This window comes from Aureimonas sp. N4 (genome assembly GCF_001463925.1).
Lineage (GTDB): Bacteria > Pseudomonadota > Alphaproteobacteria > Rhizobiales > Rhizobiaceae > Aureimonas > Aureimonas ureilytica_A.
The window spans coordinates 1-45,294 of record NZ_BBWS01000005.1; the positions used below are offsets into that span (position 1 = coordinate 1).

A 45,294-nucleotide genomic window follows, 5' to 3' on the forward strand; every position below is an offset into this window, starting at 1 on the left:
AGAAGAACCCGCATCACCCCCGCCTCGCCGGCCAGCCGGAATGGTTTATCGCCACGCAGCTCCAGCTCTGGAAGGACAAGCACCGGGGCGGCACGCCGTTCAACCATGTGATGATACCGATCGCCACCAACATGACCGAAGAGCAGATCGACGCGCTGGCGCTCTGGTATTCGCGCGCCGCGCCTTGAAGGCGGGTTTGATCGGGAAGAGCGGTCCCGGCGCCTCCGCTCGACGGCCCAACACCCCGCGCCGAACCGCCAGGCAGCGGCGGAGCGCCGGTCTGTCGCTCCGTTTTATGCGGGCTGCGGTGGCGTCGGCGTGGGGCCGGCGTCCGACCCATCCATCGGGATGCCCGCCTCGAAGTGGCCGTGCTGCTCGCCGGATCCTTCAAGGGGGCAGCCCTTCCCAGCGCGACACCGGGGCGCTAAGCCGGCCTTTCGAACGAGCTGGCGAGCACGTGCCGGCTTTGTGGGGAAAGCCGACATGCCGCTTCATATCGAGACGCCCCTTATCGCCTCCTCGCCTTTGTCGAGGAAGGGGCTCGACGTCCTGTTGAAGCTCGAAGCCCTCCAGCCGCCCGGCTCCTTCAAGCTCCGGGGCATCGGCCACGCCTGCGAGCGCCATGCGCAAGCCGGCAAGCGGCGTTTCGTCTCCTCCTCCGGCGGCAATGCGGGGCTCGCCGTCGCCTATGCCGGCCGCCGGCTCGGCCTGCCCGTCACGGTCGTCGTGCCGGAAACCACGAGCACGCGGGCCCGCGCCCTGATCGAGGCCGAGGGTGCGGAACTGCGCGTCCACGGCGCGGCGTGGCACGAGGCCAACGCGCTGGCGCTGTCGCTCGTGGACGAGGCGACGGCGTTCCTTCATCCCTTCGACGATCCGCTTCTCTGGGAGGGTCATGCGAGCCTGATCGACGAGGCGATCGGCCAAGGCGCGCGCTTCGACGCGGTGGTGCTCTCGGTCGGCGGCGGCGGGCTTCTCGCCGGCGTGGTGGAAGGGCTGAAGCGCAACGGATTGAGCACGCCCGTCTTCGCGGTGGAGACGCACGGCGCGGCCTCGCTGGCGCGCTCCGTGGAAGCCGGGCAGCGAGTGGAACTTTCGGAGATCGCGACCGTCGCGACCTCGCTCGCCGCCCGGCAGGTCTGCGAGCAGGCGTTCGAGCTGACCAAGCGCCACGACATCCGCCCCGTTCTCGTGAGCGACCGCGCGGCGCTGGCGGCCTGCGAGCGCTTTCTGGAGGATCACCGCATTCTGGTCGAACCCGCCTGCGGCGCGGCGCTGGCGGCTTTGGAAGAGGGCGCGGCCGACCTTTCGGGCCTCCGTTCGGTTCTTGTCGTCGTCTGCGGAGGGGCGGTTGCGACCATCGACACGATCCGCGCCGCCCAAGCCGCGCTCGCGAATGCGGCCTGACGCGTTTCTACGGGATGCATGGTTTTCGCCTCGGCCCCTCTCGCCTCGCGGGCATCGGCCGCGCATCATCCCGAGCTGATTCGGGGGAGCGGGCATGAGCATCTTGTTTCTGGGCATCGACGCGGGCGGTACGGCCTGCCGCGCCCGGCTGATCGACGAGAGCGGCGCGCTGTTCGGGGAAGGCGCGGCGGGGCCGGCGTCGGCGCGGCTGGGCGTCGAAGCGGTATTCGACGCCATGATGTCGGCCGCGCGCGAGGCATGGCGGGCGGCCGAACTCGGCCCCTTCGCCTTCGGCCGGGTGCGCGCGGCGGCCGGCATTGCCGGCTTTCGTCGCGAGGGCGTGGCGGAGGATTTCGCCCTGCGGCCGCATCCGTTCGAAAGCCTGACCCTCACCGATGACGGCACGATCGCGTGTCTGGGCGCCCATGGCGGGGCCGATGGCGGCGTGGTGATCGCCGGCACGGGCTCCATCGCCTATGCGCTGCGGGGCGGGGAGACGCTGCGCTTTGGCGGCTACGGCTTTCCGGCCTCCGACGAGGGTTCGGGCGCGCGGCTCGGCCTTTCCGCCATGGAAGCCGCCTTCCAGGCGCTCGACGGTCGCCTTCAGCCGACGCCGCTGACCGAAGCGTTGCTGGATCGTTTCGGCGCGCGCGCCCCGGCCATGACGCTTTGGTGCGACGGCGCGACGCCGACCGACTATGCGGCGCTCGCCCCGCTCGTGACGCTCCATGCCGAGCGCGGCGACAAGGTGGCCCAATTGCTGATGGAAAGCGCGGGTGACGCGCTGGCCGCCCTCGCCGCGACGCTGGAGGCCGCCGGCTGCCCGCGCATCGCGCTGATCGGCGGCCTGTCCACCGCGATCCAGCCCTATCTGCCCCAAGCGCTGGCCCGTCGCCTTGCCGAGCCGATGGGGGATGCCTTGGATGGCGCGCTGGCGCTGGCCGGGTTGCCGCTGGCGGGGGCGTCAGCATAAGGGCATCTCGCAAATCCTCGAAGCCGAACGCGTGCGAGAGGTTTTCGTCCAACCGCGGTGAAGCGAAGCCCGTCGATGCGAGGCGACATCGGCAATGGTTTGCGGACGCGGCTGAAAGCCAGAGCGAAAAAATCCTCCCCCGACTCGCATCATATCGCTCCGCTTTGCCGGCTTATCTTGGCGCGACTCAAGCCGGGCCCGCGTTTCCATGTCGGATAGACGCCCGTCCTTGTCGCTCACATGGTGGCGCGAACCGCCTCGAATCGTGTAACGACAGCGTGAGGGAAATAGCCGTGTCGCACCGGCGCGGCCTTGCATGAGGAAGCGAAGACGATGAAATCACGTGCCGCCGTAGCCTGGGAAGCCGGCAAGCCGCTGACGATCGAGACCGTCGATATTCGCGGTCCGCAGCCGGGCGAAGTGCTGGTGGAGATCATGGCGACGGGCGTCTGCCACACCGACGCCTACACGCTGTCGGGTCTGGATTCCGAAGGCAAGTTCCCCGCCATTCTCGGCCATGAAGGCGCGGGCATCGTGCGCGAGGTCGGCGCGGGCGTCACCTCCGTGAAGCCGGGCGACCATGTGATCCCGCTCTACACGCCCGAATGCCGCAATTGTAAGAGCTGCCTGTCGCAGCGCACCAATCTCTGCACCGCCATCCGCTCGACCCAAGGCCAAGGCGTGATGCCCGACGGCACCTCGCGCTTCCGCTGCGACGAGGCGACCGTCTTCCATTATATGGGCTGCTCGACCTTCTCGAACTTCACCGTTCTGCCCGAGATCGCGGTGGCGAAGGTGCGCGAGGACGCCCCCTTCGACAAGATCTGCTATATCGGCTGCGGCGTGACGACGGGCATCGGCGCCGTGATCTACACGGCCAAGGTCTGGCCGGGCGCCAATGTCGTGGTCTTCGGTCTGGGCGGTATCGGCCTCAACGTGCTCCAGGGCGCGCGCATGGTCGGCGCGGACAAGATCATCGGCGTCGATCTCAACCCCGCCAAGGTCGAGATGGCCCGCAAGTTCGGCATGACCGACTATATCAACCCGAACGAGGTCGGCCACGACAAGGTCGTGCAGGCGATCCTCGATCTGACGGGCGGCGGCGCGGACTTCTCCTTCGACGCGACCGGCAACACGACCGTCATGCGTCAGGCGCTGGAATGCTGCCATCGCGGCTGGGGCGAGTCGATCATCATCGGCGTCGCGGAAGCGGGCAAGGAAATCTCGACCCGTCCGTTCCAGCTCGTCACGGGCCGCGTCTGGAAGGGCACGGCCTTCGGCGGCGCGCGCGGCCGCACCGACGTTCCCAAGATCGTCGACTGGTACATGGACGGCAAGATCAACATCGACGACCTCATCACCCACAAGATGTCGCTGGACGAGATCAACACGGCGTTCGACCTCATGCACGAAGGCAAGTCGATCCGCTCGGTGGTGGTTTACTAAGATCGCTTTTGTCGATGCGGTCGGGCCTGTCCCGATCCTGAGGTCGAGCCCTGCCGCGTCCGCGCGGCGGGGTTTGCGCGTTGGCGCCGAGCTTGCCAGGGCGGGGGCTCGGCGCTTAGCATGACAGGGATCGGCGCCTTGCGACGTCCACGAATCTCTCGCCGGCCTCGAGCTGGCGAATGTCCAGACAGGTGCCGGGAATGACGGATGAGGAATGGCGCTGGCGGCGGTTCGATGAACTGACGGTTCGCGAACTTCACGACCTCCTGAAGCTGCGCTGCGATGTGTTCGTGGTGGAGCAGGCCTGCGCCTTCGCCGAGATCGACGGGCAGGACCCGGCGGCCTTCCATCTCCTGCGGCGGGAGGCGGGCTTCTTGGCCGGATGCCTGCGCGTCTTTGCGCCGGAACGGCTTGGCGAGCCGGCGCGCATCGGGCGCATCGCGACCTCGCCGGCGCATCGCGGCACCGGGCTCGGCCATCGCATGATGGGCGAGGCGCTCGATTTTTGTGCCGAGAATTTTGCTGGAGCCGACATCGTTCTGTCGGCGCAAAGCCATCTTCAACTCTTTTATGGCAAGCACGGCTTCCAGCCCGTGTCGGAGACTTATCTCGAAGACGACATTCCCCATGTCGATATGCGACGCCACGCGGGCGCCGCGTTTCATCCCTGATCGCTTCTCGCGCAAGGACCTTTGACCATGCCGCTCGATATCGTTTCCACCGCGAAGGCCCATGGCGGCACGCAGGGCGTGTATCGCCACCATTCGCGGGCGACCGACACGCTGATGACCTTTGCCGTGTTCGTGCCGCCGCAGGCGAGCGAGGGGCGCGTTCCCGTTCTCTGGTATCTCTCGGGCCTTACCTGCTCGCACCAGAACGCCATGGACAAGGCGGAATACCGGCGGCTCGCCGCCGAACTCGGCCTGATGATCGTTCTGCCCGACACCAGCCCGCGCGGGGCCGACGTGCCGGACGAGAAAGACAATTGGCAGTTCGGTTCGGGCGCGGGCTTCTATGTGGACGCGACGCGCGAGCCCTATGCCGAGAACTACCGCATGTACACCTACGTGACCGACGAACTACCCGGCTATCTCGCCACGCACTTCCCGGCCGACATGAAGCGCCAGGGCCTATTCGGCCATTCCATGGGCGGGCACGGCGCGCTCACCATCGCGCTGCGCAATCCCGAGACCTATCGCTCGGCCTCGGCCTTCGCGCCGATCGTCCAGCCGACCACGGCCGACTGGTCCAAGCCCGCGCTCGACAAGTATCTGGGCGTCGGCGCCAAGTCGCAGCGCCTCTACGACGCGACGGCGCTGATCGAGGACGGCCACCGCTTCCCGGAATTCTACGTCGATCAGGGCACGGCCGATTCGTTCCTCGACACCGGCCTGCGCCCGCAGCTTCTCGCCAAGGCCTGCGAGCGCGCCGGCATCAAGCTGACCCTCAACATGCGCGAGGGCTACGACCATTCCTACAACTTCATCTCCACCTTCATGGACGATCATCTGCGCTACCACGCGGACCGTCTGAAGGGCTGACGATCGGGTGGGGCGGCGGAGCGATCCGACCGCCCTTTTTCATGATGTGGACGGCGGCAGGCGGGATGCCGCAACAGGGGGACAGGACGACATGAGCGAACAACAAGCCGATCTCGGCGTGCTCGGCATGGGCACGATGGGCGCCAATCTGGCGCTGAACTTCGCCGACAATGGCGGCTTCACCGTGGCGCTGGGCAACCGCACGGTGGAAAAGGCCTATGGCATCAGGGACAGCAATCCCGCGCTGGCCGAGCGCCTCGTGCCCGCCGACTCGATCGAGCATTTCATTTCGACGCTCAAGAGCCCGCGCGTCGTGGTCATCATGGTCAATGCCGGCAAGCCGGTGGATGAGCAGATCGACCTCGTGCTGCCGCATCTCGCCCCCGGCGACATTCTGATCGACGCCGGCAATGCCGATTTCAACGACACGGTGCGCCGCGAGCGCGCGATCAAGGACACGGGCATCCACTTCGTCGGCATGGGCGTCTCGGGCGGCGAAGAGGGCGCGCGCCACGGCCCTTCCATCATGGTGGGCGGGGATCAGGCCGTCTGGCAGCGCCTGAAGCCGCTTCTGGAGCCGATCTCGGCCAAGTTCGACGCCAGCCCCTGCGTGGACTGGCTCGGCACGGATGGCGCGGGCCATTTCGTCAAGACGATCCATAACGGCATCGAATATGCCGACATGCAGATGATCGCCGAGATCTACGGCGTCCTGCGCGACGGCATCGGCCTGTCGGCGGGCGAGATCGGGGACATCTTCTCCGACTGGAACACGCGCGGCCTCCAGTCCTATCTGGTCGAGATCACCGCCGTGACGCTGCGCGAGAAGGACCCCGAGACCGGCAAGCCGCTGGTGGACGTGATCGTGGACGAAGCCGGCCAGAAGGGCACGGGCCGCTGGTCGGTGATCGAGGCGCAGAAGCTCGGCGTCGGCGCGACCACGCTGGAAGCGGCCGTTTCGGCACGCGGCATCTCCTCGCGCCGCGCCGAGCGCGCCGAAGCCGAAAAGCTGTTCGGCGATATCGAAACGGCGCGCGCGGAGTTCCATGGCGACCATGACGGGCTCGCGGAACTGGAAGCCGCGCTCGAGACCGCCAAGATCATCGCCTATGCGCAGGGTTATGCCGTGATGGCCGAGGCCAGCCGCGAGTTCGGCTGGAACCTGCCGCTCGGTGGCATCGCCCGTATCTGGCGCGCCGGCTGCATCATCCGCTCGCGCTTTCTGGACGACATCACGCAGGCCTACGAGGCGGGCGAGGTCGTCAACCTCCTCCAGTCCCCCCACTTCGCCAGCCGCGTGCGCGAGGGGCAGGCGAGCCTTCGCCGCGTCGTCGCCAAGGCGGCGCTGGCCGGGCTTCCCATTCCGGCGCTCTCGGCCGCGCTCGCCTATTTCGACGATTATCGCCACGCGCGCGGCACCACCAACCTGACGCAGGCGCAGCGCGATCTCTTCGGCGCGCACACGTTCCGCCGGCTCGACCGGGAAGGCGTGTTCCACCACAAGTGGCCGCAGGTCTGATCCGACCTCCCACGATCGTGAAGGGCTCGCGCAAGCGGGCCCTTTTCGTTGGAAAGCCATATGGAAAAAGGCTTTCAGGTCGAGCGCGCGCCAGACAATCGTGTCAACACGGATGAATCACATCGGCGCGAAGCCGGTTGTTGGGCGGCGGGCCGACGCCACTTGGCTGGGTCAGAGCGGCCGAAGCGTCGCTGCCTCCAACTCGTGAGACCCGACCCGATGCGCTCGTCATCCCGCCTTCTCGCCGTGCTTCTCGCTTCTACGCTTCTCAGCGCCGGCCCCGCCCTGGCCCAAGCCGAGGGCTCGCAGGCCGACCGCCTGTCGCATGTGGACGGCAACCTGCCCGACGCCGGCAACGCGCCCGGCCAGCCCGCCGAAACGGCCGAGGCCAACGCGCCGAACCAGAAACCCGCCTTCGAGAACCAGACGCGCGCGCCGCAGCCGGCCGAGCTTGCCAAGGTCACGACCACCACCGTTGTCGAAGACCTGCCGCATCTCTGGGCCATGGAGTTCCTGCCCGACGGCCGGATGCTCGTCACCGCCAAGAAGGGCGAGATGATGGTGCTCTCGGCCGACGGCAAGACCAGGACCACCGTCAGCGGCGTCCCGAAGGTGGAGTCCAGCGGCCAGGGCGGCCTGCTCGACGTCGCGCTCGCGCCGGGTTTCGCGGATGACGGCATGATCTACTTCACCTTCTCCGAGCCGCGCGAGGGCGGGGGCAACGGCACCTCGCTCGCCAGCGCCAAGCTCGTGATGGAAGGCGACCAAGCCAAGCTGGAGGGAATGAAGGTCGTCTTCCAGCAGGTGCCCGCCTATGACGGCGACAAGCATTTTGGCTCGCGCATCGTGTTTGCGCCCGATGGCAAGATCCTGCTCGGCGTCGGCGAACGCTCCGACACGCCGATCCGCGATCAGGCGCAGGATCTGAATTCGGGTCTCGGCAAGGTCTTCCGCATCAACGCTGACGGTTCGATCCCCGAGGACAATCCTTTCGTGAAGCGCGAGGGCGCGCAAGGCGCGATCTGGAGCTATGGCCACCGCAACATCCAGTCCGCCGCGCTGGATGCCGACGGGCGGCTCTGGACGGTGGAGCACGGCGCGCGCGGCGGCGACGAGCTGAACCGCCCGGAAGCGGGCAAGAACTACGGCTGGCCCGTCATCACCTATGGCATCGACTATGGCGGCGGCCCGATCGGCGAGGGCAAGACGGCGATGGAGGGCATGGAGCAGCCCGCCTATTATTGGGACCCGGTGATCGGCCCATCGGGAATGACACTCTATCGCGGCGAGGAATTTCCGGCCTGGCAGAACGCCTTCATCATGGGCGGCCTCGTCACGCAGGGTCTGGTGATCGTCCATCTCGACGGCGACCGGGTGAAGAGCGAGGAGCGCGTGCCGCTCGAAGCGCGCATCCGCGACGTGAAGGTCGGCCCGGACGGCGCGGTCTATGCGCTGACCGAGCGCCGGCAGGGCGAGGGCTCGTCCACCATCCTGCGCGTGGCGGCGGCGGACTGAGCGGCGTTCTCTCTTCTCATGAATCATGAAGAAGCCGGCTCGAAAGGGCCGGCTTTTGAACTCAGAGCGGAAAGGCCATCGGGTCTCCCGAATGGGGATGAGGCATGACGGCCATGTCGAGCCCGTAGATGCGCTTCAGCGGCTCGGGCGAGACGACCTCGCGCGGCCGCCCGCGCGCCACGACCCGCCCGCCTTTCAGCGCCAGAATCTCGTCGCAGAAGCGCGCGGCCATATTGACCTCGTGGAGGACGGCGACGACGCCGACGCCCTTCTCATGGCTGAGCCGGCGAACGAGATCCAGAATCTCGATCTGATGCGCGACGTCGAGCGCAGAGATCGGCTCGTCCAGAAGAAGGCAGCGCGCATCCTGCGCCACCAGCATGGCGAGCCAGACGCGCTGGCGCTCGCCCCCCGACAGCGCGTCCACCGCCTGATCGCCCATCGCCTCCGTATCCGTCAGCGCCAGGGCCTCGGCCACCTTTTGCCGGTCGGCCGCGCCGAAGCGCCCGAACGGCCCGTGCCAGGGATAGCGGCCGAGGGCGACGAGTTCGCGCACGCTCATGCCCGGTGCTGCGGGCGTCGATTGCGGGAGATAGGCAACGGCGCGGGCGAAATCGCGCGAGCCCCATTGGCTTATATCCCGGCCGGCGAAGGCGAGGCGACCGGCGCTCGGGCTTTCCTGCCGGGCGAGGAGCTTCAGGAGCGTCGACTTGCCCGAGCCATTGTGCCCGACCAGCCCGACGACGCGGCCTGCGGGCAGGTCCAGCGTCACGTCATAGAGGAGCCGGCGGCCCGGCACGTCGAAGGAGACGCCCTCCAGCGAGAAGCCATCAGGCTCAGGTGAGGCGGCTGCGGCGCGCGCGGGCGCGGGCGTATCGAGCATGGCGGACCTCATGCGGAGCGGCGGTTGAGAAGCAGCATCAGGGCCGGCGCGCCGATCAGCGCGGCGACGATGCCGGTCGGCATCTGCCAGGGATAGGCGAGGGTGCGGCCGAGCCAGTCGGCCATGACGAGAAGCAGCGCACCCGACAGGGCAGAGGCGAGAAGCGCGGGCGCGGCGCGGTGCAGCCCCAGGAGCCGCGCGGCATGGGGCGCCATCAGCCCGACAAAGGTGAGCGGGCCGACAAGGGGGGTGGCGGCGGCCGTGAGGCAGGCGGCGAGCAGAAAGAGCAGGAGCCGCGCGCGGGCGAGCGGCAGGCCGAGCGAGGCCGCTCCGGCGGGGCCGAGCGGCAAGAGGCCGAGCGGGCGCGCGGCCAGAAGCGTCAGCGCCGTGAAGAGGACCGCGCCGCCGGCTGCCCAGAGCGATGTGGCGGCGTCGAGCCCACTGGTGGAGCCGGCCATCCAGGCAAAGAGCATCAGCGCGCGCGGGTCTCCCGTGGCCGACAGAAGCCCGACCACGGCGTCGAGCAGCGCGTTCAGCGCTATGCCGGCGAGCAGAACCCGCTCGGGCTGGAAGCCGGAGCGACGGCCAAGCGCGAGAATCGCCAGGATCACCGCGAGGCTGCCGAGCACCGCCATGAGCCCGATCAGCGAGGCATGGGGCGTCGCCGCCAGAAACAGCGAAAGCGCGGCGGCAAAGGCCGCGCCGGCGCTGATGCCGAGGACTTCCGGGCTCGCCAACTCGTTGCCGGTGAGGCGCTGGAGAATGAAGCCGGCAAGACCCAGCATGCATCCCGCCGCCGCCGCGCCGAGCATCCGAGGCCAGCGCCAGGGCAGGATTTCGGCGAACTCGGCCGGCGCGAGCCAATGCCAGCCGCCCGTCAGCCCGTCGCGGCCGAAGAAGAGGGCGAACACCAGAAGCGCGAGCGAAAACCCGAGGATCAGCGCCTTGCGCCAGGCGGGCGACAGCGCCCGGCTCTGCGAGGCCGGGGCAGCCCCGAGCGGCGGGCGCTCGGCTTTGGGCAGGCGCGGCAGAAGCAGAAGCAGGAGCGGCGAGCCGAGAAGCGCGGTCACGGCCCCGGTCGGCAGGAAGGTTTCGAGCGGCCCGGCCAGAAGCTGCACGCCGCTATCGGCCAGAAACAGAAGCAGCGCGCCGATCAGCGTCGCTCCGAGAAGCCGGCTCTTGAGGCTGCGCGCGCCGGCGAGGCGCGACAGGATGGGCGCGACGAGGCCGATGAAGCCGATGACGCCGACCGTGCTCACCACCACGCTCGACATCACGACCGCGAGCCCCACCGCCAGCGCGCGCAGGCGGCCGGCATCGAGCCCGCGCGCCCGCGCGCTCGCATCGTCGAGATCGAGCAGCGCCAGAGGACGCAGGATCAGGAGCACGAAGGGCAGAAGCACCAGCAACCGCAAGGCCAGTTGCTGCACCGGCTGCCAGCTTTGCTGGCTGAGCGAACCCGCGCCCCAGATGAAGAGCGAGGCGAGATAGCGCTCGTTGAGAAGCGTCAGCAGGGCCGACAGCGCGCCGGCGTAGAGGCCGACCACGAGCCCGGCAAGGATCAGCGTGACAGCGGCAAAACCGCGCCGACGCACCAGGGCGAAGACGAGAAGGGTCGAAAACGCCGAGCCGCCCAGCGCCACGAGATCGCGCCCCAAGCCGAGCAGCCCCGGCGCCCAGAGCGTCGCGACCGCAAGCGCCAGCCGCGCGCCGGCATCAATGCCGAGCGTCGTGGGCGAGGCGAGCGGATTGCGCAGCGCCTGTTGCAGGAGCGCGCCGGAGGCCCCGAGTGCCGCACCGCACACAAGCGCCATCGCCGCGCGCGGCAGCGTCGCGTAGAGAAGCACCATGCGCGCCGGATCGTAGCCGGCTTCAAGCCCGCCACCCTGCCAGAGATGAGCGAGCGGTGGCCCGAGCAACGCCGCCGCCGCAACGAGGCTGAGCGCCAGGAGCGGCAGCACGAGAGGGGCCGCCCCGAAATGGGGACGCAGGCGCGGGGCGGCGCGGGCCAGCGACGAGCCGCTCACGCCGCGCGCTCCGGCGGCAGCTGGTCCAGAAGGCGGGCAAAGCGCAGCGCCGAGGGCAGGGTGCCGAACATCAGCGAAGCCGGCATGGTGGCGACGCGCCCGGCGCGCACGAAGGGAAGTTCCGTCCAGAGCGGCGAGCGGGCCAGAGCCGGCCAGACATCGGGCGGCACGGGCTCGATGGCGACGCACTCGGCCTCGCCCGCCTTCACCAGGTCCTCGACGCCGACCGTCGCGAAGCCCCAGCTGTTGACCTCACCCGTCCAGGCATTGGCGAGGCCGAGCTTTGCCAGCGTGTTGCCGTAAAGGCCGGCCTCGCCGTAAACGCGCACATGCCTCGGCTCCAGAAAGGACACGAAAAGCATGGGCCTTGGGTGCCGGGGGCGCAGCCTCGCACCGAGCGCGGCGATCTCGGCGTCGAATTCCGCGATGGCTTTTTCGGCCTCGGCCTCGCGCCCGGTCAGGCGACCCAGCTCGCGCGTCACCTCGGCGGAGCGCGCCAGCGGGGCGTAGCCGTCCGCACCGCCATGGATCGTCAGCTGCCGGACGGGCGCGATGCGCCGCAGCGTCGGCTCGGCCATGGCGACATAATTCGTTGTCAGGATGAGGTCGGGCTTGAGCGCCGCCAGCCGCTCGAAATTGGGCTCCACCGATGCGCCGAGATCGGCGACTGCGGGCGGCAGGGCAGGCTCCACCACCCAGATTTTCCAGTCCGCCGCCGACATGACGGCGATCGGCGTGATGCCGATCAGCATCAGGGCCTCGGCCAGTCCGTAATCGATCACCGCCATGCGCTGGGGAAAGGTCTGCGCCTGCGCCCCGGCAGGCCAAGCTGCAAGACTCGCGCCCGCGAGGCAGAACCGGCCGAAGCTCCGGCGCGTGAGCGCGTTGCGGCTCATTCGATAATCCTGACTTTTTATTTCATGTTTCTCCTAGCGGCGGCGGCGGATGCGTTCAAGAGCGCTGTCACGCGCCCCGCGCTCGGTATCGGGCCAGCGAACGAGAAAAGGGCCGTGATGCGGCCCTTTCATCCGATCTTGAGGCGAGACGTGTCAGGCGCTGAGGCGCTCCCACTCGTCCGCGTCGTCCTGCCGGGCAGCGGGGCTGCGGGGCGGCTGTGGGCGCAGCTTCGTCACCTCGGCCGAGCGGGGCGCGGGGATGGACGCCTTCGGGGCTGCGGCCTCGGGAGCGGACGCGGCCAGCTGGAAGAAGCTGGAGCGCTCGTTGAGGCCGGCGGCTTCCGCTTGGAGCTGCGCTGCGGTGGCGGACATGCTGCCGGCGGCGGCTGCATTCACCTGCGTCACCTGTTCCAGTTGCTGGATCGCCTGATTGATCTGCTGCGCGCCGAGATTCTGCTCGTTGCAGGCGGCCGAAATCTCGCTGACCAGTTCGGCCGTGCGGTGAATGCCGGGCACGAGATCGCGCAGGAGATCGCCCGCTTCCTGCGAGGTCGCGAGCGAGGTGCCGGACAGGTCGGCGATTTCGCCCGATGTGCGCTGGGCGCGCTCGGCGAGCTTGCGCACTTCCGAGGCGACCACCGCGAAGCCCTTGCCGTGCTGGCCGGCTCGTGCCGCCTCGATGGCGGCGTTCAGCGCCAAGAGATCGGTCTGGCGGGCGATCTCGCCGACCTCGGCGATCTTGCCGGCGATCTCGCGCATGGCCACCAGCGAGTTGGCCACGGCCTTTTCGCTGCGCTCGGCGTGATGGCTGGTTTCCATGGCGACCTTCTCCGTCAGGCGGGCATTGTCGGCCGTCTGGCGGATGGTCGCGCTCATCTCCTCCATCGCGGCGGAGGCCTGCTCGGTCGCGGCGGCCTGTTCACTCGCGCCCTGGCTCAGCTGCTCGGCCGTACTGGCGGAGAGGTGCGAGCCGCCGGCGACATGCTCCGCCGACTGGCGAACGCCTGTCACGATGCCGCGCAGCTGGGTGACCATATCGTTCATGGCACGTTGCAGCGCGGTGATCTCGTCGCTTCCGCGCGTTTCGAGTGTCTGCGTCAGATCACCCTCGCCGATGGCACGCGCGAAACTCGCCGAGCGCGACAGGGCGCGGGAGATCGAAATCGCGATCCAGAGCGCGGCAAGGGTTCCGATCATCATCGCGCCCGCCACGATGGCGATCAGCGTCAGGCGCGTCGTCTCGTAATTGCTGCGCGAGTGCTCGACATAGGTCTGGCTGATTTCCTGCGCGCGGCTCACCAGTTTGGCGACCTCGGCGGACACGGCCTTGGCCTTGGGAATGGCGGAGCCGTTCAGATATTCGAACATGGTTGCGTCGGTACGGTTCACGCCATCCTGCGTGATGGCGCGCCCGGTGGCGAACAGCGAATCGGCGCTGGCCTTCACGCGCGACAGGGCATCAGGCGCGACAGTGGGCAAGGTACGCAGCGCGGCAAGGCCGGAGGCGAAGGCGGTCTCGGCCGAGGCGAGATCGCGGGCGGCTTGCTCACGCAAACCAACATCGGTGCTGGCAAAAGTGGAGACGAGCGCCAGACGCGCGGCCCCGGCGGCTTGTACCAGTTGCAGGGGAATGGGGCTCGCGGGATAGCGCGCGCCGAGCTCGCGGAGCTGCGTGTTCAGCGCGTTGAAGTCGTCGGCCGTGCGGGCCAGACTGGTCGCGACCGGCGCCTTGTCCTGTGCCTTGATCAGCGCCAGAGACTTGTCGATGATCTCGCGGTAGGACTGGATAAGGCCAGGCAGATCGGCGACTTCGCTCTTTCGCGCTTCGGGGATGGCGGCCATGAACTGCTGGAGATCGGCGTCGATGGACTGCCAGATCCGCGCGAAGTCCTTTTGGATGGCGTCCTGGCTCTTGGCATCCTGATAGACGATCAGGGCCAGAAGCTGGCGACGTGTCGCCATCACGTCCGTGTCGAGCGCCTTGATCTGGCGGAGCTGCTCCAGCGGCTGCGCCGCGAAGGTCTCCATGCTCTTGTAGCTGTGGGACAGGCTGGATACGCCCGCATAGCCTGCGACCCCTGTCAGAAGCAAGAGACTCCCGAAGGAGGCGAGAAGTTTCGTCTTGATGGTCACGCGCATGATCAACCTGCCTCGTTGCATGGGATGCCGCCGCGACCAGGGACGCCACACGCCTCCCGCTCCCTGTCGCAACGTCGCCGCCGACTCGCCAAAGCCTTGATTCGCTAGGGCTCGCCGAGGCGGAAGGGGGCTCCCTTCTTCTGGATGCAGGGATACTGGTGAGCCGTTTAAGGAGTTTGTCCGGCGAAACCTCAAATGCACCGGATCAGGTCAAGCGCAGGGGAGCCATGCGATATTGCAAGGGCTGGGCAGGTGTTTCAGCGCGTTGCCACTGCCGCGTCCGGTTCGGACGCCGTGTCCAGGAGAACCACCACGGAGAGGCCGGGCGACAGTTCGTTCATCCGCGGCTGGCCGGGGTCGATGCGGATGCGCACCGGCACGCGCTGGGCGACCTTGGTGAAATTGCCCGTCGCGTTGTCGGGGCGCAGCACGGCGAATTCCGAGCCTGTCGCGGGCGCGAAACGCTCGATATGGCCGCTCATTTCCTGGCCGCCGAACGCATCCACCAGAAAGCGCACGGGCTGGCCGATCTGCATTCCGGGAAGCTGGGTTTCCTTGAAATTCGCCACGATCCAGATCGCGTCCGGCACGACGCTGGTAAGCTGTGTTCCGGCCTGCACATATTGGCCGACCTTGACGCCGACTTCGCCGAGCTGGCCCGCCTTGGGCGCGAGAATGCGCGTGTTGGCGAGATCGATCTCGGCGAGCTTCACGGCGGCCTCGGCATTGTCCACCGCCGCTTCCAGCGTCTGGCGGTTGACGATCACGGTTTGAAGATCCTGCCGGGCGACTTCGAGCTGCGCCTTGGCCTGATCGAGCGCGGCGGCGGCCTGGTTGTTCTGGCGCGTCGCGACATCGAGATCGCTGCCTGGCACATAGCCCTGGCGGGCCAGGGGCTGGACGCGGGCGAGACTGGCGCTGGCGGTTTCGGCCGCCGATTGCGCGCTCTTCACCGCTGCCTCGTTGGCCGCGATCTTGGCCAGACTCGACTGGCGCTGCTGCTGCGAATTGGCGAGCGCGGCCTTCTGGCCCGCAAGACCCGCGCGCGCCTGCGCCAGACGCTGATTGAAGATGCGATCGTCGATCCGCGCGATCAACTGCCCGGCCTCCACAGTCTCATAGTCCTGCACCGGCACTTCGGCGACGATGCCGGCGAGCTGGGGTGCGATGACCGTCACCTGACCTCGGACATAGGCGTCGTTGGTGCGCTCCACGCTGGAGGCGAAGGGCGGCAGGCGCCAGGCATAGAGCGCCAGAAGAATGCCGGCCACGCCGACGAGGAGAGCGACATAGGTGCCGAGAGAGCGAAAGATGCGCATGGGAAAACGGGTCCGGGCGAAAGATCAGGCGGAGGCCGGCGCGGGCGCAAGACGGGCGCGCAGTCCGTTGAAGGCCAGATGAAGAAGAAGAAAGGCAAGGCCCATGGCTGCGAGCACCGCCGTCATGAGGAACGCATCGTTATAGGCAAGGATATTGGCCTCGCGCGTCGCTTGGCTGCCGAGCAGCGCCAGCCCTTCGGCCTGCCGCAGCACGGGGTCGGCGATGGTCGCGCGGTAGCTGTTGCCGAGCACCGCGATGCGCGCGGCCACGATCGGATCGGCCAGCGTGATGTTTTCCGCGATCTGGCTGGAATGGAACTTCTCGCGGATCGTGACGAAGGTGCGAAACAGCGAGGAGCCGATTGCCCCGCCGAGCGCCTGCGTCGTCAGGAAGATGATCAGGAAGGAGAGGATGTAGTTCATCCCCTTCTTCATGGCCGAGGCGAAGCCCTGCGCCATGGCGGGCGGCAGAAACAGAACGCCTGCCGCCGAGATCAGCCCCTGACTTAGATACATCTGCTCGGGCCGGGTCAGCGAGGTCGCTCGGGCGTCCATGAGCGCGCCGGTGATCAGGAAAAGCAGCGCGACGATATGGATGTAAGGCGCGCGGCCGGGTTTTAGGATGGAAGCGCAGACGAGGCCCGCCGTGACGCCCGAGCCGAGCATCACGAGATAGAGAACCACCATCTGCTCGTTGCGCAGGCCGATCACCTGGAAGAAGCCCGACGCGCCGCTCGTCTGCTCCGACAGAAGCAGGCGAAATAGAAGGATGACGCCGGCAAAGTGCAGCACCTCCTTGGAGGTGATCCAGCGCAGGTCCACCAGCGGATTGGTGCGGTTCAGCTCGATCACCGCCGCGATGGTGAGGCTCAGCGCGCCGGCGGCCAGCGCCCAGCCGATCCAGGGCGCTTCGAACCACCAGTCGAAGGGGCCGAGCGTCATGCCGATGGCGATGCAACCGAGCCCCAGAGCGATGAAAACATAGGACACGATGTCGAGCGTCTCGATCACCGGCGTCTTGGGTGGCGAGTTGAGCGGTAGGAGACGGATGGCGCAGAAGCTCATCAGCGCCATCGCCGTTTCCAGCATGAAGAGCCCGTTCCAGTCGTCGATATCGAGAAGCGAGGGCGAGATGAGGCGCGCCAGCGTGGGCGCGATCGCCGTGTTGGTGAGGGCCAGACTCATGCCGATGGACAGCTTCTTCTCGGGGGGGAAGCTTTCCAGCATGTAGAGAAAGGCGAGCGAGGACATGGGCGAGGCGGCCGCGCCCGCGAAGAAGCGGACCACCAGCGCCGACTGGAGATCGTCCACGAAGAGATGCAGCAGCGTCACCGTGACGAAGCCGGCGATCGCCCATTCGGCGAAGTTGCGCAGGCCGAACTGCGCGCGCAGCTTGGTCAGAAGCAGCGTCAGGCTGACATTGGGGGCCAGATAGGCCGCGCTCAGCCAGACGGTTTCGTTCACGGTCGCGCCGAGCGGACCCTGAAGCTGGTAGAGATTGGCGGTGATGAGGTTGAGGCCGAGACCTTGCGTGGCCGCGATCAGTGTCGAGGCCAGCATATAGAGCGCCATCATGGCGGGCGGCTTGCGCACATAGGGCGCGGGCGCGGGCATGGGCGCGCCGCGCCGGCGCGGCGGAGCCGCCGGGCCGCTGTCGGGTCTGGTATCGGACGGGGCCGGGCCGCCGATCGAGGCGGTCGGCTTCGTCGGCTCGACGTCCGGTTCGTTGCCGCGAAGGGTTGCGCTATCCTCCATGGGTCCGATCCCGTTCGATGGCGTCCGACACCAGATGCAGAACCTTCAGGGCCGTCTGCATGTCGGCCTCCGGGACATGGCGCAGGATGAGGTCGCGCAGCTCATGCGAGACGCCCGAAACGACGGCGGCGGTTTCCTCGCCATGCGCGGTCAGCTCAATGCGCTTCAGACGCCGGTCTCCCGGCACTGGTGTGCGCCGCACGAGGCCTTGCTGCTCCATGCCGTCGAGAAGGCGCACGACCGTGGGCCCTTCCAGTTCCAGATCCTCGGCGAGTTCCCGCTGGGTCATCGGCTGGCGGCTGAGCGCGGCGAGCGCGCGGGCGCGGGGATAGGTGAGCCCACGCGCCACGACCCGCGCGTTGAAGCGCGTGCGCAGCTTGCGCGCCGTCTTGACCAGCGTTTCCGCAAAGGCGGCCTTCAGGTCGGTGGGCGCGAGTTGGGGATCAGCCTGTTCCATGTCCCTCATATAGATAGGGGGCTCTTAATAAGCTATATATTATTTACGAAAAACATCGGAATCGATCGGCGGGACGGCATGGTCCGGGCGATTGACGACACGTCGCCCAAGCCGGCACAAAGGTCGCAGCCCCCGAGAGCGGTTGGTTCAATCGCCCGAGAGAACGCCGACGATCGAAGGAAAGCGCCCGATGTCCGATCTCGCTCCCACGCCCGGTCCCCGCGTCTCGATTCGCTACTGCACCCAGTGCCAGTGGCTTCTGCGCGCGGCCTGGCTGGCGCAGGAGCTTCTCTCCACGTTCGGGCCCGACCTCGGCGAAGTGGCGCTGGTGCCGGGCACCGGCGGCGTGTTCGAGATTCAATGCGACGGGCAACAGGTCTGGGAGCGCAAGGCCGATGGCGGCTTTCCCGAGGCGAAGGTCTTGAAGCAAAGGGTACGCGACGTCATCGACCCCGAGCGAAGTCTCGGCCATAGCGACCGCTGAACGGGCCGAGTCCGTCTTGAAACAAGAATGGCCGTGCTCCCGCTGGCGGAAACACGGCCCCTGATGGTCAGAAGACGAGGGCTGCCGCGCCGGGCTCAGCGCTCGACATAGGCGACCACGCGGCGGTCGGCCTTGGAGACGATCACTGGACGATCGTTGGTGTAGAAATAGACATAGTCCGGGTTGGACGGCACGGGCGTCAGCGTCACGGTTTCGGGCACCACATAGCCCGTCTTGACGTCGCCCTGCACGACGACCGGGTTGACCGGATTGGCGACGACATATTGCTGCACGTCGTCCGGGGCCGAGGCCGCGCCGCCGATCACCGTGCCCGCGACGCCGCCGACGACGGCCCCGATCGGGCCACCCACCAGCGCGCCTGCGACGGCCCCGGCGCCCGTTCCGGCCAGCGTGCCCGCCGCGCGCTCGCCATCGCTCTTGGGCTCGGTCGTCGTGACCACTGTGGTCTGAGCCAGAGCGGGGCCGGCGAGCAGTGCCAGGGCGGCGGAAGCGAGAATGATCTTACGCATGATATGGTATCCTTAAAGGTCCCTCGGCGGCCACAATGGCGGGACAGCCTGTTCCGTTCCCGCCGCCCCGCAGCAAAAGATGCTGCCGGGCGCAAAAGATTCGGATGGGAGGAAAATCAGCGATCCTCGGCCACCGCGATACGCACCTTGTCGGGATAGAAGGCGAGGTGGCCGGCAATGGCGCGGGCCGCTTCCTTGGGCTGCTCGTAGCTCCAGACGGCGTTCTGTGCGGCATAGCCCTCGGCCGAGATCGACCAGTAGCGCGCCTCGCCCTTGTGCGGGCAGGTCGTGGTCCGGTCGCTGTCCTGGAAGAAGGCCATCTCCACATCCTCGCGCGGAATGTAATAGACGGGCTCGCGCGAGCCTTCGATCAGCTTCAGCGCCCGCTTGGTGCTGCCGATCACCGCGTCGTGGAACAGAATCTGCACGGCGCGCGGCTCGGGTTCGATGCGGATGGCCGGGGTCTGGGACATGGCGGGGTCTCCCTGGAAAGAGGTCGAGCGGTTGTTTCCTGAACGAAAATAAGCGGGCGTCATGGCGTCGGGTTCCCTGCGGGTGACGCCCGATCGATGCTCCCCCGATTGACAAGCGGCGGCCGGACCTGTTCGGTGCGCCCGCTCGCCGGAGGAGACGGATGCCGCCACGATCCATGCCGAACACCTCTCGCGATCATCTCGCCCGTCGCCTCAATGCGGTGGCGGAGGGAGACCGCGAAGCGTTGCGCGACGTCTATGATCTGACCTCCGCGAAGCTTTTCGGCGTGTGCCTGCGTATCTTGAACGACAGGGTCGAGGCGGAAGACGTTCTGCAGGACGTCTATGTCACGGTCTGGCACAAGGCAGGGCGCTTCGACGCGGAGCGGGCCAGCCCGATCACCTGGCTGGCGACGATCGCGCGCAACCGCGCCATCGACCGGCTGCGGGCGCTCGGGCCGGCGCGTGCCGTGGCGAGCGATCTGGACGCGGCCGAGGCCGTGGCCGACGAGACGCCCGACGCGCTGGCTCAGCTGGAAGCGTCGGACGAGGCGGCGCGGCTGAAGAGCTGCCTCGAAGAGCTGGAAGGGCGCGCCCGATCAGCCATTCTGGGCGCCTTTTTCGGAGGGCGCACCTATGATGATTTGGCTTGCGAAGCGGGCGTTCCGCTCGGCACGATGAAGAGCACGATCAGGCGCGGCCTGATCCGATTGAAGGGATGTTTGGGCGAATGAAGGACGGCGAGGCCGATCGCGGCGGCGAGGACGGTGGAGAGAACTGGCTGGCGGCGGAATACGCGCTCGGCGTTCTGCCCGCGCCCGATCGCCTGCGCGCCGAGCGTCTCGCCCGGCAGAACCTGAGCTTCGCCGCCGAGGTGGAGGGCTGGGAACGCCGGCTCGCGCCGCTGGGCGAGGCGATCCGCCCGCAAACGCCGCCCGCCGCGCTTTGGGCCGCGATCGAGCGCGAATTGCCCGCGCCCCGCCCCACGCCCCGGCCCGTTCCGCAGCCGACCCCCGGCGCCCGCGTGGAGCGCCTGGTCGCGCCCGTCTGGCGCTGGTTCGCGCTCGGCTCCACCGGGCTTCTGGCGGCGAGCCTTGCGGCCATCACGCTGCTCGTCACCGCGCCCGCGCCCATGCCCGCCATGATGGCCTCCGTCGCGTCCGCTGACGGCGCGTCGCTGGTCACGGCCGTCTTCGATCCGACCAGTGGCCACGCCATGCTCATGCCCGCCGACATGACCATGCCCGAGGGGCGCGTGCCCGAACTCTGGCTGATTCCAGACGGGAAGCCGCCGATCTCGCTCGGCCTTCTCCAGCCCGGCCGGTCCCTGCGCATCGAGTTGCCCCGCAGCGATATGTCGGAAGGCATGATGAAGCGCGGCGGAGTCACGCTCGCCATCTCGGCCGAACCCGAGGGCGGCTCGCCGACGGGCCAGCCGACCGGCCCCGTCATGGGCACCGGTGCGCTGCGCTCGGTCTGAGAGACTGTTTGGGAGTTCCGCCGCGTCGGCCCGGCGGTGCTTTTCGCTCAAGCCTTCGTTGTCGATGTCAGCCGATGCCGTCCATGGACGAGCACCGGCAACGATGCCCGGCGGCAACAAGACCGGGTGGACCAACCCGAAGGGGTCTGTCTCGAGCTCCAAGTCGGCGCACGCCCTTTCGACCCAATGATAAGCCGGCTGAAGGCAGCCGGTTTGTTGGCATGTGCCCGATGTCGGAAGACTGGCCCATCGCTCCGAAAAAAGCCGTCGCGAAAAAAACTTCTCCGCCCCTGCATCCGCCGCGCCGTCTCGCCTCGTAGCTCTGCCCGACCCCGCCGGAACAAGGCGGGACGCTTCAGGGGAGACTATCCATGATCCGCAAGTCCTTCGCCGTCCTGCTCGTCGCCGCTTCGCTGGGCGTGTCGGGCGCAGCCCTCGCGCAGTCGCCTGTCATGGTCGGCGGCGCGCCGATGTATGCCAATAAGACGATCGCCCAGAACGCGCCCGAAGCGCCGAACCTCACGACACTGGTCGCCGCCGTGAAGGCCGCCGGCCTCGTCGACACGCTCGCGTCCAAGGGTCCGTTCACCGTCTTCGCGCCCACCAACGACGCCTTCGGCAAGCTGCCCAAGGGTACGGTGGAAACGCTGGTGAAGCCGGAGAACAAGGCGACCCTCACCAAGATCCTGACCTATCACGTCGTGGCCGGCGACTATTCGGCCGAGCGCCTGATGCGCGAAGCGCGCCGCAATGGCGGCGAGGTTCGTTTGAAGACCGTGGAAGGCGAGCCGCTGACCGTGAAGCTTTCCGGCAAGAAGCTCACCGTGATCGACCGCACCGGCAAGAGCGCCGCCATCCAGACGCCCGATGTGAAGCAGTCCAACGGCGTTGTGCATGTGATCGGCTCGGTGCTGATGCCCAAGATGAAGGCCGCCAAGGGCGCCTGATCACTCGATCTTTGACCGCATGACAAGGCCCGGACGGCAGCGTCCGGGCCTTTTTCGTCGGCGGGGCGACGGCGCGCTCTTTTCCCGCTAGAGAGGGCCGAGATCGTCTAGCAAAACCTCCAGCCGACCCCGCGAGATATTGTTAGACGCTCTGAGGGCACCGGCGGCGCGCATGAACAAGATCTTCTCCTTTCTCATCATCCTCGTGATGGCCTTCCACATCTGGCGTCCGCTCGGCTGGCCAGGCCTGCGCCGGCGCGGCGATTTCTGGAAGATCGCCATCGCCGCTATGATCCTGTTCGGCCTCGACGTGGTGTTGCGCCCGCATTGAAGACCTCGCCCGCCGCGATCACGAAAAAGCTTCGATGCGATGGGAAGGCGCGACGAAGCAAACCGCTCAAAGCCCCGAATCGCTCGGGTGGCTGACGGATTTGCTCACCGGGGCTCGCTCGTGTAGAGCACCGGGCTTCGTCGCTTGTCGGCGCTGGAGGGGGCGCGTATTCGCCGCGTGCATTTCGGGACGGGAGCTTTGCCTCGCCCCGAGGGACCGCGAAAGACCGCATCCCCCGGCGCGGACCATCGCCATGTCTTGTCGGCTTCCCGCCGGCGAGCCGTCCCACCAGACTGCAAGGGCTTCTCATGGATCGGATTCGCATTCGCGGCGGCAACGCCCTCAACGGCACGATCGCGATTTCGGGCGCCAAGAACGCCGCCTTGCCGCTGATGATCGCCTCGCTCCTGACGGACGACACGCTGACGCTGGAAAACGTGCCGCATCTGGCCGATGTCGAGCAGCTGATCCGCATTCTCGGAAATCATGGCGTGGATTATTCGGTCTCGGGCAAGCGCCTCGCGACCACGATGGGTTCGGGCCGCACCATCCATTTCAACGCCCGCACCATCGTCGATACGACCGCCCCTTACGAGCTAGTCTCGAAGATGCGCGCGAGCTTCTGGGTCATCGGCCCGCTTCTGGCGCGTATGCGCCGCGCTCGCGTGTCGCTGCCGGGCGGCTGCGCCATCGGCACGCGCCCGGTCGATCTGTTCATCGATGGGCTCCGCGCGCTCGGCGCGCAGATCGACATCGAGGCCGGCTATGTCGTCGCCGAAGCGCCCAAGGGCCTCGTCGGCACGCATTTCTCCTTCCCCAAGGTGTCGGTCGGCGCGACCCATGTTCTCATGATGGCCGCCTCGCTCGCCAAGGGCGAAACGGTGCTGGACAATGCCGCGCGCGAGCCGGAGGTGCAGGATCTCGCTGCCTGCCTCAACGCCATGGGTGCGCGCATTTCCGGCGCGGGCACCTCCACCATCACGATCGAGGGCGTCGAGGCCCTGTCGGGCGCGCGCCACCGCGTCCTGCCCGATCGCATCGAGACCGGCACCTATGCCATGGCCGTCGCCATGACCGGCGGTGACGTGACGCTGGAAGGCACGCAGGGCGACCTTCTGCGCAACGCGCTGGTGGCGCTCGGCGATGCGGGCGCCGAGGTCAGCGACGTGCCGAACGGCATCCGCATCCGGCGCAACGGCAATGGCATCCGCCCCGTGGATGTCGTGACCGACCCGTTCCCCGGTTTCCCGACCGATCTCCAGGCGCAGTTCATGGCGCTGATGACGCGCGCCGACGGCGTGTCGCATATCACCGAGACGATCTTCGAAAACCGCTTCATGCATGTGCAGGAGCTGGCGCGGCTCGGCGCGAAGATTTCGCTGTCGGGCCAGATGGCGCGCATCGAGGGCGTGCCGCGCCTGGCCGGCGCGCCCGTCATGGCGACGGACCTGCGCGCTTCCGTCTCGCTCGTCATCGGCGGGCTGGCGGCCGAGGGCGAGACGACGGTGAACCGCGTCTATCATCTCGACCGTGGCTTCGAGCGGCTGGAAGAGAAGCTCGGCGCCTGCGGCGCGGAGATCGAGCGCATCTCTTCCTGACGCGATCCAGCGGCGCTGGACGCGCCAGCGTCGGAAACGCTTGCTTTTTCGCGCCCGAAGACCGATCTAGGGCGCGAATCCATTGATCAGACCTGCCGAAGGCGGGCCGTATCCCTTATCCGAGGGGCGGGGTCCGATCCCGCTGCCCCTATACCCGAAGGTTAACAGACGCATGGCGAAAGAAGAAGTTCTCGAGTTTCCGGGAGTCGTCACCGAACTCCTGCCGAACGCGACGTTCCGCATCAAGCTCGAGAACGACCATGAGATCATCGCGCACACGGCGGGCCGCATGCGCAAGAACCGCATCCGCGTTCTCACCGGCGACAAGGTGCTCGTGGAAATGACGCCCTACGACCTCACCAAGGGTCGAATCACCTACCGCTTCAAGTAAGCCCGCATGAAGCCGCCGAGCGCCCTGGTTCTGGCGTCGGCCTCGCCGCGCCGTCTCGAACTCCTCCAGCAGGCCGGGATCGAGCCCGAGCGCCTTCTGCCCGCCGATGTGGACGAGACGCCCGAGCGCTCCGAGCACCCCCGCCATCTCGCCAAGCGCCTCGCGCGCCTCAAGGCGCTGAAGGCCTACGAGGCCCTGAAAGGGCGCGGGGAAACGGCCGGTCGCTTCACGCTGGGCGCCGATACGGTGGTCGGCGTCGGCCGGCAGATCCTACCCAAGGCCGAGATCGAGGACGAGGCGATCGAATGTCTGCGTCTCCTGTCGGGCCGCACGCACCGCGTCTTCACCGGCGTGTGCACCATCTCGCCGAACGGGCGCGTGCGCGAGAAGCTGTCGGAAACGCGCGTGCGCTTCAAGCGCCTCTCGCGCGACGACATCTCGCGCTATATCGATTCGGGCGAGTGGCAGGGCAAGGCCGGCGGCTACGCCATCCAGGGTCTGGCCGGGGCCTTCGTGGTGCGGCTCGTCGGCTCCTATACAGGCGTCGTCGGCCTGCCGCTTTACGAGACGATGGCGCTTCTGCAAGGCGAAGGCTTCGTCCTGCCCGCGGTTTCGGCGGGTCTCCCCGCCTGAACGAAAGGGTCACGCCATGAGCGCCAGCGTCACGCCGCTCCGCCCCCGTCGCAAATGTCCCGAATGCAGCCGGCCTTCCTCGCAGGCCGACTTTCCTTTCTGCTCGCCCCGCTGCAAGTCGGTTGACCTCCATCGCTGGCTGTCGGGCGCCTATGTCATTCCCGGCTCGGCCGACGAACCGGACGCATCGCCCGGCGGCAGCGGCAGCGGCGAGGAGCGCTGACGGGGCACGGACTTGAGCCGACCCGGCGCGGTGCCGGTGATGCGCTTGAAGGCGCGGCTGAAGGACGCTTCCGAATCATAGCCCAGCCGATGCGCGGCGTCCGCGATGCGCATTCCGTCGCGGCCGATCCACTGCCGGGCCTGGTGGATGCGAATCTCGGTGACGTAGCGCGCGGGCGTCGTGCCGACGATGGCGGTGAACTTCGCCGCGAAGCCCGAGCGCGACACCCCCATCCGGTCGGCGAGATCGGCCACCGTCCAGTCGCGCTCCGGCTCGGCATGGATCGCGGCCAGAACCTGGCCGAGTTGCGGGTCGCGCAGGGCCGTCAGCCAGCCCTTCGACAGATGGCAGCCGACCTCCACCCAGGATCGGATGATCTGCGCGGCCATCACATCGGCCAGCCGGGCCAGAATGCCGCTCGCGCCGACACGGCTCATGGCGCACTCGCTCACCATGGCCTGGAGGAGATGCGGGATCGCCGGCTCGCTCACCATGAGTTCGCGCGCGCGCATGAGGTCGGGCATGAGCTTCAGGAGCGGATGCAGCCCGTCGAGATTGAAGCGCATGGAGCCGCAGAAGAGCAGCGTCTCGTTGTCGCTGTCCACATCCGTGGCGGTATAGTCGAAGACGCTTTCGCAGATGGCGAGGCATTCGCGGCGCGGAAAGGCGCGCGGGGGCACGCCCGGCGCGCTGGCCAGCGTATGGGCCGCGCCGCGCGGCACGAGAATGGCGTCGCCCGCCGTCAATTCGCTCCAGGTTCCGTCCGGCTCCTGCAGCCAGCAGCCCCGGCCCGCCACGAAATGGAAATAGGCATGGGTCTGCGCGGGGTAATGGAAGCTCCACTCGCCCGACAGGCGGCAGCGGCCATATTCCACCCCGTCGAGGCGAAGGCCCCGCAGCATATCCGTCAGTGCATCCATCGCGTATTCCTCGTTCGCTCGAACGCTCAAGCACGCTTCCCTCGTCCTCGACCTGACCGAAAGGCTTTGGACGATCGGACAAGAAGTTGAGCGTTTCTAGCATGGAAACGCCAAGGCCACGAGCCTATGGTGCGGCCATCTCGCACTGCATTAACTTGGAGGACATTCATGTCCGACACGATCTGCTCGCCCGATCTGGCCCTTGCGGAGGTTCGTCCGCCTGCGGAGCGCACGGCCTGGGCCCCTGTCGTCTCCCTATCCTTCGGCGTCTTCGGCCTCGTGACGTCGGAGTTCCTGCCGGTCAGCCTCCTGACACCCATGGCCGCCGATCTCGGCGTGTCGCACGGAGCCGTCGGGCAGGCGATCACGGCGACCGCCGTCGTTGCCGCCTTTGCCGGCCCGCTTCTGGTGCTTAGCTCCGGCCGGCTCGACCGGCGCAGCATCGTCTTCGCGCTGATGGCGCTTCTGATTGCCTCCAGCGTCATGGCGGCCTTTGCGACTGGCATCCCCATGCTGCTTCTGGCGCGCGGCCTGCTCGGCTTTGCGCTCGGCGGCTTCTGGGCGATGATGACGGCGCTCGCCCTGCGGCTCGTGCCCTCCGCGCAGGTGCCGCGCGCCATTTCCATCATCATCATGGGCGTGTCGCTCGCCACCGTCTTCGCCGCCCCGCTCGGCTCGGCGCTGGGTGAGCTTTGGGGCTGGCGCGCGACCTTCCTCGCGGCGTCGGGCATCGGCGCGGCCGCGCTCCTGTTTCAGCTGGTGACGCTTCCCTCGCTCCCGTCCAGCGCCGCGCCAAGCCTGTCGGACTTTCGCACGGCGCTGTCGCACCGGGCGGTGGCGGTGGGCCTCGTGACGGTGGTGATCGTCGTGTCCGGCCATTTCGCCGGCTTCACCTTCATCCGCCCGTTTCTGGAAGAGGTGCCACGCCTTGGCGTCTCGACCATTTCGCTGACGCTTCTGGCCTTCGGCATCGGCGGCTTTCTCGGCAATGTCGCGGGCGGTGCCATTGCCGAGCGCAGCCCGGCCTGGGCCGTTGCCAGCGCCTCGCTTCTGATCGGTGTGACGGCGCTGGTTCTCGTCCTGCAAGGGGCTGTGCCGGCGGTCGCCATGGCCGCGACGGCGGTCTGGGGCTTTGCCTTTGGGGGCTTTCCCGTCTCGGCCTCGATCTGGAACGCGCGCGCCGCGCCGGCTCTGGCCGAAAGCTCCGGCGCGCTCCTGTCCTCGGCCTTTCAGGTGGCGATCGCCAGCGGTGCGATCGTCGGCGGGCTGCTGGTGGACGGGTTCGGCCCGGTGGGCGTCACGCTCTACTCGGCGCTTGCCGTGACGGTCGGGGCCTTCGTCATGCTGACGCTCGGCCGGGGCATCGAGCGCACACGGCCGGCGGCCTGACAGGACAGGGTGGGCGGCTTGGGCCGCCCGCCTCATCACTTCTCGACGGCGCTGACCAAAGGCTCGCCGTCACGTTCGATCGAAACCCAGCGGCCGGGATGTTCCACCTGCTGGCGCTTGATGAAGCGGTAGGACACCTCGGTCCAGGGCCGCACGCGCCAGTCGAGATTGTCGAGCACGAAGTCGCCCGAGACCGTGCGCAGCGTCAGGATGGCGTGACCGGTGCCATCGGGCTTGCGCACCACCGTCATCAGAAGATCGCCCATGGGAATGCCGGCCTCGTGCAGGCGGCGGCGCTTTTCCAGCGCGTAGTCTTCGCAATCGCCCTTACCCTTGGTCGGATAGGTCCAGTATTCCTCGGTGCCGTAGAGGTTCTGATCGGAATCGGGGGCGATCTCGGTGTTCACGTCCGTGTTCACCTGCGCCACCAGAAGCTTCAACTGAAGGTCGAGGGTCACAGGCGTGGCGGCCGGTCCCGCGATCGGATCGCACTCACCGGGCTGACGCAGGCAGAAGTCGCGATGGCCGAAAGGCTGAAGCGTCGGATCGCCGAGCGGCATGAAGGCGTCCGCCGCCAGAGCGCTCAGGGGCATGAGCGCCGAAAAAAGGCAAAGCGAAGCCGTTGCGCCCAATACGCGCCGAAAAATCATCGCGATCTCCGTCTTTGGACAGGCCCGTTTCCCTGGTCCGACCGCATCGTGTGTGCGGCGCGATAGCCTGTCAACCGGACGGGACGGGCAGCCGAGCTGCGATGGGCCCCTTATATCGACAAGATGGGCGAAAAGGCGGCGCAAAATGGCGCAGTCGATAGGGAGGGCAAGGGCCTATCCCGGCGAAAAATCGCTGATTTACGCCGGGTTCGACGTCGTGACGCCGAAATGTTGCGGAATTGTCACAATTCTCGTGAAACAGCCGCAGTGGCCTCGTCGCTCAAGACTGCGCGAGTTCCAGAAAGCTCGCAACCGCCTTTTCCATGCGCGACAGATCCTCTTCGCGCGACAGGCGATGGTCGCCACCCGGCACCAGCGTCAGCGCCACGCCTTCGCCCGGCAGAAAGTTCAAAAGCTCCAGCGCATGGGTGTGCGGCACGTCGGGGTCCGCCATGCCCTGGATGATGTGGACCGGGCAGCCGGTGCGGATCGGGTCGGTCATGACGCTGGCGTTCCGCCCGTCTTCGATCAGCGCGCGCGTGTAGACGGTGGGGCGCGGGTCATAGGGCGAGGCTTCGGCCACGAAGCCGTTCTGTGCCATCTCGGCGCGTTGCGCCTCCGTCAGACGCGGCTCCAGGAGACGCGAGGTGAAGTCCGGCGCGGGGGCCAGAAGTACGAGGCCGGCGACGCGGCCGGGCTGGTCGGCCCAGGACATGGCAAGGCGAAGGGCGATCCAGGCACCCATCGAGGACCCGACGAGAACCAGCGGGCCTTGGGGCGCAATCCCCTCGATCGCGGCGCGCGCATCCTCGGTCCAGGAGGAAATGGTGCCGTCCTCGAACCGACCCTCCGATTCGCCATGGCCGGAATAGTCGAAGCGCAGGAAGGCGTGGCCCGAGCGTGCTGCTTGCTCCGACAGGCGCTCGGCCTTGGTGCCGCGCATGTCGGAGCGAAAGCCCCCGAGCCAGACGACGGTCGGCGCGCGGCCCGCCACATGAAGCGCGGCGAGCCTGTGACCCTGAGGCGCGGGGACGGAAAGGGGGCTGTCGGTCGAGGATGTCACGGGTCTCTCCATCGTTCGGAGGGGGATCAGGAGTGGCATTAGAAGCCCGCGTCCTTGAGGTCCAGCACCCTGCGTACCGGAGCCAAAGCGCCGCTTGTCAAGACGGCTTTAAGGAAAGCTTATGGAAAAAACTCGACAGGTCCGGTGAAATCGTGTCGCCACCGTGTTATATGAGAGGCCAAGACCTCGACTTGAGGGCAGCCTTCGCTTTCGCGGCGAGGTCGCCGCTTGGGCGAGGCATTGTTTCAAGACTTCGCACCACGTCGTCAACAGCGGGAGTGAACGACCATTCGCAGACCATTTCGTGCGCCGCCGACCCAGAAGGAAGGTCCGCGCTCCAACCGGGACATCCGCGTTCCCCAGATCCAGCTGATCGATGCGGACGGGCAGAACCGGGGTGTCATCAATACGGCCGAAGCCATGGCGATGGCCGAAGAGGCCGGCCTCGATCTCGTGGAGATCGTGCCGAATGCCGTTCCGCCCGTTTGCAAGATCGTCGACCTCGGCAAGCTGAAATACGAAGGCCAGAAGAAGGCGGCGGAAGCGCGTCGTCGTCAGAAGGTCATCGAGGTCAAAGAGATCAAGATGCGCCCGAACATCGATGATCACGACTATGAGACCAAGATGAAGGCGGTTCGCCGCTTCTTCGAGGAAGGCGACAAGGTCAAGGTGACGCTGCGCTTCCGTGGTCGCGAAATGGCGCACCAGGAACTGGGTATGCAGCTTCTGAGCCGCGTCAAGGAGGACACGGCCGAAATCTCCAAGGTGGAAGCCGAGCCCAAGCTCGAAGGCCGCCAGATGATGATGGTTCTCGCCCCGCGCGGGTGAGCCCCTCCGTCATCCATGAACAAAAGGCGGCTTCGGCCGCCTTTTTTGTTGTCGGCTTCAGGTGCGATGTTTCACGTGAAATCGGAGGGCGTTCGGTTTCCCCGCCGCTGCGGCCGGGTTCAGTCCGCCCGCCAGCGCCAGACCGTCGTGCGCTTGACCTCGGCATCTTCCAGAATGCGCGTCACCGGCACCTCATAGACCGCCTGCTTGATCACGCGGGCATGGGGCAGATAGAAGCGGCCGGGGTCGCCGACATAGATTTCGACGCCGCTCGCCGCCAGCCGGTCGAACCAAGGCTCCAGCGTCAGCGAGAAGTTCGGGTCGTAGAACACGTCGCCGGCCAGAAGAATGTCCGTATCCAGCGCTTCGCCGATCGCGTCCCGCCGCTCCAGCGTGAGCGCGACGCCATTGTGCTCGGCATTGAGCCGCGCCGCCTCCACCGCGAACGGATCGATGTCGAGCCCCAGCGCCTCGGCCGCGCCCGCCTTCATCGCGGCGATCGCGACGAGGCCGGAGCCGGTGGCGAAATCCACCACATGCTGGCTGGCAAAGCGATCGGGGTGATCCAAGACGAAGCGGGCAAGCCCCTGTCCGCCGGCCCAGGCAAAGGCCCAGAAGGGCGGCGGCAGGCCCTCGGCCTCCAGTTCTTCCTCGGTGCGAATCCAGAGATCATGCACCTCGCTCGCCAGATGCAACTCGAGCTCGGGCACATGGGGCGGGCGCAGACGCGACGTGTTGGCGAGAATGAAGGCGCGCCGATCGGCCGTCGCGGTCGTCATTGTTTGGCCGGCTGACGAAGGGCGGAACCATTCGAGCTCCCAGAGCCTTTTTCCCTCAACAAAAGACAGCAGGGAGTTCGTGCGATGCTCAAGGGTGGATTGTTGTGGTTGATCGGCATCCCGCTCCCCATCATCCTGATCATCTGGTTGCTCGGCTATCTCTGAGCCGAACGCAATCACCAAAAGGCAAGCACCAACGTGCAAAAGCCCGCCGCGAGACCATTGCGGCGGGCTTTCGCATCATGACGACAAGATGTCCTGCTCCCAAAAGCGGGCCTTTCGGTCTTAGAGCCGGGGACAGAACCCTACGGCGGAAAGCCGGCGAGGGACTTGCGTTCCCGACGAGGAGCCGAGCGCAGACGATGCAGCGCATCGGGGAGCATCGGGAACGATGATCGGGGCGCAAGGACCCGGCGGATCGGCCCGCAGGGTCCTTGCGCCCCGGCTCTTAGGCGTTCTTGAGCCGCTTGCTCTTGCCCTGAAGCTCGTCGATCATCTTCGAGGCGTCGGCCTTCGACAGGTCGGGGTTGAACGCCTGATCCGTCTCTTCGCAGAGCGTCTGAAGATAGGAGGCCTGCGCGCCCGTCATCGGCTCGTCGCCGGTGGTCCAGTCGTCCGGGTTCTTCTCGGCGTTGGACGGCGCGTCGACCTTGGGCTGGGATGACGTCATGGGAACTCTCCTGATAGGGTCTGTTCCCACAATGTTCTGTTCTGCCCGAGGTTCCACTGGCCCCCCCTGCGACCCTTTGGGCCGGCGCGGCCGATCAGCCGAGCGCCTTGGCCAGGTCAAGCCCGCCCATCTCGCAGATGACGTGGAACTCCGCTTCCGTCACCGGCTGTACCGACAGGCGCGAATTGGTGGCGAGCACCATGTCCTTCAGGCGCGGCTCGGCCTTCACGACATCCAGCGATACGGGGTTCGGCATGTCGCAGACGGCGCGGATGTCCACGCATTCCCAGCGCGGGTCATCGGCCGTGGAATCGGGATGGGCGAGGGCCGAGACCTCCACCACGCCGACCACGGCCTTGCCCTCGTTGGAATGGTAGAAGAAGCCGCGTTCGCCGATCTGCATGGAGCGCATGAAGTTGCGCGCTTGATAGTTGCGCACGCCCGTCCATTCCGTGCCGGCCGCGCCGCAGGCCTTCTGCTCGTCGAAGGACCATTTGAACGGCTCCGACTTGAACAGCCAGAACGCCATGGGTCAGGCCTGCTCGGGATTGTTCACGGTCCAGTTCCAGCGACGGACGGTGACGGAGGAGAAGAGCCCGGCCTTGGCATAGGGGTCCTGATCGGCCAGCGCGCGGGCGGCTTCCAGGCTGTCGGCCTCGACCACGAGAAGGCTGCCGTTCGGCTTGTCGTCGGACCCGAGGAAGGGGCCGGCGAATTTCAGGACGGGGCCGAGCGCCTTCAGGTGCTCCAGATGCGCGGGGCGGGTTTCGGCGCGCAGCGAGCCGGCGTCGGCGCGGTCTTCGCAGAGAAGGGCGAACAGCATGGGGCGTCTCCGAATGGGCCGGCCGGGGCCGGGTGCGATGCTGCCCGCGTCTGGCCGATGGCGACGGGCTTTGTCAATCGAGGGCGTTTCTTCGGCGCTTCAATCGAACTCGCGCTTGAGCGGGCGGGCGAGCAGCGCGCGCATGGCGTCGGCCGCCGGCAGGCCCTCGTCCAGCATCGCGGCCACCGTTTCGATGATGGGCGCTTCGATGCCGCGCTCGCGCGCCAGCTTAGCGGCGATGGCGGCGGAGTAGACGCCTTCCGCGAGCTTTAGAGTTCGCGTGTCCTCGCCCCGGCCGAGCGCCAGCCCATAGGCGAAGTTGCGCGACTGCGCGCCCGAACAGGTGAGAACGAGATCGCCGAGGCCGGACAGGCCGAGCAGCGTGTCGGGCCGCGCGCCCAGCGCCTCGCCCAACCGGCGCAGTTCCACGAAGCCACGCGTGACGAGGGCGGCGAGCGCCGAAGCCCCTAAGCCCAGCCCCGCACTGGCCCCGGCCGCGATGGCGAGAACGTTCTTCAAAGAGCCACCGGCCTCGACGCCCAGAATGTCATCCCCCGCATAGATGCGGAAGGCGGGCGAGGACAGGCGCTGTGCGAGGCTGGCCGCGAGCGCGCCCTCGCTGGCGGCCAATGTGACGGCGGTCGGAAGGCCCGCCGCGACATCCGAGGCGAAGCTCGGGCCGGAGAGAACCGCGACGGGGTGGCCCGGCAGTTCCTCTTCCACCACGGCGGAGGCGAAAAGCCCGGTGTCGCGCTCGATCCCCTTGGAGCAGAGGACGAGGGCCGCGCCGGGCCTCAGATGCGGTTTCAGGTCGCGGCAGGCGAGGCGCAGCACCTGCGCCGGCAGGACGAGGAGCACGATATCGGCCCCCTCCAGCGCGAGGCCCAAGTCGTTCACTGCCTCCAGCGAGGCGGGCAGTGCGATGCCGGGGAGATAGCGCGGATTCTCGCCCGTCGTTCGGATCGCCGCGACGCTCTCGGCGTCCCGCGCATAGAGGCGCACGGGCTCTCCGTCCCGCGCGCGCATGGCGCCGAGCGCCGTACCCCAGGCGCCGCCGCCGATGACGCTGACGCTCATGCCTTGGCTCCGCGCTTGCCGAAGCCGACCAGCGGCGCGGCGGTCTCATCCAGCGGCCAGCGCGGGCGCACGGGGGCCGAAAGCGGATCGGTGAGCCCCGCTTCCAGCCGCTCCAGCCCGGCATAGGCGATCATCGCGCCATTGTCCGTACAGAGCGCCAGCGGCGGCGAAACGAGGCGCACGCCCTGGCGCTCGGTCGCCTCGCGCAGCGCCGCGCGGATTTCGCCATTGGCCGCAACGCCGCCAGCCACCGCCAGAACCGGGTCTTCGAGGCCGGGATAGGCTTCCCGAAACCGAGCCAGCGCCAGCGTCACGCGGTCCCGCACGCTCTCGGCCGCCGCGCGCTGAAAGCCGGCGCAGAGATCGGCCACGTCCTGTTCGCTGAGCGGCGCGTGGGCCAGCGCGATCTGGCGCACCGCCGTCTTGAGGCCGGAGAAGGAGAAGTCGAGCCGCTTCTCACCCCGCAGCGGCCGGGGCAGGTCGAAGCGCTTGGCGTCGCCCTCGCGCGCCATGCGCTCGACGCTGGGGCCGCCGGGATGGGGCAGTTCCAGGAGCTTGGCGGTCTTGTCGAAGGCTTCGCCCAGCGCATCGTCGATCGTCGTGCCCCAGCGCTCGTACTGGCCGAGGCCGGACACGAGAAGAATCTGCGTGTGCCCGCCCGACACGAGCAGCAGGAGATAGGGATAGGCGAGCGCGTCCGTCAGCCTCGGGGTCAGCGCATGGCCCTCCAGATGGTTCACGGCCAGAAACGGCAGCTGGCGCGAGGCGGCGATGGCCTTGCCGACCAGCGCGCCGACGATGAGCCCGCCGACGAGGCCCGGCCCGCTGGTCGCGGCCACGGCGTCGATCTCGTCCAGCGTGACGCCGGCCTCCGCCAAGCCGGCTTCGACGATGGGGCCGATGCTCTCGGCATGGGCGCGCGCGGCGATTTCCGGCACGACGCCGCCAAAGGCCGCGTGTTCCTCGATCTGGCTGAGCACGACATTGGACAGAACCACGGGCCGCCCGTCCGCGCCGCGCCCGACGACGCTCGCCGCCGTTTCGTCGCAACTCGTCTCGATGCCGAGAACGAGCGGACGGACGGATTGGGCAGGGGGGGAGGCGCTGGGCAAGGGACGAGCCGCTCTTTTGCTGAGGTCTTCTCCCGCGAGATAACGTCTCGCACGCCGTTTCGCCAGCGCGGACGCGCGCCCGAGGCCGATGGCCGATCCCACACGCGTCCGCCCTTCGCCGAAAAACCGCGCGGCCCCCCAGCCCGGCGAACTTGCAAACAGGCCGGGAGGCGATCAGAACACGCGCAAGACCCTGTTTCGAAGGGTTCCAGATCGGCGATCCCTTCAAGCTCCCTTGGCCCGGAGCCTGAGGCAAGGAAGGCAGACCCATGACCCAGCCCATCCGCATCGGCACGCGCGGCAGCCGCCTCGCGCTGGCGCAGGCCGAAGAGGTGCGGGCTCGCCTGATGGCCGCGCATGGCCTGCGCGAGGAGGATTTCGCGATCACCGTCCTGTCCACTTCGGGCGACAGGATTCAGGACCGGGCGCTGTCGGAGGCGGGCGGCAAGGGGCTCTTCACCAAGGAAATCGAGGAAGCGCTTCTGGATGGGCGGGTTGATCTCGCCGTCCACTCCTCCAAGGACATGGCGACCCATGTGCCCGACGGGCTGGCGCTCGCCGCCTATCTCCCGCGCGAGGATGTGCGCGACGTCTTCATCGGCCGCTCGGTCTCGCGCATCGCCGACCTGCCGCAAGGCGCGCGCGTCGGCTCGGCTTCGCTACGCCGGCAGGCCCTTCTGCGCCGGATACGGCCCGATCTCGAACTCGTGATCTTTCGTGGCAATGTGCAGACGCGCCTCGCCAAGCTCGCCGCGGGCGAGGTGGAAGGCACGCTTCTGGCGCTGGCCGGGCTGAAGCGCCTCGGCGACGCCGAGGTGGCAAGCGAGATTCTGGACAGCGAGAGCTTCCCGCCCGCGCCGGGGCAGGGGGCCATCTGCATCCAGATCCGGGACGGGGACGGGCGCATCGCCCCGCTCGTTGCGGCCGTCGATCATGCGGACACGCACGGCGTTCTGGCGGCCGAGCGCGCCTTTCTGGCGGTTCTCGACGGCTCCTGCCGCACGCCCATCGCCGCCCATGGCACGTTGGAAGGAGATCAGTTCCGCTTTCACGGCATGATCCTGACGCCGGACGGCGCGCGGATGCACGAGACGCATGTCGAAGGCAGCCGGGCCGACGCGCTTCGCATGGCCGAGGACGCGGCGCTGCGGCTGGTGGCGGAAGCGGGCGCGGAGTTCTTCGAGGGCTGGCGGCGCTGAGCGCCCGGCCGCCCCTTCGTCTTCTCGTCCTGCGCGAGCGCGAAGATGGCGAGCGCTCGGCCGCGCTTCTGCGCGAGGCCGGCTTCGAGCCCGTTCTCCTGCCTCTGAGCATGGTTGCGCCGCTCGACCCCGCGCCGCCCGAAATCCCGCTTGCCGGCTTGGTTGTCACCAGCCGCCATGCCGTGCCCTGGCTCGCGCGTCATTATCCTGGACGCGACCTGCCGGTTCTGGCTGTGGGGGAGATGACGGCCGAGGCCCTGCGCGCGGCCGGCTTTGCCGATGTGCGGGCGGGGCCGGGCCGGGCGGCGGATCTCGTGAGCCTCGCCGACATGCTGCCGACGCGGGCGGGCGAGACCTTTCTCTATGCTGCCGGGCGGGTGCGCCTGCCCGATCTGGAAGCGGGTTTTGCGGAAGCCGGCCTGCCGCTTCGCGTAGTGGAAGCTTATGACACCGTGCCCGCCCTGCCGAGCGAGGCGGAGCTGGAACAGGCTCGCGCGGGATGCCCGGCGCAGGGTGTGCTCATCCTCTCGCGCGGGCAGGCGCGGGCGTTCGAGCGCTTCGCGGAGCGCGCGGGTCATGTCCTAGGGGAAGATGTCGCACTCTTCTGCCTTTCGGACGCGATCGCACTGGAACTTTCGCCCCAGTTTGGAAAGAATACGGTTGTGGCCGAAGCTCCGCGCTTCGTCTCGTTGGTGGACGCGATCAAAAACTGGAGCGAAGGGCGCGATTGAGCATCTTTTCGTTGCAGCTTGCGGAGCGCACGCTAGATCGAGACGTTGACTCGTCCGATACATCGGCCGAAGGGAATTCGGCTCGCGCCGGCCGGTTCGCCAGCCAGCCGCCCATGGGATGCGACATGAAGGAGTTCTCGGATGGCCAATCGTCCGCGCCGGTCGAAGCCAGGCGCACGACCGGAAACCACGATCGACCTCGGAGCCGAGCGCGTCGCCAAGCCCGAGGGCGCCGAAAGTGATATTGAGACGGGCCCGGCCGCAGCGGCCCAACAGGACGAGACGCTTTCGATGAACGACACGACGAGGCCCCGCGACGAGGCCATGACGCCGGAAGAGCGCCACGAGGATGCGCTCCTCTCCGCCACGGCGGAGGACGCGGCGGCGCGCGAGCGCAAGAACGAGATCGCCAGCGGCAGCGCCTCGGCCGACGCGCTGGAGAACCCGGCTCTTGTCGCCTCCGCGCCCGCTACGACCACGCCCGCCGAGTCCGGCGCTGCGAGCGAGGCCGGACTTCTTTCGCCCGGCGCGGCCGACCCGCTTTCGCCCGAGGGCGACAAGCCCGTCGATCCCCTGCGCGAGGATGGCGTCGCGGCCAAGCGGCGCGATCTCGGCGAATTCGAGGACGACGAGACGGTTCTGCCCGGCGCGCATTCCGAGCCGGCCGGCCCCGACCCGCTGACCTCCAGCCCCTATCACGCGGCGGCCGGCGCTTCGCATGGCGGCCCCGGCTTCGGCCCGCTTCTGGGCGCGGGTCTGCTGGGCGCGGTGATCGCGCTCGGCGGCGGCGCGGCGCTTCTTTATTCCGGCGCGGTTCGCCCGCCGGCGGCGCAACAGGCGGCCGTCCCGACCCAGCAATTCGCCACGGCCGGCGAAGTGCAGAAGCTGACCGGCGATATCGGCAATCTGCGCGGCACGGTCGAGCAGCTCCAGTCGGCCCAGGCAGCCGGCGGCGCGGGCTCAGGCAATGTCTCGCGCACCGAGTTCACCCAGCTCTCGGACCGGGTCACGGCCAACGAGCGCTATGCGCAGACCAACGGCGATTCCGCCGCCGCCGCCAAGGAGGCCAATGACGCGGCCACAAGCGCGCGCGACACGGCCACCAAGGCGGAAGCCGCCGCGACCGACGCGCAAGGCATCGCCACCCGCGCCGAAACCGCCGCCACGGCGGCCCAGACCGCCGCGCAGAACGCGCAGCAGGCGGCCCAGAACGCCCAGACCGCCGCCAATGAGACGCGCGAAACGGTCAACCAGATCGGCACCCGCGTCCAATCGATCGAGGAAGCCAACCGCCGCGCCGCCATCGCTCTGTCGGCGGCCGGGCTGAAAGGCGCGATCGACAGCGGTCGCCCCTTCATGCAGGAGCTGGAAAGCTTCGCCAAGGCGAGCGGCAACACGGGCGAGGCCGTCGCCTCGCTGCGCAATTTCGCGGCCTCCGGCGTTCCCACCACCGCCGCGCTGGACACCCAGTGGCGCGACGCGGAATCGCAGATCCTGACCGCGCTGCGCCCGGTCGACAACACGGCCAACGTGAAGACGCAGGTTCTCGACAGCCTGCGCTCGCTCGTCACCGTTCGCCCCGCCGGCTCCAACGTGACGGCCGAGGCTCCGGGGCCGGAAGCGGCCGTCGCGCGCATGGACGAGGCGCTCCAGCGCGGCGACTTCGCCGGCTGGCTGACCGAGTGGGACAAGCTGCCCGAGGCCGCCAAGTCCGTCTCGCAAGGCTTCGCCGACAAGGTTCGCGCCCGCGCCAGCGCGGACGACCTCATTCGCCAGACCATCAACAGCGCCGTCGGCGCTTCCGCGTCGCAGGGCTGACATGCTGCGTATTCTCGCTTTTTTCCTCGTCGTGCTCGCGGGCGGCCTTGGCTTTGCCTGGCTGGCCGATCATCCGGGCTCCGTCTCCATCCTCTGGCAAGGCCAGGAGGTGGGCACGAGCTTCACCGTCTTCGTGATCCTTCAGATCGCGCTCGTGGTCGCGGCCGTGCTTCTGTTCTGGCTGGTGCGCGGCTTCTTCAAGGCGCCCGACCGAGTGTCGCGCTTTTTCTCGACGCGCCGCCGCGACAAGGGCTATCGCGCGCTTTCGGCCGGCATGATCGCCGCCGGCGCGGGCGATGCCGTCATGGCGCGCCGCCTCGTCAAGCAGGCGCAGAAGCAGCTTTCCAACCGGCGCGAGCCGATGGTGCGCTTTCTCGACGCGCAGACCGCGCTGATCGAGGGCGACCACGCCAAGGCGCGCTCCATTTTCGAGACGCTGGAAGGCGATCCCGAGACCCGGCTGGTCGGCCTTCGCGGCCTGTATCTCGAAGCCGAGCGCCTGGGCGACCGGGAAGCGGCGCGCTCCTATGCCGAGCGCGCGGTGCGCATCGCCCCGCATGTGCCCTGGGCTGGCGGCGCGGTTCTCGACCTCAAGGCCGCGCAGGGCGATTATGACGGCGCTCTGAACATTCTGGAGGCGCAGCGCGACTCGCGCCTCGTGGATAAGGCGGAAAGCCGCCGCCTGCGCGCCGTGCTCCTGACCGGCAAGGCGCAGGAACTCGCCGACAGCGATCCGGCCGGCGCCAGGAACGCCGCGCGCGAAGCGCAGAAGCTCGCTCCCGATCTGGTGCCCGCCGGCGTCATCGCCGCGCGTTCCATGATCCGGCTCAACGAGTATCGCGCGGCTCAGAAGGCGCTGGAAGCGGGCTGGAAGGCCAATCCGCATCCCGAGCTCGCCGCGCTATACATCCATCTCTGGCCGGGCGACGGCGTGGCCGAGCGCTTCAAGCGCGCGCGCCATCTCGCCAGCCTCCAACCCGGCCATATCGAATCGCGCATGGCGCTCGCCCGTGCCGCGCTCGACGCGCGCGAGTTCGGCACGGCCCGCGTCGAAGCCATGGCGGCGGCCGAGCAGGCGCCGCGCGAATCGGCCTATCTGCTTCTGGCCGATATCGAGGATGCCGAAACCGGCAATGACGCGCTGGTGCGCCAGTGGATGAGCCGCGCGCTTCATGCGCCCAAGGACCCGTCCTGGACGGTGGACGGCGCGCCGGCCGAGGGCTGGCGTCCGGTCTCGCCGACCACGGGCCGTCTCGACGCCTATGAATGGACGGTGCCGCAGGACAGCGATCCGGCGCTGGTCGCCCGCGTCGGGCGCATGATGCGCGGAATGCAGCATGTTCCCAACACCGACCCCAACCGCCGCGTCTTCATCGACGCGCGCTTGCCGGCGGACGAAGCGGAAGCCGCCGCTTTGAACGAAGCGGCCGCGGCTCACCACGAGACCGAAGGCAAGAGCGAGTCCTCGCTGGAGCGCACGCCGGCCTGACGCCGCTCATGGGAAGCGACGCTAACGCGCCACGCTGAACAACAAAAAGGCCCGGAGCCCAGCGCTCCGGGCCTTTTTGTTTCTAAAGGACTGGCGTCACAGCGAAACAGATTGAACTCTGGGCCGCTCTCGACCGTTTTCGAAGCGCGGTCCTAAGCCGCATCGACGACCCGACCCATGCCACCCGACGACCCAGACCGGACGCCGCCCATGTTCGACGCCTTCAAGGACTTCCTGCGCAACCTGTCGGGCGAGCCGACCGGGCGTCTCGGCGGCGAGGACGATCCGCTGATCGCCGCCTCGGCGCTCCTGTTCCATGTGGCGGAGGCGGACGGCACGCTCACCCGGAGCGAGACCGACGCGCTGCGCGATGTCCTGATCCATGATTACGGGCTTGCCCCCTGGCGGGCCGAAGAGGTCCGGCGCGCCGGGCGCGAGGCTGATGCCGAGGCGGTCGATCTCTTCCGCTTCACGCATGTCCTTCTGCGCCATTGGAGCGCCGAGGAGCGTCTGCAATTCGTGGAGCGTCTGTGGGAGATCGTCTTCGCCGACGGCGATGTTCACGAGTTGGAGGATAACGTGGTCTGGCGCGTGGCCGAGCTTCTGGGCGTTTCCAGCCGGGACCGAATGCTGGCCAAGCGCGAGGCGCAGAACAAGGTACGCACGCCCCAGCATGGCTGATCTCCTTCCCCATTCCCGCTCCGAAAGCGCGGCCGCGCCCAAGCGCTTCACGCTGCACGATCCGCATGAAACCCGGCCGGTTCTGGTGGTTCTGCATCAGGAGACCTCGACGCCGGGGCGCGTCGGCCAAGTGCTGGAGGCGGCGGGCGTCCGGCTCGATATCCGCCGCCCGGTGCTGGGCGAAAAGCTGCCCGGTACGCTGGAGCGGCATCGCGGCGCCATCGTCTTCGGCGGGCCGCCGAGCGCCAACGATCCCGATGCGCACCTGCGCCATGAGATCGACTGGATGGAAATTCCGCTGAAGGAGAATCGCCCTTTTCTCGGCATCTGCCTCGGCGCGCAGATGCTGGCGAAACATCTGGGCGCGCCCGTCGGCCCGCACCCTGACGGTCTGGTGGAGATCGGCTATTACCCGATCGAGGCGACGGCGGCCGGGCGCGCCCTGATGCAGGGCTGGCCGTCCATGGTCTATCAGTGGCACGGCGAGGGCTTCGGCTTGCCCCATGGCGCGACGCGTCTGGCGGAAGGGGAGGATTTCCTCAATCAGGCCATGCGCTACGGTGATCATGCCTACGGCGTGCAGTTCCATGCCGAGCTGACGCTCGCCATGCTGCATCGCTGGACGACCCACGGCCATGCGCGCTTGTCGCTGCCGGGCGCACAGCCGCGCCGCGAGCATTTTCACGGCCGCGCCATTCACGATGCGCCGGTGAAGCGCTGGCTGGAGCAGTTCCTGGCCGTCATCTTCGGGCGCAGCGCCAGCGGCAGCACGCTGGCCGCGCCGCCGCAGATGTGAAGCGCGCTTCGCACCGCAACAAAGCGCATCGCAAAGAGCGCCAAGTTTACTCGGGCTTTGCAGACGCGGGTGTAAGTCTGGAGCACGAACAGACGTAGGACGGCGGGGCGCTTACCCCTTTCCGTCTCCCGAGCACCACGCGAGGCCGCATGTCGACTTATGATCTCATCGTCATCGGAAGCGGGCCCTCCGGCCGCCGGGCTGCCGTACAGGCCGCCAAGCTCGGCCGCTCCGTTCTCGTCGTGGAGCGCAATCGCCGCGTCGGCGGCGTGTCCGTTCACACGGGCACGATTCCCTCCAAGACCATGCGCGAGACTGTCCTGAATCTGTCGGGCTGGCGCGAACGCGGCTTCTATGGCCGGGCCTACCGCGTGAAGCAGGACATCTCGGCCGCCGATATCCAGGCGCGCATGAGCAAGACGCTGGAGCACGAGGTGGACGTGCTCGACCACCAGTTCGCGCGCAACGGCGTCAAGGTCATGCGCGGCGAGGCCTCCTTCCGCTCGCCGCACGAAATCGTCGTGCGCAACGAGGGCGAGGACGAGCGCGTCGTCACCGGCCATTTCATCCTGATCGCGGTCGGCACCAAGCCGTTCCGCCCGGACTACGTGCCGTTCAACGGCACCAATGTCTTCGATTCCGACGAGATCGTCTCCGTGCCGAAGCTGCCGCGCTCCATGACGGTGATCGGCGCGGGCGTCATCGGCGTCGAATATGCCACGATCTTCTCCGCGCTCGAGGTGCAGGTGACGCTGGTCGAGCCGCGCGCCAGCTTCCTCGATTTCGTGGACAAGGAGCTGATGGAGGATTTCGTCCACGATCTGCGCGACCGGAACCTGTCTCTGCGCCTGGGGGCGGAAGTCACCAAGATCGAGTTCGATGCCAATGGCCGCACGGTCTGCCGCATCGCCACGGGCCGCGACGTCACCAGCGACATGCTGCTCTTTGCCGCCGGGCGCATGGGCGCGACCGACAGCCTGAACCTCGAAGCCGCCGGGCTGGAGGTGGATCGGCGCGGGCGCATCAGCGTCAACGAAAAGACGCTCCAGACTGCCGTGCCGCATATCTACGCGGCGGGCGACGTGATCGGCTTTCCTTCGCTCGCCTCCACGTCGATGGAGCAGGGCCGCCTCGCCGCCTGCCACGCCTTCGGTCTTCAGCCGCCTCCGCCGCCCGAATTCTTTCCCTATGGCATCTATTCCGTGCCGGAGATTTCCACCGTCGGCATGAGCGAAGAGGACGTGCGCAAGCGCGGCATTCCCTATGAATGCGGCATCGCGCGTTTCCGCGAGACCTCGCGCGGCCACATCATGGGCCTCGACCGGGGCATGATGAAGATGATCTTCTCGAAGAAGACCCGCCGTCTCCTGGGCGTCCATATCGTGGGCGAGGGCGCGACCGAGTTGATCCATATTGGTCAGGCCGTTCTCAACCTGAAGGGCACGATCGACTATTTCATGGACAACACGTTCAATTATCCGACCCTCGCCGAAGCCTACAAGATCGCCTCGCTCGACGCCTGGAACCGCGCCTTCGCGCATTCCGCCGAGCCTCCCGTCGCGCCGATCTCGGCGGAGGACGAACTCGTCCACTGACAGGCCGTCATACTTCAGCTCATGAAAAAGGCCGAGGCGGCGCTCGCCCCGGCCTTTTTCCATTGCGGTTTTGAACGAGGCCTATTCGCGTGCGGCGAGGCTGCGGGCCTGCCGCAGCTGCGGGAAGGCGGCCGACCAGATGGCGGCGACCGCCACGGTCGCGATCCCGCCGATCACCACGGCCGGGACCGCGCCGAGCCAGGCCGCCATCAGCCCGGCACGGAACTCGCCCAACTCGTTGGACGCGCCGACGAAAATGCCGTTCACCGCGTTGACACGCCCGCGCACCTCGTCCGGCGTCCAGAGCTGGAGCAGGGTTTCGCGGATATAGACCGAGATCATGTCGGCCGCGCCCATGAGGGCGAGCGCGGGGATCGACAGCCAAGGCGTCGTGGACAGGCCGAACAGCGCCGTGAAGACGCCGAACAGGGCGACGAAGACGAACATGATATGGCCCGCGCGGTCCCGCACGGGATGGGCGGCGAGCCAAGCGGCGGTCACAATGGCGCCGACGCCGGGCGCGGACCGCAAAAGCCCCGCGCCCCAGGGGCCGACGCCCAGAACGTCATGCGCGAAGACGGGCATGAGCGCGACGGCCCCGCCCAGCAGCACGGCGAAGAGATCGAGCGAGATCGCGCCCAGCACCACCTTTTCGCGGAAGATGAAGCGGAAGCCCGCGACGACCGTCTGGAAGCTCGCCGGCTCGCCCGAGGAATGCTGCGCCGGCGCGGAGATGGACAGGACGAGACCCGAGCCCACCAGGAAGAGCGCGAGCGCCGTTCCATAGGCGATATGGGGCGACAGGCCGTAGAGAAGCCCGCCCGCCACGGGCCCGACGATCGAGGCGACCTGCCAGGAGGAAGAGTTCCAGGCGACCGCATTGGCCAACTCGTCCTTGGTCACGAGATTGACCACGAGCGAAGAGGCCGCCGGCCCGAAAAAGGCGCGCGCAATGCCGAAGCCGATGAGAATGACGAAGACCGGCGCGGGCGACACGAGGTCCATCCAGGTCAGCGCCAGCAGCAGCGCCGCGCCGATACCCTCCACCAGGGTCGAGAGGCCCATGATCCAGCGCCGCGAATAGCGATCGGCCACCGGGCCCGTCACCAGCACGAGCGCTAAGGCCGGCAGGAACTGGCACAGCCCGATTAGACCGAGATCGAACGGGTCGCGCGTCAGGGCATAAATCTGCCACGTCACGGAGACCGAGACGATCTGCACGGCGAAGGCGGCGAAGAAGCGGGCCAGCCAGTAGCGAAGAAAGCGTTTGTTGCGGAAGGCGGCGAAGCGATCGTCCACCGGCGTATGGACCGGCGCGTCGCCGGAGGGAGAGGAGAGAGGTGCGTCGTCGCTCGGCATGATGGGTCCGGCCGTCTCGCGCGCCAGTCGCCCGGCCTTGGCGCCTACCCTTGTGGGGCCCGAGCCTTCGGCAAAGCGGGAGGAGGGAAGAGGCCGCCTTTCGAGGGAACTGGGGACATGCGAATCGCCAGCGTCGCCCGAAGCTTCAGCCGGGGACGGCCGAAACTTCACTGCAAACGCAGACGTGGCCACGTGTCCGGATCAGATCGCGCGGTCGCGGCAGAGATTCATAACCGGAGGTCCGGCGTCAAGTCTTTGCGAGGCGATCGCGTCGGATCGGATGCCGGGTTTTGAACGAATCCCGTCCTCCGGCTTCATTCGCTTCCGAGAGCGAACAACACGCGCTGCGCGAGAAAATGCATTGATGCGTCACCATGCCGCGCCCCGCTGCAGCAAGAAACGATTCACTGCGATTCGAGGTGTTCGCGTCGGCTTCATGGATTGGCAGTCTTCTCGGCTTCTACTCCCATCAGAAGTTTAGGAGGGGTCCGTGAAACTATCGATCCGTACCAAATTGGCCGGTGGCTTTGCCGTCATGGTGTGTCTCAGCCTGTTTCTGGGCGGGATCGGGGCCTATAACCTGAAAGCCTCGCAGGACCGGATGGAGGCTCTGCGAACTGGGCCCATTGCGCAGAACGAGCGGCTGCTCTCGGTTCGCACGTCCGTTTCCGACATCGGGCGCTTGGTCAACACTTTGCCTTCGGTAGACGGCAGCACGTTCGGCGACACGCAAAAGGCCATTCAGGATCGAGCCGACAGCGCGTTCGCCACACTCGCGGAATATCGCGAACAGGCTCCCAAAACCGAGCGAGCGTCCGTCGATACGCTGAAGGGTGGTATCGAGACCTATCTGCGGATGACCAAGCAAGCTTCGGACTTGCTGACGACCCCCGCGAGCGATCCGACCCGGCGAGCGGAGGCTTTGGAGAGCGCGCGTTCGATCCTGGGTGGCGGAATGCAGCCGACCATGGTCGCCATGATCAGCCAAGTGAAGACGCAGCTGTCGCGCGAGAAGAAGCGCATGGACGCGTTGACAGCGGAAATCAACGCGGCTGACCACCAGACCTTCGTGCAATTGTCGGCTCTGGTCGGCGGCGCCGTCGTGATCGGTCTGGTTTTGGCGGCCTGGCTCGGCCTGTCGATCTCGCGCGGCCTGTCGCGCGCCGTGGATCTGGCGCGCCGCATCGGATCGGGCGACCTCACGCAGCGTATCGAGGTGAAGGGCCGTGACGAACTGGCCGACCTCCAGCGCGCCATGAGCGACATGACGGTCAAGCTCTCCGAGATCGTCTCGGGCGTGCGCGCCTCGTCCTCGCTGGTCGCGGCCGGTTCCGCCCGCTCCGCGTCC

Annotated in this window: 46 protein-coding genes; 27 read left to right on the forward strand and 19 right to left on the reverse strand. The window is 67.8% G+C overall.

The window, feature by feature from the left end:
* The 8 genes from AUL28_RS22955 to AUL28_RS01195 form a co-directional block, all read left to right on the forward strand.
* A partial coding sequence (locus AUL28_RS22955) for a c-type cytochrome (RefSeq protein WP_374701397.1) occupies nucleotides 1–188 on the forward strand: 188 nt, incomplete at its 5' end.
* Between the two features lie 295 nt (nucleotides 189–483).
* Complete coding sequence (locus AUL28_RS01165) at nucleotides 484–1,407, forward strand: pyridoxal-phosphate dependent enzyme (protein WP_062230384.1); 924 nt, start codon at nucleotides 484–486, stop codon at nucleotides 1,405–1,407.
* Nucleotides 1,408–1,501: 94 nt separating this feature from the next.
* Nucleotides 1,502–2,380 (forward strand): BadF/BadG/BcrA/BcrD ATPase family protein, encoded by an 879-nt coding sequence (locus AUL28_RS01170; protein WP_062230385.1) that lies wholly within the window; start codon nucleotides 1,502–1,504, stop codon nucleotides 2,378–2,380.
* 333 nt (nucleotides 2,381–2,713) lie between these two features.
* The gene (locus AUL28_RS01175) at nucleotides 2,714–3,826 is read left to right on the forward strand and encodes an S-(hydroxymethyl)glutathione dehydrogenase/class III alcohol dehydrogenase (protein WP_062230402.1); all 1,113 of its coding nucleotides are present in this window, start codon (nucleotides 2,714–2,716) and stop codon (nucleotides 3,824–3,826) included.
* Nucleotides 3,827–4,026: 200 nt separating this feature from the next.
* Complete coding sequence (locus AUL28_RS01180; protein WP_058599387.1) at nucleotides 4,027–4,497, forward strand: GNAT family N-acetyltransferase; 471 nt, start codon at nucleotides 4,027–4,029, stop codon at nucleotides 4,495–4,497.
* 27 nt (nucleotides 4,498–4,524) lie between these two features.
* The gene (fghA, locus tag AUL28_RS01185; RefSeq protein ID WP_058599388.1) at nucleotides 4,525–5,367 is read left to right on the forward strand and encodes an S-formylglutathione hydrolase; all 843 of its coding nucleotides are present in this window, start codon (nucleotides 4,525–4,527) and stop codon (nucleotides 5,365–5,367) included.
* A gap of 91 nt (nucleotides 5,368–5,458) precedes the next feature.
* On the forward strand, nucleotides 5,459–6,886 hold the full coding sequence (gndA, locus tag AUL28_RS01190; protein WP_058599389.1) for an NADP-dependent phosphogluconate dehydrogenase: 1,428 nt from the start codon (nucleotides 5,459–5,461) through the stop codon (nucleotides 6,884–6,886).
* Between the two features lie 219 nt (nucleotides 6,887–7,105).
* Nucleotides 7,106–8,401, forward strand: coding sequence for a PQQ-dependent sugar dehydrogenase (locus tag AUL28_RS01195; protein ID WP_062230386.1), 1,296 nt, complete (start codon nucleotides 7,106–7,108; stop codon nucleotides 8,399–8,401).
* A gap of 61 nt (nucleotides 8,402–8,462) precedes the next feature.
* Here AUL28_RS01195 and AUL28_RS01200 read toward each other — a convergent pair whose 3' ends face one another.
* The 7 genes from AUL28_RS01200 to AUL28_RS01230 form a co-directional block, all read right to left on the reverse strand.
* A complete protein-coding gene (locus AUL28_RS01200; protein WP_062230387.1) occupies nucleotides 8,463–9,284 on the reverse strand; it encodes an ABC transporter ATP-binding protein in 822 nt (273 codons plus the stop codon).
* Nucleotides 9,285–9,292: 8 nt separating this feature from the next.
* Nucleotides 9,293–11,311, reverse strand: coding sequence for a Fe(3+)-hydroxamate ABC transporter permease FhuB (gene fhuB / locus AUL28_RS01205; RefSeq protein ID WP_082640154.1), 2,019 nt, complete (start codon nucleotides 11,309–11,311; stop codon nucleotides 9,293–9,295).
* On the reverse strand, nucleotides 11,308–12,207 hold the full coding sequence (locus AUL28_RS01210) for an ABC transporter substrate-binding protein (RefSeq protein ID WP_082640155.1): 900 nt from the start codon (nucleotides 12,205–12,207) through the stop codon (nucleotides 11,308–11,310). The genes fhuB and AUL28_RS01210 overlap by 4 nt, the downstream gene beginning before the upstream one ends.
* A 153-nt stretch (nucleotides 12,208–12,360) precedes the next feature.
* The gene (locus AUL28_RS01215) at nucleotides 12,361–14,346 is read right to left on the reverse strand and encodes a HAMP domain-containing methyl-accepting chemotaxis protein (protein WP_062230388.1); all 1,986 of its coding nucleotides are present in this window, start codon (nucleotides 14,344–14,346) and stop codon (nucleotides 12,361–12,363) included.
* Between the two features lie 257 nt (nucleotides 14,347–14,603).
* Complete coding sequence (locus tag AUL28_RS01220) at nucleotides 14,604–15,665, reverse strand: HlyD family secretion protein (RefSeq protein ID WP_062230389.1); 1,062 nt, start codon at nucleotides 15,663–15,665, stop codon at nucleotides 14,604–14,606.
* A 24-nt stretch (nucleotides 15,666–15,689) separates the two neighbouring features.
* Nucleotides 15,690–17,279, reverse strand: coding sequence for an MFS transporter (locus tag AUL28_RS01225; RefSeq protein ID WP_062230405.1), 1,590 nt, complete (start codon nucleotides 17,277–17,279; stop codon nucleotides 15,690–15,692).
* 130 nt (nucleotides 17,280–17,409) lie between these two features.
* A complete protein-coding gene (locus AUL28_RS01230; RefSeq protein WP_082640157.1) occupies nucleotides 17,410–17,877 on the reverse strand; it encodes a MarR family winged helix-turn-helix transcriptional regulator in 468 nt (155 codons plus the stop codon).
* 190 nt (nucleotides 17,878–18,067) lie between these two features.
* Between AUL28_RS01230 and AUL28_RS01235 the strand changes: the two genes are divergently transcribed.
* Complete coding sequence (locus AUL28_RS01235; RefSeq protein ID WP_062230407.1) at nucleotides 18,068–18,361, forward strand: SelT/SelW/SelH family protein; 294 nt, start codon at nucleotides 18,068–18,070, stop codon at nucleotides 18,359–18,361.
* Between the two features lie 95 nt (nucleotides 18,362–18,456).
* On the opposite strand, the gene AUL28_RS01240 is transcribed toward AUL28_RS01235, so the two are convergent.
* Both AUL28_RS01240 and AUL28_RS01245 read right to left on the reverse strand, forming a co-directional pair.
* Entirely contained in the window at nucleotides 18,457–18,891 is a 435-nt protein-coding gene (locus AUL28_RS01240; RefSeq protein WP_062219985.1) for a DUF1236 domain-containing protein, read from the reverse strand.
* Between the two features lie 116 nt (nucleotides 18,892–19,007).
* Nucleotides 19,008–19,364, reverse strand: coding sequence for a DUF427 domain-containing protein (locus AUL28_RS01245; RefSeq protein ID WP_062219987.1), 357 nt, complete (start codon nucleotides 19,362–19,364; stop codon nucleotides 19,008–19,010).
* A gap of 176 nt (nucleotides 19,365–19,540) precedes the next feature.
* On the opposite strand from AUL28_RS01245, the gene AUL28_RS01250 reads away from it, so the two are divergent.
* The 8 genes from AUL28_RS01250 (at nucleotide 19,541) to yacG (ending at nucleotide 24,967) form a co-directional block, all read left to right on the forward strand.
* A complete protein-coding gene (locus AUL28_RS01250) occupies nucleotides 19,541–20,098 on the forward strand; it encodes a sigma-70 family RNA polymerase sigma factor (RefSeq protein ID WP_244493373.1) in 558 nt (185 codons plus the stop codon).
* Nucleotides 20,095–20,844 (forward strand): anti-sigma factor, encoded by a 750-nt coding sequence (locus AUL28_RS01255; RefSeq protein ID WP_062230391.1) that lies wholly within the window; start codon nucleotides 20,095–20,097, stop codon nucleotides 20,842–20,844. The genes AUL28_RS01250 and AUL28_RS01255 overlap by 4 nt, the downstream gene beginning before the upstream one ends.
* A gap of 371 nt (nucleotides 20,845–21,215) precedes the next feature.
* A complete protein-coding gene (locus tag AUL28_RS01260) occupies nucleotides 21,216–21,791 on the forward strand; it encodes a fasciclin domain-containing protein (RefSeq protein WP_058599399.1) in 576 nt (191 codons plus the stop codon).
* Between the two features lie 172 nt (nucleotides 21,792–21,963).
* Complete coding sequence (locus AUL28_RS22960; protein WP_192843374.1) at nucleotides 21,964–22,122, forward strand: hypothetical protein; 159 nt, start codon at nucleotides 21,964–21,966, stop codon at nucleotides 22,120–22,122.
* A 308-nt stretch (nucleotides 22,123–22,430) separates the two neighbouring features.
* Nucleotides 22,431–23,720 carry a UDP-N-acetylglucosamine 1-carboxyvinyltransferase gene (gene murA, locus AUL28_RS01265; RefSeq protein WP_058636432.1) on the forward strand — a complete coding sequence of 430 codons (1,290 nt, stop codon included), beginning with the start codon at nucleotides 22,431–22,433 and terminating at the stop codon, nucleotides 23,718–23,720.
* 172 nt (nucleotides 23,721–23,892) lie between these two features.
* Nucleotides 23,893–24,111 carry a translation initiation factor IF-1 gene (gene infA, locus AUL28_RS01270; RefSeq protein ID WP_019994787.1) on the forward strand — a complete coding sequence of 73 codons (219 nt, stop codon included), beginning with the start codon at nucleotides 23,893–23,895 and terminating at the stop codon, nucleotides 24,109–24,111.
* A gap of 6 nt (nucleotides 24,112–24,117) precedes the next feature.
* A complete protein-coding gene (locus AUL28_RS01275) occupies nucleotides 24,118–24,744 on the forward strand; it encodes a Maf-like protein (protein ID WP_062230392.1) in 627 nt (208 codons plus the stop codon).
* Between the two features lie 16 nt (nucleotides 24,745–24,760).
* Nucleotides 24,761–24,967: a DNA gyrase inhibitor YacG gene (yacG, locus tag AUL28_RS21920; RefSeq protein WP_062219996.1), complete on the forward strand. Its 207-nt coding sequence runs from the start codon at nucleotides 24,761–24,763 to the stop codon at nucleotides 24,965–24,967.
* Here the strand turns inward: yacG and AUL28_RS01280 are convergent.
* Complete coding sequence (locus AUL28_RS01280; RefSeq protein WP_062230393.1) at nucleotides 24,895–25,887, reverse strand: AraC family transcriptional regulator; 993 nt, start codon at nucleotides 25,885–25,887, stop codon at nucleotides 24,895–24,897. The two genes, yacG and AUL28_RS01280, sit on opposite strands and share 73 nt — an antisense overlap.
* A 168-nt stretch (nucleotides 25,888–26,055) precedes the next feature.
* Between AUL28_RS01280 and AUL28_RS01285 the strand changes: the two genes are divergently transcribed.
* On the forward strand, nucleotides 26,056–27,276 hold the full coding sequence (locus AUL28_RS01285) for an MFS transporter (RefSeq protein ID WP_082640159.1): 1,221 nt from the start codon (nucleotides 26,056–26,058) through the stop codon (nucleotides 27,274–27,276).
* Between the two features lie 35 nt (nucleotides 27,277–27,311).
* Here AUL28_RS01285 and AUL28_RS01290 read toward each other — a convergent pair whose 3' ends face one another.
* Both AUL28_RS01290 and AUL28_RS01295 read right to left on the reverse strand, forming a co-directional pair.
* The gene (locus AUL28_RS01290; protein WP_244493374.1) at nucleotides 27,312–27,869 is read right to left on the reverse strand and encodes a transglutaminase-like cysteine peptidase; all 558 of its coding nucleotides are present in this window, start codon (nucleotides 27,867–27,869) and stop codon (nucleotides 27,312–27,314) included.
* A 337-nt stretch (nucleotides 27,870–28,206) separates the two neighbouring features.
* The gene (locus AUL28_RS01295) at nucleotides 28,207–28,989 is read right to left on the reverse strand and encodes an alpha/beta hydrolase (protein ID WP_244493375.1); all 783 of its coding nucleotides are present in this window, start codon (nucleotides 28,987–28,989) and stop codon (nucleotides 28,207–28,209) included.
* Between the two features lie 288 nt (nucleotides 28,990–29,277).
* Between AUL28_RS01295 and infC the strand changes: the two genes are divergently transcribed.
* Nucleotides 29,278–29,817 carry a translation initiation factor IF-3 gene (infC, locus tag AUL28_RS01300; protein ID WP_082640160.1) on the forward strand — a complete coding sequence of 180 codons (540 nt, stop codon included), beginning with the start codon at nucleotides 29,278–29,280 and terminating at the stop codon, nucleotides 29,815–29,817.
* A gap of 119 nt (nucleotides 29,818–29,936) precedes the next feature.
* On the opposite strand, the gene AUL28_RS01305 is transcribed toward infC, so the two are convergent.
* From AUL28_RS01305 to tsaD, 6 genes are all read right to left on the reverse strand, one after another.
* Nucleotides 29,937–30,596: a class I SAM-dependent methyltransferase gene (locus AUL28_RS01305; RefSeq protein WP_062230395.1), complete on the reverse strand. Its 660-nt coding sequence runs from the start codon at nucleotides 30,594–30,596 to the stop codon at nucleotides 29,937–29,939.
* Between the two features lie 448 nt (nucleotides 30,597–31,044).
* Complete coding sequence (locus AUL28_RS01310; protein ID WP_058636438.1) at nucleotides 31,045–31,266, reverse strand: DUF3072 domain-containing protein; 222 nt, start codon at nucleotides 31,264–31,266, stop codon at nucleotides 31,045–31,047.
* 94 nt (nucleotides 31,267–31,360) lie between these two features.
* Nucleotides 31,361–31,795, reverse strand: coding sequence for an EVE domain-containing protein (locus AUL28_RS01315; RefSeq protein WP_062230396.1), 435 nt, complete (start codon nucleotides 31,793–31,795; stop codon nucleotides 31,361–31,363).
* 3 nt (nucleotides 31,796–31,798) lie between these two features.
* Nucleotides 31,799–32,089, reverse strand: coding sequence for a YciI-like protein (locus tag AUL28_RS01320; protein ID WP_062230397.1), 291 nt, complete (start codon nucleotides 32,087–32,089; stop codon nucleotides 31,799–31,801).
* A 99-nt stretch (nucleotides 32,090–32,188) separates the two neighbouring features.
* Nucleotides 32,189–33,166, reverse strand: coding sequence for an NAD(P)H-dependent glycerol-3-phosphate dehydrogenase (locus AUL28_RS01325; protein ID WP_062230398.1), 978 nt, complete (start codon nucleotides 33,164–33,166; stop codon nucleotides 32,189–32,191).
* Nucleotides 33,163–34,278 carry a tRNA (adenosine(37)-N6)-threonylcarbamoyltransferase complex transferase subunit TsaD gene (gene tsaD / locus AUL28_RS01330; protein ID WP_062230399.1) on the reverse strand — a complete coding sequence of 372 codons (1,116 nt, stop codon included), beginning with the start codon at nucleotides 34,276–34,278 and terminating at the stop codon, nucleotides 33,163–33,165. Before tsaD ends, AUL28_RS01325 begins: the two co-directional genes overlap by 4 nt.
* A 269-nt stretch (nucleotides 34,279–34,547) precedes the next feature.
* On the opposite strand from tsaD, the gene hemC reads away from it, so the two are divergent.
* The 7 genes from hemC to sthA all read left to right on the forward strand — a co-directional run bounded on the left by hemC (nucleotide 34,548) and on the right by sthA (nucleotide 42,587).
* The gene (gene hemC / locus AUL28_RS01335) at nucleotides 34,548–35,477 is read left to right on the forward strand and encodes a hydroxymethylbilane synthase (protein ID WP_062220011.1); all 930 of its coding nucleotides are present in this window, start codon (nucleotides 34,548–34,550) and stop codon (nucleotides 35,475–35,477) included.
* A 68-nt stretch (nucleotides 35,478–35,545) separates the two neighbouring features.
* Nucleotides 35,546–36,208 (forward strand): uroporphyrinogen-III synthase, encoded by a 663-nt coding sequence (locus AUL28_RS01340; protein ID WP_280137255.1) that lies wholly within the window; start codon nucleotides 35,546–35,548, stop codon nucleotides 36,206–36,208.
* 141 nt (nucleotides 36,209–36,349) lie between these two features.
* Nucleotides 36,350–38,026, forward strand: a complete 1,677-nt coding sequence (locus tag AUL28_RS01345; protein ID WP_062230401.1) for a hypothetical protein — start codon at nucleotides 36,350–36,352, stop codon at nucleotides 38,024–38,026.
* Between the two features lies 1 nt (nucleotide 38,027).
* Complete coding sequence (locus AUL28_RS01350) at nucleotides 38,028–39,515, forward strand: heme biosynthesis protein HemY (protein ID WP_244493376.1); 1,488 nt, start codon at nucleotides 38,028–38,030, stop codon at nucleotides 39,513–39,515.
* 177 nt (nucleotides 39,516–39,692) lie between these two features.
* Nucleotides 39,693–40,196 carry a TerB family tellurite resistance protein gene (locus AUL28_RS01355; RefSeq protein ID WP_306302745.1) on the forward strand — a complete coding sequence of 168 codons (504 nt, stop codon included), beginning with the start codon at nucleotides 39,693–39,695 and terminating at the stop codon, nucleotides 40,194–40,196.
* A complete protein-coding gene (locus tag AUL28_RS01360; RefSeq protein WP_082640162.1) occupies nucleotides 40,189–40,992 on the forward strand; it encodes a glutamine amidotransferase in 804 nt (267 codons plus the stop codon). Before AUL28_RS01355 ends, AUL28_RS01360 begins: the two co-directional genes overlap by 8 nt.
* Nucleotides 40,993–41,141: 149 nt before the next feature.
* Nucleotides 41,142–42,587, forward strand: a complete 1,446-nt coding sequence (gene sthA / locus AUL28_RS01365) for a Si-specific NAD(P)(+) transhydrogenase (protein ID WP_058636443.1) — start codon at nucleotides 41,142–41,144, stop codon at nucleotides 42,585–42,587.
* An 81-nt stretch (nucleotides 42,588–42,668) separates the two neighbouring features.
* Here the strand turns inward: sthA and AUL28_RS01370 are convergent, their stop codons facing one another.
* Entirely contained in the window at nucleotides 42,669–43,946 is a 1,278-nt protein-coding gene (locus AUL28_RS01370) for an MFS transporter (RefSeq protein ID WP_244493377.1), read from the reverse strand.
* 490 nt (nucleotides 43,947–44,436) lie between these two features.
* Here AUL28_RS01370 and AUL28_RS01375 point away from each other — a divergent pair.
* On the forward strand, nucleotides 44,437–45,294 hold an 858-nt coding region (locus tag AUL28_RS01375), incomplete at its 3' end, for a HAMP domain-containing protein (RefSeq protein WP_156419851.1).

Bases quoted from the DNA above. Each gene is read 5' to 3' on its own strand.
- AUL28_RS01170 (WP_062230385.1), top strand. From the start codon at position 1,502: ATGAGCATCTTGTTTCTGGGCATCGACGCGGGCGGTACGGCCTGCCGC.
- AUL28_RS01305 (WP_062230395.1), bottom strand. From the start codon at position 30,596: ATGACGACCGCGACGGCCGATCGGCGCGCCTTCATTCTCGCCAACACG.
- AUL28_RS01225 (WP_062230405.1), bottom strand. From the start codon at position 17,279: ATGCCCGCGCCCGCGCCCTATGTGCGCAAGCCGCCCGCCATGATGGCG.
- AUL28_RS01350 (WP_244493376.1), top strand. From the start codon at position 38,028: ATGCTGCGTATTCTCGCTTTTTTCCTCGTCGTGCTCGCGGGCGGCCTT.
- AUL28_RS01255 (WP_062230391.1), top strand. From the start codon at position 20,095: ATGAAGGACGGCGAGGCCGATCGCGGCGGCGAGGACGGTGGAGAGAAC.
- AUL28_RS01165 (WP_062230384.1), top strand. From the start codon at position 484: ATGCCGCTTCATATCGAGACGCCCCTTATCGCCTCCTCGCCTTTGTCG.
- AUL28_RS01215 (WP_062230388.1), bottom strand. From the start codon at position 14,346: ATGCGCGTGACCATCAAGACGAAACTTCTCGCCTCCTTCGGGAGTCTC.
- AUL28_RS01230 (WP_082640157.1), bottom strand. From the start codon at position 17,877: ATGGAACAGGCTGATCCCCAACTCGCGCCCACCGACCTGAAGGCCGCC.
- AUL28_RS01370 (WP_244493377.1), bottom strand. From the start codon at position 43,946: ATGCCGAGCGACGACGCACCTCTCTCCTCTCCCTCCGGCGACGCGCCG.
- AUL28_RS01275 (WP_062230392.1), top strand. From the start codon at position 24,118: ATGAAGCCGCCGAGCGCCCTGGTTCTGGCGTCGGCCTCGCCGCGCCGT.
- AUL28_RS01325 (WP_062230398.1), bottom strand. From the start codon at position 33,166: ATGAGCGTCAGCGTCATCGGCGGCGGCGCCTGGGGTACGGCGCTCGGC.
- AUL28_RS01180 (WP_058599387.1), top strand. From the start codon at position 4,027: ATGACGGATGAGGAATGGCGCTGGCGGCGGTTCGATGAACTGACGGTT.
- yacG (WP_062219996.1), top strand. From the start codon at position 24,761: ATGAGCGCCAGCGTCACGCCGCTCCGCCCCCGTCGCAAATGTCCCGAA.
- hemC (WP_062220011.1), top strand. From the start codon at position 34,548: ATGACCCAGCCCATCCGCATCGGCACGCGCGGCAGCCGCCTCGCGCTG.
- AUL28_RS01355 (WP_306302745.1), top strand. From the start codon at position 39,693: ATGCCACCCGACGACCCAGACCGGACGCCGCCCATGTTCGACGCCTTC.
- infA (WP_019994787.1), top strand. From the start codon at position 23,893: ATGGCGAAAGAAGAAGTTCTCGAGTTTCCGGGAGTCGTCACCGAACTC.
- AUL28_RS01280 (WP_062230393.1), bottom strand. From the start codon at position 25,887: ATGGATGCACTGACGGATATGCTGCGGGGCCTTCGCCTCGACGGGGTG.
- murA (WP_058636432.1), top strand. From the start codon at position 22,431: ATGGATCGGATTCGCATTCGCGGCGGCAACGCCCTCAACGGCACGATC.
- AUL28_RS01310 (WP_058636438.1), bottom strand. From the start codon at position 31,266: ATGACGTCATCCCAGCCCAAGGTCGACGCGCCGTCCAACGCCGAGAAG.
- AUL28_RS01290 (WP_244493374.1), bottom strand. From the start codon at position 27,869: ATGCCCCTGAGCGCTCTGGCGGCGGACGCCTTCATGCCGCTCGGCGAT.
- AUL28_RS01320 (WP_062230397.1), bottom strand. From the start codon at position 32,089: ATGCTGTTCGCCCTTCTCTGCGAAGACCGCGCCGACGCCGGCTCGCTG.
- gndA (WP_058599389.1), top strand. From the start codon at position 5,459: ATGAGCGAACAACAAGCCGATCTCGGCGTGCTCGGCATGGGCACGATG.
- AUL28_RS01200 (WP_062230387.1), bottom strand. From the start codon at position 9,284: ATGCTCGATACGCCCGCGCCCGCGCGCGCCGCAGCCGCCTCACCTGAG.
- AUL28_RS01245 (WP_062219987.1), bottom strand. From the start codon at position 19,364: ATGTCCCAGACCCCGGCCATCCGCATCGAACCCGAGCCGCGCGCCGTG.
- AUL28_RS01195 (WP_062230386.1), top strand. From the start codon at position 7,106: ATGCGCTCGTCATCCCGCCTTCTCGCCGTGCTTCTCGCTTCTACGCTT.
- AUL28_RS01235 (WP_062230407.1), top strand. From the start codon at position 18,068: ATGTCCGATCTCGCTCCCACGCCCGGTCCCCGCGTCTCGATTCGCTAC.
- AUL28_RS01240 (WP_062219985.1), bottom strand. From the start codon at position 18,891: ATGCGTAAGATCATTCTCGCTTCCGCCGCCCTGGCACTGCTCGCCGGC.
- AUL28_RS01285 (WP_082640159.1), top strand. From the start codon at position 26,056: ATGTCCGACACGATCTGCTCGCCCGATCTGGCCCTTGCGGAGGTTCGT.
- AUL28_RS01210 (WP_082640155.1), bottom strand. From the start codon at position 12,207: ATGAGCCGCAACGCGCTCACGCGCCGGAGCTTCGGCCGGTTCTGCCTC.
- fghA (WP_058599388.1), top strand. From the start codon at position 4,525: ATGCCGCTCGATATCGTTTCCACCGCGAAGGCCCATGGCGGCACGCAG.
- AUL28_RS01220 (WP_062230389.1), bottom strand. From the start codon at position 15,665: ATGCGCATCTTTCGCTCTCTCGGCACCTATGTCGCTCTCCTCGTCGGC.
- AUL28_RS01250 (WP_244493373.1), top strand. From the start codon at position 19,541: ATGCCGAACACCTCTCGCGATCATCTCGCCCGTCGCCTCAATGCGGTG.
- AUL28_RS01260 (WP_058599399.1), top strand. From the start codon at position 21,216: ATGATCCGCAAGTCCTTCGCCGTCCTGCTCGTCGCCGCTTCGCTGGGC.
- AUL28_RS01315 (WP_062230396.1), bottom strand. From the start codon at position 31,795: ATGGCGTTCTGGCTGTTCAAGTCGGAGCCGTTCAAATGGTCCTTCGAC.
- AUL28_RS22960 (WP_192843374.1), top strand. From the start codon at position 21,964: ATGAACAAGATCTTCTCCTTTCTCATCATCCTCGTGATGGCCTTCCAC.
- AUL28_RS01345 (WP_062230401.1), top strand. From the start codon at position 36,350: ATGGCCAATCGTCCGCGCCGGTCGAAGCCAGGCGCACGACCGGAAACC.
- AUL28_RS01175 (WP_062230402.1), top strand. From the start codon at position 2,714: ATGAAATCACGTGCCGCCGTAGCCTGGGAAGCCGGCAAGCCGCTGACG.
- AUL28_RS01360 (WP_082640162.1), top strand. From the start codon at position 40,189: ATGGCTGATCTCCTTCCCCATTCCCGCTCCGAAAGCGCGGCCGCGCCC.
- sthA (WP_058636443.1), top strand. From the start codon at position 41,142: ATGTCGACTTATGATCTCATCGTCATCGGAAGCGGGCCCTCCGGCCGC.